Annotated in this window: 25 protein-coding genes and 1 pseudogene (1 of these 26 running past the window's edge); 12 read left to right on the top strand and 14 right to left on the bottom strand. The window is 63.1% G+C overall.

Translation table 11 applies throughout. From position 1 onward, the window contains the following. The 7 genes and pseudogenes from FBY02_RS19820 to FBY02_RS19785 all read left to right on the top strand — a co-directional run. A pseudogene (locus FBY02_RS19820) lies at nt 1–10,473 on the top strand (amino acid adenylation domain-containing protein); its annotated part reaches 3,111 nt to the left of the window's first position; the annotation flags it as partial. A 657-nt stretch (nt 10,474–11,130) separates the two neighbouring features. Then, the gene (locus FBY02_RS19810; RefSeq protein WP_144929910.1) at nt 11,131–12,393 is read left to right on the top strand and encodes a glycosyltransferase; all 1,263 of its coding nucleotides are present in this window, start codon (nt 11,131–11,133) and stop codon (nt 12,391–12,393) included. 93 nt (nt 12,394–12,486) lie between these two features. Beyond that, nucleotides 12,487–19,752 carry a non-ribosomal peptide synthetase gene (locus tag FBY02_RS19805; protein ID WP_178115378.1) on the top strand — a complete coding sequence of 2,422 codons (7,266 nt, stop codon included), beginning with the start codon at nt 12,487–12,489 and terminating at the stop codon, nt 19,750–19,752. A 98-nt stretch (nt 19,753–19,850) separates the two neighbouring features. Then, complete coding sequence (locus FBY02_RS19800) at nt 19,851–21,038, top strand: FAD-dependent monooxygenase (RefSeq protein WP_144929908.1); 1,188 nt, start codon at nt 19,851–19,853, stop codon at nt 21,036–21,038. Between the two features lie 494 nt (nt 21,039–21,532). Beyond that, nucleotides 21,533–22,360: a helix-turn-helix transcriptional regulator gene (locus FBY02_RS19795; RefSeq protein WP_144929907.1), complete on the top strand. Its 828-nt coding sequence runs from the start codon at nt 21,533–21,535 to the stop codon at nt 22,358–22,360. A gap of 84 nt (nt 22,361–22,444) precedes the next feature. After that, nucleotides 22,445–23,869: an AdeC/AdeK/OprM family multidrug efflux complex outer membrane factor gene (gene adeC, locus FBY02_RS19790; RefSeq protein ID WP_144929906.1), complete on the top strand. Its 1,425-nt coding sequence runs from the start codon at nt 22,445–22,447 to the stop codon at nt 23,867–23,869. Nucleotides 23,870–23,875: 6 nt separating this feature from the next. Continuing rightward, complete coding sequence (locus tag FBY02_RS19785; protein WP_047701039.1) at nt 23,876–24,082, top strand: hypothetical protein; 207 nt, start codon at nt 23,876–23,878, stop codon at nt 24,080–24,082. 354 nt (nt 24,083–24,436) lie between these two features. Here the strand turns inward: FBY02_RS19785 and hemN are convergent, their stop codons facing one another. From hemN to FBY02_RS19765, 3 genes are all read right to left on the bottom strand, one after another. Then, nucleotides 24,437–25,825 carry an oxygen-independent coproporphyrinogen III oxidase gene (gene hemN, locus FBY02_RS19775; protein WP_144929904.1) on the bottom strand — a complete coding sequence of 463 codons (1,389 nt, stop codon included), beginning with the start codon at nt 25,823–25,825 and terminating at the stop codon, nt 24,437–24,439. Further along, entirely contained in the window at nt 25,822–27,144 is a 1,323-nt protein-coding gene (locus FBY02_RS19770; RefSeq protein ID WP_144929903.1) for a coproporphyrinogen III oxidase, read from the bottom strand. The genes hemN and FBY02_RS19770 overlap by 4 nt, the downstream gene beginning before the upstream one ends. A gap of 95 nt (nt 27,145–27,239) precedes the next feature. Then, nucleotides 27,240–27,683: a CopD family copper resistance protein gene (locus FBY02_RS19765; RefSeq protein WP_144929902.1), complete on the bottom strand. Its 444-nt coding sequence runs from the start codon at nt 27,681–27,683 to the stop codon at nt 27,240–27,242. A 384-nt stretch (nt 27,684–28,067) separates the two neighbouring features. Between FBY02_RS19765 and FBY02_RS19760 the strand changes: the two genes are divergently transcribed. Then, nucleotides 28,068–33,677: a putative Ig domain-containing protein gene (locus tag FBY02_RS19760; RefSeq protein WP_144929901.1), complete on the top strand. Its 5,610-nt coding sequence runs from the start codon at nt 28,068–28,070 to the stop codon at nt 33,675–33,677. A 493-nt stretch (nt 33,678–34,170) separates the two neighbouring features. On the opposite strand, the gene FBY02_RS19750 is transcribed toward FBY02_RS19760, so the two are convergent. From FBY02_RS19750 to FBY02_RS19740, 3 genes are all read right to left on the bottom strand, one after another. Then, the gene (locus tag FBY02_RS19750) at nt 34,171–35,751 is read right to left on the bottom strand and encodes an aldehyde dehydrogenase (NADP(+)) (RefSeq protein WP_144929899.1); all 1,581 of its coding nucleotides are present in this window, start codon (nt 35,749–35,751) and stop codon (nt 34,171–34,173) included. A 13-nt stretch (nt 35,752–35,764) separates the two neighbouring features. Continuing rightward, on the bottom strand, nt 35,765–36,757 hold the full coding sequence (gene araD1, locus FBY02_RS19745) for an AraD1 family protein (RefSeq protein WP_144929898.1): 993 nt from the start codon (nt 36,755–36,757) through the stop codon (nt 35,765–35,767). Nucleotides 36,758–36,913: 156 nt separating this feature from the next. Beyond that, entirely contained in the window at nt 36,914–38,236 is a 1,323-nt protein-coding gene (locus FBY02_RS19740) for an MFS transporter (protein WP_144929897.1), read from the bottom strand. 193 nt (nt 38,237–38,429) lie between these two features. On the opposite strand from FBY02_RS19740, the gene FBY02_RS19735 reads away from it, so the two are divergent. From FBY02_RS19735 to FBY02_RS19725, 3 genes are all read left to right on the top strand, one after another. Next, nucleotides 38,430–40,166 carry an IlvD/Edd family dehydratase gene (locus tag FBY02_RS19735; protein WP_144929896.1) on the top strand — a complete coding sequence of 579 codons (1,737 nt, stop codon included), beginning with the start codon at nt 38,430–38,432 and terminating at the stop codon, nt 40,164–40,166. A gap of 216 nt (nt 40,167–40,382) precedes the next feature. Beyond that, nucleotides 40,383–41,102: a FadR/GntR family transcriptional regulator gene (locus tag FBY02_RS19730; protein ID WP_041024160.1), complete on the top strand. Its 720-nt coding sequence runs from the start codon at nt 40,383–40,385 to the stop codon at nt 41,100–41,102. Nucleotides 41,103–41,270: 168 nt separating this feature from the next. Further along, the gene (locus FBY02_RS19725; RefSeq protein WP_144929895.1) at nt 41,271–45,953 is read left to right on the top strand and encodes a dermonecrotic toxin domain-containing protein; all 4,683 of its coding nucleotides are present in this window, start codon (nt 41,271–41,273) and stop codon (nt 45,951–45,953) included. Nucleotides 45,954–46,027: 74 nt separating this feature from the next. On the opposite strand, the gene FBY02_RS19720 is transcribed toward FBY02_RS19725, so the two are convergent. The 8 genes from FBY02_RS19720 to FBY02_RS19685 all read right to left on the bottom strand — a co-directional run bounded on the left by FBY02_RS19720 (nt 46,028) and on the right by FBY02_RS19685 (nt 56,444). After that, nucleotides 46,028–48,403 carry an RND family transporter gene (locus FBY02_RS19720; RefSeq protein ID WP_144929894.1) on the bottom strand — a complete coding sequence of 792 codons (2,376 nt, stop codon included), beginning with the start codon at nt 48,401–48,403 and terminating at the stop codon, nt 46,028–46,030. Nucleotides 48,404–48,446: 43 nt separating this feature from the next. Then, a complete protein-coding gene (locus tag FBY02_RS19715; protein WP_144929893.1) occupies nt 48,447–49,499 on the bottom strand; it encodes a YCF48-related protein in 1,053 nt (350 codons plus the stop codon). Between the two features lie 378 nt (nt 49,500–49,877). Continuing rightward, the gene (pepN, locus tag FBY02_RS19710) at nt 49,878–52,535 is read right to left on the bottom strand and encodes an aminopeptidase N (RefSeq protein WP_144929892.1); all 2,658 of its coding nucleotides are present in this window, start codon (nt 52,533–52,535) and stop codon (nt 49,878–49,880) included. Nucleotides 52,536–52,548: 13 nt separating this feature from the next. Further along, on the bottom strand, nt 52,549–53,385 hold the full coding sequence (locus FBY02_RS19705) for a DUF2797 domain-containing protein (RefSeq protein ID WP_144929891.1): 837 nt from the start codon (nt 53,383–53,385) through the stop codon (nt 52,549–52,551). Continuing rightward, nucleotides 53,382–53,642, bottom strand: coding sequence for a YeaC family protein (locus tag FBY02_RS19700; RefSeq protein ID WP_144929890.1), 261 nt, complete (start codon nt 53,640–53,642; stop codon nt 53,382–53,384). Before FBY02_RS19700 ends, FBY02_RS19705 begins: the two co-directional genes overlap by 4 nt. Nucleotides 53,643–53,713: 71 nt before the next feature. Then, a complete protein-coding gene (locus FBY02_RS19695; protein WP_144929889.1) occupies nt 53,714–54,586 on the bottom strand; it encodes a rhomboid family intramembrane serine protease in 873 nt (290 codons plus the stop codon). After that, nucleotides 54,583–55,557, bottom strand: a complete 975-nt coding sequence (locus tag FBY02_RS19690; protein WP_178112028.1) for a metallophosphoesterase — start codon at nt 55,555–55,557, stop codon at nt 54,583–54,585. Before FBY02_RS19690 ends, FBY02_RS19695 begins: the two co-directional genes overlap by 4 nt. Further along, the gene (locus tag FBY02_RS19685) at nt 55,554–56,444 is read right to left on the bottom strand and encodes an NAD(+) kinase (RefSeq protein ID WP_024776985.1); all 891 of its coding nucleotides are present in this window, start codon (nt 56,442–56,444) and stop codon (nt 55,554–55,556) included. Before FBY02_RS19685 ends, FBY02_RS19690 begins: the two co-directional genes overlap by 4 nt. 103 nt (nt 56,445–56,547) lie before the next feature. On the opposite strand from FBY02_RS19685, the gene FBY02_RS19680 reads away from it, so the two are divergent. Further along, nucleotides 56,548–57,513: a DUF1853 family protein gene (locus FBY02_RS19680; protein WP_144929887.1), complete on the top strand. Its 966-nt coding sequence runs from the start codon at nt 56,548–56,550 to the stop codon at nt 57,511–57,513. The last annotated feature ends 158 nt before the right edge of the window (nt 57,514–57,671 follow it).

Genomic DNA, 57,671 nt, shown 5'->3' with positions numbered 1-57,671 from the left:
CCGGCCTCGCCCCAGGAGCGTATTGCCTATGTGCTGCGCGACAGCGGTGCCCGCAAGGCCATCGCGCGTCAGGGCATGGCGCCGGCGCTGCAGGCGCTGGGTATCGAAGTCCTCGATCCGTCCCTCGGCAACGTCGATGCCAGTGTCGCCAACCCGACCCACGTCAACACCCCGGAACACCTCTGCTATGTGATCTACACCTCGGGTTCCACCGGCGAGCCCAAAGGTGCACTGCTCGAACACCGCAACGTCGTGCGGCTGCTGCACAACAATCGCCCGGACTTCCAGTTCAATGCCGAGGACGTCTGGTCGCTGTTCCACTCCAACGCCTTCGACTTCTCGGTCTGGGAAATCTTCGGCGCGCTGCTCCATGGCGCACGCCTGACCCTGGTGCCTGAAGCCTTGCGTCGGGATCCGGCAGCGCTGCTGGACTTCCTCGAACGCGAACAGGTGACGGTGCTGAACCAGACGCCCTCGGCGTTCCACCAGCTCAGTGCCGCCGCATTGGCGACACCGGACGTGCGCCTGACGGATTTGCGCTACGTGATTTTCGGCGGGGAAAGCCTGGAGCTGGGCAAGCTCGATGCCTTCCACCGTGCCTTCGGGCATGTGGCGCTGGTGAACATGTACGGCATCACCGAAACCTGCGTCCACGTCACCTACAAAGCCATTGGTGCGGCCGACATCGCCGCCGGCATCTCCAATGTCGGCCGGCCGATTCCGACCACCGTGGCCTATGTGCTCGACGCCCAGCAGCGGCTGCTGCCAGTCGGCGTGGCCGGTGAGATCTGCGTCGGCGGCCTGGGGGTCGGCCGCGGCTACCTGAACCGTCCGACCTTGAGCGCCGAACGCTTCATTGCCGACCCGTTCCGGCCCGGCGAGCGGCTGTATCGCTCCGGGGACTTGGGCAAGTTGCTGGACAACGGCGAGATCGTGCACCTGGGCCGGATGGACGCCCAGGTGAAGATCCGTGGTTTCCGCATCGAGCTGGGGGAGATCGAAGCCAAGTTGCTGGCCTGCGAGGGTGTGCGTGAAGCCCGGGTACTGGCCCGTGATGACGTGAGCCAGGGCAAGCGCCTGATCGCCTATCTGATTCCCCGTTCAGGCGCGGTGCTGGAAGTGGCGGCCTTGCGCAAGCAATTGGGTGCGACCCTGCCCGACTACATGATCCCGACGGCCTTCGTCAGCCTGCACGCCTACCCCCTCACGGCCAACGGCAAACTCAACCAGGATGCCTTGCCCGAACCGGACCTGGGCGCCATGTCCGAGCGCGGCTACACCGCCCCCGAAGGCGCCACCGAAATCGCCCTGGCGCAAATTTTCCAGGAATTGCTAGGCCTTGAGCGCGTGGGTCGCCATGACAGTTTCTTCGAACTGGGCGGGCATTCCCTGCTGGCCGCGCAACTGGTTTCCCGGGTGCGGCAGCAGTTGGGCTGCGAGCTGATGCTGCGCGAACTGTTCAGCCACCCCACCGTGGAAGAACTGGCACGGGTGGTGGGTCACCCGCTCACCGCCGAGGCCGAGACCATCGCCCTGGTCGACCGCAACGGGCCGCTGGCCTTGTCGTTCGCCCAACAGCGCCTGTGGTTCCTCGACCAGCTCGATTCCAGCGCCGGCAGCGCCTACCACATGCCGGCGGCCCTGCTGCTGCGTGGCGATCTCGACCGTGCGGCCCTCAAGGCCGCGCTGGATCGCCTGGTGGCCCGGCATGAAAGCCTGCGCACCACCTTCGAACGCCGTGGCGAACAGCCGGTGCAAGTCATCGCCCCGGCGGACTGTGGCTTCGCCCTGGCCGAACAGGACCTGCGTGCGCTGCCCTATGAACAGGCCAGCCTCAGCGCATCACGCATCGGCAACAATGAGGCCCTGGCGCCGTTCGACCTGAGCCGTGGGCCGCTGATTCGTGGGCGCCTGCTGCGCCTGGCCGATGACGAGCACATCATGCTGATCACCCAGCACCACATCATCTCCGACGGCTGGTCGGTGGGGGTGCTGGTCAAGGAATTCGCCGCCCTCTACCGGGCCTTCAGCCAGCAGCAGCCCGATCCCCTGCCGGCGTTGCCGATCCAATATGCCGACTACGCCGCCTGGCAGCACCAGGCCCTCGACGGCGAACGCCTCGATCGCCAGGCCAGGTTCTGGCGTGAGCACTTGGAAGGCGCGCCGGCCCTGCTATCCCTGCCCACCGACCGCCCCCGTCCGGCGATGCAGAGCTATCGCGGCGGCGACGTCGCGGTGACCATCGCCCCGGCCTTGCGCGAACGCCTGGAGCACTTCTGCCAGGCACACAACGTGACCCTGTTCATGGCGCTGCTCAGTGCCTGGTCGGTGCTCATGGCGCGCCTGGGCAACGAACGGGACGTGGTCATCGGCGTACCGACGGCCAACCGCGGCCGCACCGAGACCGAAAACCTGATCGGTTTCTTCGTCAACACCCTGGCCCTGCGCGTAGACCTGACGCAGAACCCGAGCGTGGCGCAACTGCTGGAGCAGATCAAACAGACCACCCTGGCGGCTCACGAGCACCAGGACATTCCTTTCGAGCAAGTCATCGAAGCCGTACAGCCGCCGCGCTCCCTGAGCCACAACCCGCTGTGCCAGGTCGCCCTGTCGCTGGACAACACCCCGGGCGGTGGCGAGCTGAGCCTGCCCGGCCTGACCCTGGTGCCGGTGGCCCAGGCCCATGAAACCGCGCAGTTCGACCTGATGTTGACCCTGGGCAATGACGGCGGCACGCTGGCTGGCGTGATCGAATACGCCAGCGATCTGTTCGACCGCACCACCGTGGAGCGTTTCGCCCAGCATTTCCAGACCCTGCTCGAAGCGATGGTGGCGGATGTCGAGCAACCCGTGCTCGGTTTGCCGTTGCTCAGTCCCGCACAGCGCCAGGCCTCACCTGCGGCGTTACCGCCCAAGGCTGTATTGAGCCCCGAAGCGTTGATACATCAACGCTTCGAACAACTCGCCGCCGCCCAGCCCCACAACATTGCCCTGGTCTTTGGCAAAACGGAACTGAGTTACCAGGCCCTCAATCGCCGGGCCAACCGCGTCGCCCGGCTGCTGCTGGCCCAGGGCGTGCGCCCTGACGACCGGGTTGCGATCCTGGCCCAACGCGGCGTGGAAATGGTCTGCGCGGTACTGGCAGTGCTCAAGGCCGGTGCGGCCTATGTGCCGCTGGACCCGGCCTACCCCGCCGAACGACTCGGCTACCTGCTGGACGACAGCACCCCGGTCGCGCTGCTGGCACAACCGACGTGCCTCGGCGCGCTGCCCGAGCACGCCGTACCGGTGGTGAGCCTCGACGAGGACCTCGCGGCAGATGACCTGACAGAACTGGATCGCAATCCGGACGCTGACGCGCTCGGCCTGACGTCGCAGCACTTGGCTTATGTCATTTACACCTCAGGTTCCACCGGTTTGCCCAAAGGGGTATTGGTGGAACATGGCAACGTGGCGCGTCTGTTCGACGCCACCGCCGAACTGTTCGACTTTGGTCACCAGGATGTCTGGACGCTGTTCCATTCCTTTGCCTTCGACTTCTCGGTCTGGGAAATCTGGGGCGCGCTGAGCTACGGCGGCAAACTGGTAGTGGTGCCGAGCGACGTGGCCCGTTCGCCCGACGACTTCTACGCACTGGTCTGCCAACAACAAGTGACCGTGCTGAACCAGACGCCAAGCGCCTTCCGCCAGTTCATCGAAGCCCGTGAGCGCAGCGACCTGGAACACGGCCTGCGGGAAGTGATTTTCGGCGGCGAAGCCCTGGACTTCCGCAGCCTGCGGCCATGGACCGCGCGTACGGCGCTGTCCCGCACGCGCCTGGTGAACATGTACGGCATCACCGAAATCACCGTGCACGCCACTTACTACCCGGTCAGCCAGGAGGAAATCGACGCGGGCGCGCCAAGCCTGATCGGCCCGCCCCTGCCCGACCTGTGCTTGCGGATTCTCGACGACTACGGGCAACCGGTGCCGGTGGGGGTCAATGGTGAGATCTACATCGGCGGTGCCGGTGTGGCCCGGCATTACCTCAATCGCAACGAACTGAACGCCGAGCGCTTCATTCCCGACCCGTTCGCAACACACGCCGATGCCCGGCTGTACCGCACCGGCGATATCGCCCGCTACCGCGCCGACGGCGGGGTGGTCTATGTGGGTCGTAACGACTCGCAGATCAAGATCCGCGGCTTCCGCATCGAGCTGGGCGAAATCGAAGCCCAACTGCTGGCCTGCGCCGAAGTCCGTGAAGCCCTGGTGACCGTGCGCGAAGACCAGCCCGGCGACAAGCGCCTGGTGGCGTACCTGATCGCCCATGAAGGGGTCGTCGTGGAATCGTCGGCCTTGCGCAGCCAACTGGCGAGCGTACTGGCCGAACACATGGTGCCCAGCGCCTTCGTGACGCTGACGGCCTGGCCACTGACCACCAACGGCAAGCTGGACCGCAACGCCTTGCCGGCACCGGACGCGTCCGCCGCCGCAAGCCAGCGGTATGAGGCACCGCTGGGCGCCATTGAAATCACCCTGGCCAATGCCTGGCAGGAGTTGCTCGGGGTAGAACGGGTGGGTCGCCATGACCACTTCTTCGAACTCGGCGGCCATTCCTTCCTGGTCATCAGCCTGATCGAGCGCCTGCGTCAGGCCGACCTGCAACTGGACGTGCGCACGGTGTTCTCGGCGCCGACCCTCAAGGCCATGGCCGCTGCGCTGGCCGGCGGCAACAACGCGCAACGGATCGTGCCGGAGAACCTGATCCCCGCCGATTGCACCGCCATCGAACCGCACATGCTGCCGCTGGTGACCCTCAGCCAGCAGGAAATCGAACAGATTGTCGCCGATGTTCCCGGCGGCGCCGCCAACGTGCAGGACATCTACCCGCTGTCGTCGTTGCAAGAAGGCATCCTGTTCCATCACCTGTTGCAGTCCGAAGGCGATGCGTACCTGATGCGCACGGTGGTAACGTTCAGCCGACGCCAGTTGCTCGATGACTTCCTGGCCGCCGTGCAGGTAGTGATCGACCGCCACGACATTCTGCGTACCGCCCTGCGCTGGCAAGGCCTGCCGCAGCCGGTGCAGATTGTCCATCGCCAGGCGCAGCTGCCGGTGGTAACCCTGGATTGCTTCCCCGGCGAAGACGCCCTGCAGATCCTGCGTGACACGACCGACACCCATCATCTGCGCCTCGACCTGCAACGGGCACCGTTGATTGCCGCATACATCATCGAGGACGAGCCTCGCGGGCAATGGCTGCTGGCGCTGCTCGACCACCACCTGGTCAGCGACAACGTGACGTTGCGGTTGATCATGCTGGAGATCCAGGCGGTCCTGGCCGGCCAGGCCGACAGTCTGCCGCCATCCCAGCCTTACCGGAACTTCATCGCCCAGGCCGCCAGCGTGTCCCAGGCCGACCACGAAGCCTACTTCCGCCGCTTGCTCGCGGATGTCGACTCCACCACCGCGCCTTACGGGGTGCTGGATGTGCGTGGCAACGGCGCCGGGATCAAGCGCGCGGTCAAGCACCTGGGCGATGAGCTCAGTACCCGGATCCACCGCACGGCCCGCCAGCAAGGGGTGCCCACCTCGGTGCTGTTCCATGCGGCCTGGGGCCTGGTAGTGGCCGCGACCAGCGGCCGCGACGACGGGATTTTCGGCACGGTGCTGTCAGGTCGGTCCCAAGGCACTGCCGGTGCCGACCATGCATTGGGAATGTTCATCAACACCTTGCCGATGCGCATCCGCTTGCAGCAGCACACTGTCAGCGACATCGTCCATGACGCCTACCAGCAACTGAGCGAGCTGCTGACCCACGAACAGGCTTCCCTGGCCCTGGCCCAGCGTTGCAGTGCGGTGGACGCTTCGTTGCCGCTGTTCACGGTGATCCTCAACTGCCGGCACGGCGACCTGGTGAACGCCTCCGGGGAAAACGTCGAGGACATGGGCGAGCACGAAGGCATGCACTTCATCGCCTCGGAAACCCGCACCAACTACCCCATCGAAATCGCCGTGGCGAATGTGGCGGACGGCTTCTCCCTGACCGCCCAATCCATCACCGGCATCGATCCGCAACGCATCGCCGCCTACCTGGGCCAGGCCGTGGCCGCGCTGGTGGACGCCCTGGAGCAGGCCCCTGATCGTCTCGCCAGCAGCCTCGACGTGCTGCCCGCTGGCGAGCGCCAGTTGCTGCTCGAAGACTTCAACCGCACCGCCCGCGATTTTGGCCCGGCGCAACCGATCCACCAACTGTTCGAAGCCCAGGTGCAGGCCAACCCCGACACCGTGGCCCTGGTCTGCGAAGACCGCCAGTTGAGCTATCGCCAACTCAACCGCCGCGCCAACCACCTGGCCCGGCAACTGCTTGAACTGGGCGTGCAGCCCGATCAGCGCGTGGCCATCTGCGCCGAACGCAGCCTGGAGATGATCGTTGGCCTCTTGGGCGTGCTCAAGGCCGGCGCGGCCTACGTGCCCATCGACCCGGCCCACCCGGCCGAGCGCATGGCTTTCATGCTCCAGGACAGCCAACCCCAGGCGCTGTTGACCCAATCGGCGCTGTCCCTACCGTCCGGGGAACTGCCGGTGTTGCTACTGGACATCGTGGAATCGTTGCAAGCGGCGGACGATGCGGCGTTCGACAGCAACCCACAAGTACCGGGCCTGACCGCGGAACACCTGGCCTACGTGATCTATACCTCCGGTTCCACCGGTCAGTCCAAGGGCGTGATGGTCGAGCACCGCTCGGTGTTCAACTTCTGGCACGTGCTGACCCGCACCACCCATCAGCACTGCCCGACCCCGGCCACTGTGGCTCTGAACGCCGGGTTCTTCTTCGACATGTCGATCAAGGGCATCTCCCAGCTGTTCTCCGGCCATCGCCTGGTGATCATCCCGCAACTGATCCGCGCCAGCGGCAGCGAGTTGCTGGACTTCCTCGAACAGCATCAGGTGCACGCCTTCGACTCCACCCCATCGCAGCTCGACACACTGCTCGCCGCCGGCCTGCTGGAGCGCCAGAGCTACCAGCCGGTGAGCGTGCTGCTCGGTGGCGAGGCGATCAACGCCGCCACCTGGGAGAAACTGCGCAACTGCCAGAGCATCCGCTTCTACAACATGTACGGCCCCACCGAATGCACGGTGGACGCCACCCTCGACCTGATCCGCGACTTGGGCGAACGGCCGAGCATCGGCCGACCCTTCGCCAACGTCCAGGTCCACGTGCTGGATGCGCGAGGCGAACCGGCACCGTTGGGGGTGGCTGGGGAAATCCATATCGGCGGTGTCGGCGTGGCCCGGGGCTACCTGAACCGGACGGAGCTGAGCGCCGAGCGTTTCATCGCCGACCCGTTCAGCAGCGAACCGAACGCGCGCCTGTACAAGACCGGCGACCTCGGTCGCTGGTTGGCCGACGGTACGCTGGAGTACCTGGGTCGCAATGACTTCCAGGTGAAGATCCGTGGTTTCCGCATCGAGTTGGGTGAGATCGAAAACGCCCTGGTGGCTTGCCCGGGTATCCGCGAAGCCGTGGTGATCGCCCGTGAGGACAGCCAGGGCGACGCGCAGAGCAAACGCCTGGTGGCCTATGTCTGCGGCGAACCGGTGCCAGCCGAGCAACTGCGCAGTGCACTGTTGAGCGGCCTGCCCGAGTACATGGTGCCCAACGCCTTCGTGCACCTGGACGCCCTGCCCCTGACCGCCAACGGCAAGCTCGACCGCCGCGCCCTGCCCGAGCCCGGCCAGGACGCCCTCGCCAGCAAAGCCTACGAGGCGCCGCTGGGTGATACCGAGATCGCCATCGCCGAGATCTGGAAAGGCCTGCTGCACCTGGATCAGGTCGGCCGTCACGACGGTTTCCTCGAACTGGGCGGCCACTCGCTGCTGGCCGTGCAGTTGCTGTCCAGGCTACGCCGCAAACTGGGCGCACGGATCACCCTGCGCGAACTGTTCGACGCACCGACGGTGCGCGGTCTTGCGGCGCTGGTCGACAGCGCGTCGCCCAACGAGGCGGCATCGATTCCACTGGCCAATCGCTCGGGACGTCTGCCGTTGTCCTTCTCCCAGCAACGGCTATGGTTCCTCGACCACCTGGACCACGCCGCCGGCGCCGCCTACCACCTGCCCCTGGCCCTGCGCCTGACGGGTTCGCTGGACAAGGCTGCCTTGCAGGCAACCCTCGACCGCCTGGTGGCGCGCCATGAAACCCTGCGCACCCGCTTCGAGCTGGTGGACGGCGAGCCGGTGCAAAAAATCGCCCCGGCCGACTACCGCTTCCAGCTGGAACAACGGGACCTGCGCCCGATGCCGGCCGACGAACGCACGGCCACGCTGGAGCACCTCGGTAACCTCAACGCCACGCAGTTGTTCGACCTCAGCCAGGGACCGTTGATGCGCGGCCATCTGGTGCAACTGGCGGACGACGAGCACGTGCTGTTCATGACCTTGCACCACATCGTCTCCGATGGCTGGTCCAACAGCGTCCTGGCCCGGGAAGTGAGCGTGCTCTACAGCGCATTCGCCCAGGGCCAGAAAGACCCGTTGCCGCCGCTGGCGCTGCAATACGTCGACTACGCCGCCTGGCAGCGCAAATCCCTCGAAGGCTCAGCCTTGCAGGCGCAGATCGACTTCTGGCGGCAACAGCTGGAAGGCGCTCCCGCGCTGCTGAACCTGCCGCTGGATCGCCCACGTCCGGCGATACAGAGCTATGCCGGCGGCATCGTCGACTGTGTCTTCCCTGCGCCCCTCAGTGCCGAGCTGCGTGCCTTCAGCCAGGCCCAGGGCACCACGCTGTTCATGGTGTTGCTGGCCGGCTGGTCGGTATTGATGAGCCACCTGAGCGGACAGCACGACGTGGTGGTCGGCACCCCGGTAGCCAACCGTCAGCGCCCGGAGCTGGAGGCGCTGATCGGCTTCTTCGCCAACACCCTGGCGTTGAGGATCGATACCGGGCGCGACAGCCGTGTCGACGAGTTGTTGGGGCGGATCAAGGACCAGACACTGGCGGCCTACAGTCATCAGGATCTGCCGTTCGAGCAGGTGGTCAGTGCGCTGCAGCCGACTCGCAGCATGAGCCACAGCCCGTTGTTCCAGGTGATGCTGAGCCTGGACAACACGCCACCGGCGCCGTTGCAACTGCCGGGGCTTGCGGTGCAAACCCTGGAAAGCCCGCACAACACCACCCAGTTCGACCTGTCGCTGTCGCTGATCGACAATGGCGAGCGCATCGGCGGCAGCCTGCAATACGCCAACGATCTGTTCGACCGGGAGACCGTGCAGAACATCGCCGGACTGTTCGCCAAGGTGCTGGAAAACCTGGTGACCGATTCACGGCAATCCATCGGACAGTTGTTGGAAAACACGCCGCAGCTGGAGCGCTCGGTCACCGCCGTGGACTCGCCGACCGGTACTGAAGACAGCCCTGCCCCGGCCTTGCCTTACGAAGCCCCCCGGGGCGAGACCGAAATCGCCATCGCCGCGCTCTGGCAAGACCTGTTCAAACAGGAACGCATCAGCCGTCACGACGACTTCTTCAGCCTCGGCGGAATTTCGTTGATGGCGGTGCAGATGGCTTCGCGCTTGCGCAAGGTACTTGGCAAGCCCATCGCCGTGCGCGACCTGTTCGTCGAACCGACCATTGCCGGCTTCGCCAGGACCCTCGATGGGCAAGCCCGACCAGGGGCCAACAGCAACCTGGTGCCGATCCGCCGCGGCGGTTCCCAGCGGCCGCTGTACCTGGTGCATCCACTCGGTGGCGAGGTGCAATACGCACGGGACCTGGCGCCGTCGCTGGATCCCCAGATCCCGGTCTATGGCCTGGCCGCCAGTGGCCTGGTGGCGGGCGAAGCACCGCTGTCGGATGTCCCGTCCATGGCGACGCGTTACCTGGCGGGCATCCGTCAGGTCCAGCCGCAAGGGCCGTACCGGATTGCCGGGTGGTCGGCCGGTGGTTTGATTGCCTATGAAATGGCCCGTCAACTGCAGGCTGCCGGAGAGGTGGTGGAGTTCCTTGGCATCATCGATGCCTCGGCCCGTCCTGAACCGGTGCCGACACAAGCGCTGAGCGAAGCGCAGTTCCTGATGGCCTGGCTCCCCGAACAGATCGCCCCCGACCTGCTCGGCCAACTGACAGAACTGGCGCAACACTCGGCCATCGACGCGATGCTGACGCTATGCATCACCCACCGCCTGTTGCCGGAGGAACTGCCCCACGACATCGACGCCGCCCTGCTGCGCACCCACCTGGGGGTGGCCTATGCAATGCGGCTGGCCATCGGCGCCTACGTCAGCCCACCGAGCCCGCTCGAGGTGTCGCTATTCACCGCGAGCGAACAGCAACGCAACGACCCGACCCTGGGCTGGCGCGGCTTGCTCAACGACCAGGTGAACGTGACCGCCCTACCCGGCACCCACAACACCGTGGTCAAGGCCCCTCACGTGGCCAGGTTAGGCAAGGCAATGTCCCAGGCCCTGAAGGATTGCGCCATGTCATAGGATCGGGTTTGCGCAAGTCAGTCAGCATGGACGCTGGCTGACCTACCGCTATCGCGAGCAGGCTCGCTCCCACACCGGACCGGGGCGGACGCAGCCTTCGCATACGCCACAACCCCCTGTGGGAGCGAGCCTGCTCGCGATGGCGGCAGCACATTCAACACCTCCGTGACAGACACCCCGCTTTCGCGAGCAAGCCCGCTCCCACATTGGACTGGGGTGGACGCAGTATTTGCATATATCACCGTCTCCTGTGGGAGCGAGCCTGCTCGCGATGGCGGCGGCACATTCAACACCTCCGTGACAGGCACCCCGCTTTCGCGAGCAAGCCCGCTCCCACATTGGACTTGCGGTGTACGCAACCTTTGCATACACCACCAGACCCTGTGGGAGCGGGCTTGCTCGCGAAGACGGCGGCACATTCAACACCTCTGTGACAGACACCCCGCTTTCGCGAGCAAGCCCACTCCCACTGGATCCGGAGTGCGCGCCTACCAATCGTCGAGTGTCCCCATTTTCCGCCACAGACTTTTGCTTTCTGCCAATGCCTAATGCCCCCCGACAGGCTGAATCGTTTTAGTGGGCGGAGCCCACGGACGGGCTCTGATCGCTGCTGATCAGGGTGGCCTACCACCGCAGGATCACTCTGGAGGGAACCTTATGCATGTGATCATTACGGCCGTCGGCTCAGCCGGTGACGTTCATCCTTTTGTCGGCATCGGCCGTACGCTCGTGGCGCGCGGGCATCGGGTCACGTTTTGCGCCAGTGCGGCGTTCGCGCCGTTGATCGAGCGCTGTGGTTTCAACTTCCTGCCGTTGGGTACCCGTGAAGAATATGACGAGGTGATGGCCGACCCGGCGCTGTGGCACCCGCGCACGTCCCTGCCGACCCTCTGGAAAACCATCGCCAGCACCCTGCGCGAACAGTACCGGTTGCTGGAGCAGGCCTGTGACAATGAAACGGTCATGCTCGGGTCCTTGTGGGCATTCTCAGCGCGTCTTTTGCAGGAGAAACACGGTATCCCACTGGTCACCGCGCAGGTGTCGCCGTTCGGTTTCTGGTCGGCCGCCGCGCCCTCGACCCATCCACCAGGAGCCAATCTGCCGGCCTTCGTACCCTATCCGGTGAAGCGGCTGCTGCTGGGGATGATCGAACGGGCATTTCTCGACCGGGTCATGGCACCGGAGCTCAACAACTTCCGTCAGGAGCTGGGCCTCGCGCCGACCAAGCGCATTATCAGCCAATGGATTTCCTCGCCTGACCGAGTGCTGGGGTTGTTTCCGGAGTGGTTCGCCCCCGTGCAACACGACTGGCCTGCCCAGACCGTGCTGACCGGTTTCCCATTGTTCGATGAGTCCGGGCTGCAACCGCTCGACGCCGAACTGGAAGACTTCCTGAACGAGGCATCGCCGGTGGTGTTTACCCCGGGTTCGACCATGGTCAATGGCGAGCAATACTTCACCGCGGCGGTGCAGGCACTGAAATTGATCGACCGCCGCGGCGTGTTCCTGACCAGCCAGCCGGTAGACCCTTCAGTGTCCAGCGAAGGCAGGATTCTGGTACGACGTTACGTGCCGATGAGTCGCATCCTACCCCACAGCGCAGCGCTGGTGCATCACGGCGGTGTCGGCACCACGGCCCTGGCCATGGCCGCCGGCGTGCCACAGATCGCCACGCCGTTCGCTCACGATCAGTTCGACAACGCCGCACGAATGGAGCGCCTCGGCTGTGGCTTGCGGGTTTTCCCGCCCGCCTCCGCCGAGTCGCTCGCCGCAGCACTGGACAAGATCCTGAACAGTCGGGAAGTGCGCGCCAGTTGCGACCGCTATCGCACGCTGATTCCGAGCGGTGACAGCGCCAGTGAAGCGGCGGCCCTGCAGATCGAGGCACTCGAGCGCACCGCCAGGTCACGCGCTGCCTGAGGCAAGTATTGCCCAGCGTAATCATGGATGAAACAGCCACCGACAGAAGAACGCCAGCCGTTTTTCCGTGTGGCTTTGAAAAGGACGACGAACATGGACGCGCTCTACCCGCTGACTGCCCCACAACTGGACATCTGGCTGGATCAAGTGCTGCACGGCGACAGCCCGCTGTACAACATTGGCGGGTATGCCTGCATCAACGGCCCGGTCGACGCCGCAAGGTTGAAGCAGGCAATCGATCAAGTGATCAGCCGCCACGACGCCCTGCGCATTCAACTGGTACCCGGCTCGGCGGAGCACCCCCTGCCGCGACAGCGCTTCCTGGAATCGGCCAGCGCATCGCTGACCTTGCACGATGTCTCGACAGCAGCCGATCCGCAGGCCAACGCCCTGGCCTTGCTGCAAGCCAACCTGCAAACGCCGTTTTCCTTTGACGGCGGATTGCTGTTTCGCACGGACCTGATCAAGGTTCGCGAAGACCTCCATTACTTTTTCGTCAACTGTCACCACCTGATCATCGACGGCTGGTCCTTCGCCATGATCGGCCGGGCCATCAGCCAGGCTTACACCGCCGCACTGGACCCGACGCAAGCGCCGCTGCCGGCACCGACCTACCAGGCGTATGTCGAACAGCAGAAGAACGACAAGGCCTCACCGGTCTTCCAGCGACAGCGCCAGTACTGGCTGGACAAATACCGCAGCGTGCCAGAACCCCTGCTCGCACCCCGTCACCCCGGTCGATTCGAGCAACGCCTGGCCCCCAGCCAGAACCACGCCTGGCGCTTGCCGCGGGCGCTCTACAATCGTCTCGGAGAACGGGCCAAGGCCTGCGGACAGGCGACGGTTTTCCACGCCATGGTAGGGCTGCTCTACAGCTATTTCGCGCGCACGGCACAACGCGATGAAATTGTGATCGGCATGCCGGTCCTCAACCGCGCCAATGCCACGCACAAGGCCACCTTCGGCCTGTTCGTCGGCATGAGCCCGGTGCGCCTGAGCCTGGGCACCGAACTGAGTTTCAGTGAGTTGGTGACCCGGATCGCGCTGACACTCAAGCAGGACTATCGCCATCAACGCTATCCGTTGAGCGAACTGAACCGTGAGCTGGGCCTGCAAAACACAGGCCGGCGGCAATTGTTCGACCTGGTGGTGTCCTACGAGCAGGACCAGGACACCTGGTACGGATCCGCGCCCGCCCAGCCGGTCAAGCTCAGCAATGGCTACGAACAGATGCCCCTGGCGATGCACATTCGCGAAGCCGCGCCGGACGACGACGTGTGGATGCACTTCATCTACAACGAGGCCTGGTTCGACGCGGCACAGATCGAGGCCCTGCAACAGCGCTTCATGACCGCGCTGCACGCCGTGGTCGATGATTTCGAAGTACCGGTCAACGCCCTCGACATCATGCCGCCTGTCGAGCGCTACCGGGTGGCGCATGAATGGAACCACACCCCGGTCGACTACCCCAGGGACGTACTGCTTCATCAACTGATCGAAGCCCAGGTGGCCGCGCGTCCCGGAGCCACGGCGGTACGCTTCGAAGACCGGACGCTGACCTACGATGAACTGAACCGACGGGCCAACCAGGTGGCCCACGCCCTGCTCGAAACAGGTATCGGCCCCGACGCGCGGGTCGCCATCTGCCTGGAACGCAGCCTGGAAATGGTGGTGGGCCTGCTGGGCATTCTCAAGGCGGGCGGCGCCTACGTGCCGCTGGACCCGGGCTATCCCGCCGACCGCCTGAACCACATGCTGAGCGACAGCGCTCCCAGCGCCCTGCTGACCACCCGCGTGTTGCTCGGCAGCCTGCCCGCCGATACCTTGCCGGTGCTGTGCCTGGACACCGATCTCGAGCAACTGTCGCGGCAACCGCAGCATAACCCGGACCCCGTCGCCCTTGGCTTGACGCCCCGACACCTGGCCTACGTGATCTACACCTCCGGCTCCACCGGCCTGCCCAAAGGCGTCATGAACCAGCATGACGGCGTGGTGAACCGGTTGCTCTGGGCCCGCGACGCCTATCAGGTCGACGAGCACAGCCGCGTCCTGCAAAAAACCCCGTTCAGTTTCGACGTGTCCGTCTGGGAATTCTTCCTGCCGCTGCTCAGTGGCGCGCAACTGGTGGTCGCCGCTCCTGGCGGGCACCAGGACCCTCGCTACCTGCTGGAGATCATGACCAGCGCCGGCATCACCCTGCTGCATTTCGTGCCGTCGATGCTGCAGGTGTTCCTCGATCAGGTCACGGCGCAACCATTGCCAGCCCTGGAAAAAATCCTGTGCAGTGGCGAAGCCTTGCCCCATGCGTTGCAGACGCGCTTTTTCGAGCGCCTGCCAGGGGTGCAGCTGCACAACCTCTATGGCCCCACCGAGGCGGCCATCGACGTGACGGCCTGGCATTGCCGGCCCGATGTACACCCGGGCATCGTCCCCATCGGCCGGCCGATCGCCAATACCCAGCTGTACATCCTCGACGCCAACCTGCAACTGTTGCCGCCGGGCATTGCCGGCGAGCTTCACATCGGCGGCATCGGAGTCGCCCGGGGCTACCTGAACCGTGAACAACTGACCGCCGAACGGTTTGTCCGCGACCCGTTCCAGGCCGACCCGAAAGCGCGCCTGTACAAGACCGGCGACCTCGGTCGCTGGCTGCCCGATGGCAGCATCGAATACCTGGGCCGCAACGATTTCCAGGTAAAGATCCGTGGCCTGCGTATCGAACTCGGTGAGATCGAGGCTCACCTGGCGGCTTGCGAAGGCGTCAAGGAAGTCGTGGTCATTGCGCGCCAGGAAACCGACGGCGATGCCTGCCTCAGCGCCTACCTGGTGGGCGAGCCTGGCTGTGTGCTGTCACCCCAGGCCCTGTGTACAACCTTGCGCCAGCACGTGCCCGACTACATGGTGCCCCGGCACCTGATCCAACTCGAACAATTGCCCTTGAACGCCAACGGCAAGCTCGACCGCAAGGCCCTGCCTGAACCTGAGCAGTCCTTCGGCAGCACCGACACGACCGCGCCGCGCAACGCCCTGGAACAGGCACTGGCCGAACTCTGGGCGGACAACCTGCAACGCCCCATACCCGGCGTCCATGACAATTACTTCATGCTCGGCGGCGACTCCCTGAAAGTCATTCACTTGCAGATCAAGGCCCGTGAACAAGGGATTGCCCTGACACTGGCGCAGGTCTATCAGAACCCGACCATCGCTGAATTGGCTCAGGGCCTGCAGGCGCAAACCGTCGCGTCGGCGGACCTGTTGCCCTCGGCCCATGTCGCCCCCTTCGCCCAGGTGCCGGAGGCGATCCGCCTGGCCAGCGAAGGTGAGTTCGAGGATGTTTTTGCCGCCTCGCAACTGCAGGTCGGGATGATCTATCACTCGATGATGCATCCGGATTCGGCGATCTATCACGACATCTTCCGCTACCGCCTGCGCCTGCGCTGGGATCCACTTGCCTGGGACCGGGCCTGCCGTGCGTTGATCCGCCGTCATCCGGCATTGCGCATGTCGTTCGACATCGGTCACGCCGAAACCCCCATGGCCAGGATTCATTCAAGCGTCGAGCCGCCGGTGCAGATCGTCGACGCCGTGTCGCTGAGCGCCGAAGCACGGGGCCAAGCGATTGCCGCCTATGTGGAGGCGCGCAAGCGCTACCGCGAAGACTGGCAACGGGCGCCGCTGTATCAGTTCTGTGTGTTTGTCGCGGCCCGGGAAATCGACCTGGTGTTGAGTTTCCACCATGCAATTCTCGATGGCTGGAGCGTCGCCACCCTCATGCGTGACCTGATCACGCTCTATACCTCGGAACCCGATACCGACGCACTGCCCGTGCTGACGACCACGCCCGCCGACTTTGCCGTCCTGGAACTGGACGCCATGGCGTCCGACGTCCACCGGCACTTCTGGCGCGACTACCTGCGCGACGCACCCGCCGCGTCCATGACCAGCTGGGTCTCTGTGGTCGCCCCCGATCCGGCTCCGCACCGCTCGGCCTGGCGCGAACTGCCTCCGGCCGACCTGGCGCGGCTCGAAGCGTTCTGCCGCGTCCACGACCTGCCGCTGCGTGCCGTCCTGCTGGCAGCCCACGGGTTCGCCCAAGCCATCCTCTCCAACCAGACGGAAGTGCTGTGTGGCGTCATCAGCCACGGGCGACCGGAGTTCGAAGATGCGGCTTCGGTGCTGGGCCTGTTCCTCAATACCCTGCCCATCCGTTTCAACACCCAGGGCCGCAATTGGCTCGAGGTGATCCGCGCGCTGATGGCCCAGGAGCAGCAGGTGTTCGCTCATCGGCGCTATCCATTCGCACTGATCCATCGCGAAACCTCCGTCGCCCTGGACGTGGTGTTCAACTACGTCGACTTCTACGTGCTCAAGGACATGCTGGCGCAGGATGAGGAAATCCTCACCGAATGGGACACCACGGAAGCCAGTAACTATGACCTGCTGACCACCCTGGGGCGGCATCCCGCCAACGGTTCGCTGATGTTGAAGATGGACTACTGCACGGCGCGGGTCGCCACCAGCCAGGTCGAGGCCTACGCCGATTACCTGCTGCGTACCCTTGAGCTGATGATTTCCGGACCCGGCTCCACGCCGAGCATACCGGCCTGGCTGCCCGCCCCCGTCCAGGTCATGCCGACGGCGGTCACGGCAATGCCCCATGACAATCTGTCGAGCTTGTTGCTGGACAGCCTGGAGCATTACGACGAACAGATCGCCGTAAGCTTCGAGCAGACCCGCTTGTCCTATCGCCAACTGAGCGACAGCTGCGCGCAACTGGTGAGCTGGCTGCACCGGCAGGGTATCGGCCAGGGTGACCGGGTGGCGATCATGATGCCCCGCTCCCCCGAACTGATCGTCGCCCTGCTCGGCGTGGTGCAGGCCGGCGCGGCGTATGTGCCGATCGACCTGAGCTACCCCCATGAACGTATCCGGCTGATTCTCGAAGACTCGCGGCCGAGCCTGCTGCTGTTCGCCGACGCGTCGGCCACCCTGGCCACCGCCCTGGCCGGCCAGACGGTCAAACGGCATTGGAATGAAGTGGCCGCCGGGTTCGACAACGATCTAGCGCGCGGCCATGAGCTGGTCGCCGCCATTGCCGCAGGCATTGCCGGCGAAGATAACGCTTACTTGCTCTATACCTCGGGCTCGACGGGACGCCCCAAGGGCGTGGCCATGCCGCACCGTGCATTGACCAACCTGGTGCTCTGGCAGAATCGCCAGCAGGACGTCGGTATAGCGTTGAAGACCCTGCAGTACTCGCCTATTTCGTTCGACGTCTCGTTCCAGGAGATTTTTTCCACTCTGTGCGGCGGCGCAGAGCTGGCCATGATCGATGAAGGGCTGCGCTACGACTTCATCCGGCTGCTGAAATTCATCCAGTCGCAGGACATCAATCGGCTGTTCCTGCCCTACGTCGCCTTCCAGGGGCTGGCGGAAGTCGCCCAGCAACTGGATATCCGCCCCGTCTCGCTGCGCCAGATCAGCGTGGCCGGCGAACAGCTGAAGATCACCGCCGAGATCCGCAACCTGCTGGACGGCCTCGACGACTGCCGAGTGGAAAATCACTACGGTCCAACCGAAGCCCACGTGGTCACCCGCCTGAGACTGGAGGGTGCCGCCGCGTCCTGGCCGAGCATGCCGCCGATTGGCGCGGCCATCGACGGGGTCCGCATACATGTCCTGGATGCCACGGGCAACGCCTGCCCGGTCGGGGTCACGGGAGACTTGTTCGTCGAAGGCATCTGCCTGGCGAACGGCTACTGGAATCGACCTGACCTGACTGACGAGCGCTTCATCTATCGCCAGCTGGAAGGCAAGACCCGGCGTCTTTATGAAACCGGCGACATCGGTTTCTACCTGCCTTCGGGCGATCTCGTTTACCAGGGCCGCAGCGACGCGCAGGTGAAGATCCGCGGCTATCGGGTCGAACTGGGGGAAATCGAAGTGGCCATGCTCGGCTCCAGCCGGTTCGGCGCCGACATCCAGCAGGTGGCGGTCATCGACAAGGCGGCAGCGGATGGCAGTCGCTATCTGGTGGGTTTCGTCCAGGCCATGCCGGGGCGCGAGCCGGACCTGGATCGGCTCAAGGCCGAAATGCGCCTGGCGTTGCCCGACTACATGGTGCCGAACACCCTGGTCGGCATCGCGCGGATACCCCTTGGCCCCACCGGCAAGATCGATCGCCGGCAACTGCAGAAGATCGAGGTGCAAACCACCCTGCTGCGCCCCTTCACTGGGCCCAGGAATGCCACGGAGGACTTGCTGCAAGCCTACTGGCAAGAAGCCCTGGGCCTGGAAGACATCAGCGTGCACGACAACTTCTTCGAACTCGGCGGCAATTCCCTCAAGGCCGTGCAGCTGGTTGCCATGTTGACCCGGCACCAGGGGCTGGAGCCGTCATTGTCCGACTTCATCCAGGCCCCGACCATTGCCGAATTCGCCCAGGTCCTGCAGCGAACCGAAGCCGCGTCTTCCGACACCGGTGCGCTGGTGGACTTCAAGAATGCCTGCCGGGCACCGACGCTGTTCCTGGTCCACCCCATCGGCGGGCATGTGTTGTGCTACGCCGCCCTTGCCCGGACGCTCAAAGACCAGGTTCATCTCTATGCGCTGCAAGCACCAGGAACCTGGGACGCCCGTGAGCCGCTGCAATCGGTGCAGGCCCAGGCCGTTTGCTACGCGGATGCCATTGAACAGGTCGCGCCCCAGGGCCCGCTGAACATCGGCGGCTGGTCCTATGGCGGCATCGTCGCCTACGAGCTGGCGAGCGAATTGCGGCGACGCGGACGGCGCCTGCATAACGTGTTCCTGCTGGACACCATCGTGCGCGTCAAACAGGGCGAGGTCCGGATAGAACGCAGCGAATTCATGAACTGGTTCATGTGGGAGTTGCTCAGCGGCGACGGCCAGAAGGAATACGACTACCAGGCCCTGGACTTCTCCTGCATGAGCGACGCGGACGCCTTCGATGCGATCAAGCAGCACGGTATCGAGCAAGGCATTTTCGACAACAACATCAGCCGGACCGCCTTGACGCAACTGTTCCAGGTGTTCCATGCCAACTGGCAATCGCTGCTGGGCTACCGCTTCCCGCCGCTGGACCTGCCGATCACGCTGTTCGCCGCGGATGTCGAGCTGCCCGACGTGTTGCAGGCGCCCCATGAGCTGGTGGGCACGGCCTTCCACGACCCGTATCGCGGCTGGCGGACGATTGCGCCCCAGGTGCAGCGGGTGGCCGTGGAAGGCGACCACCTGACCATGATGCGCGAGCCGTACATCGAGCGGGTGGGCGAGATCATCCGCTCACGCATGGACGCGGCCCGGGCCGCACATACGGGCTCAATCGCGGCGATGGTCTAGCTGATCAAAACCGATCTGTGGCGAGGGGATTTATCCCCTCGCCACAATGATTCATACAAACCTCAAGTGAATAGCACCACGAAACAGGTGAAACCAACATGACACAACCCAGGAAAGCCATCATGGCAGGCGCCGGTATCGGTGGACTGACCGCGGCCATTGCCCTGCAACGAGCGGGCTGGCAGGTCAAAGTCTTCGAAGCGGCCCAGACGCTGCGCACCGGTGGCACCGGTTTGTCGATCATGGCCAATGCCATGGCGGCGCTGCATTCGATCGATGCCCACGTTCCGGTGGAACAGGCGGGCCAGGCGATCCGGCACTTTTTCTTCAAGAAGCACAACGGCGAGCCCATCACCCGCATGCCGATCCATGAGGTCGGCGAACAATTGGGTCACGCCAATGTGAATATCCAGCGCCCGTTGCTGTTGCGTGCCCTGGCCCAGCAGCTCACGCCGGACAGCCTGGTCACCGGGTTGCGCTGCGTGGGCTACAGCCATCGCCCGGATGGCGTAACGGTGCAGTTCGAAGATGGCAGCAGCCAGGAGGCTGACCTGCTGATCGGCGCCGATGGCCTGAACTCGGTCATCCGCCGGCAGATGCTCGGCGAGACTCCGACACGCCCCTCGGGCTATATCGCCTGGCTGGCCGTCACGCCGTTGCATCATCCGATGATGACCGAGGGCTACGTGGCGCATTACTGGGGCCGCGGCAAACGGTTCGGGTTGTGTGACGTAGGGGATGGCCACGCGTACTGGTGGGGAACCTGCAACCGCGCCAATGCGGCGGATGACGCCTTGAACGTCAGTAAACAGGAAGTGCTCGGCGCCTATGCCGGCTGGGCACCGGAAGTGGTTGCCGCCATCGAGGCCACGCCCGAGAGCGCCCTGCTGAAAATGCACGCCCGGGACCGTCATCCCGTAAAGCAATGTCGCGACGGCCACGTGGTGCTGCTGGGCGATGCCGCCCACCCGATGCTGCCCAGCCTGGGCCAGGGTGCGGCACAGGCCATCGAGGATGCCGTGGTGCTTGCCGATTGCCTGGCGCAGACGCCGGATCTTGGCGGCGCGCTGACGCAGTACCAGGCGTATCGACTCCCCCGGGCCAACGGCATCGTCAACGCAGCACGCTTCATGAGCGGCATCGAACAGGCCGAATCGACATTCGCCTGCTGGGCCCGGGAATGGTACTTCCGCCTGACGCCACAGAGCAGTTGGCGCAAGAAGAACCTCGACATCCTGTCGTTCAAACCCCGCCTACAACCGGCCGCGACCTACGTCAATGACTGAAATCGACTCACACATAGACAAAAAATGAAAAAAAATTCAAAAATAGGAGGCGTCCTACAGAATTGGAACTTTAATTCCGGACATTTCCCCCGGGAAAAAAGTGCTTTCGGGGCGCTGAAAACCAGGCACAGGAGCCAGATAACGACCCAGATACATCTGTAACATTTTGTTTTTAATAGGAATTTAAAAATCAGTCAGTCAGGCCGGATGCCCGTACTGACCAGGCATTTTGCAAAGAGAGAGGTTTTCTCTGGGAATCGTCAGCTAAAACAGGAGCGTCGAACTGTCCCTGTTTTCCCTTACAGACTTTTCCTACATGAGAATGCTTAATAGTCCCACCGGCTGAATCGTTTTTCATGTGGATGGATTCACAGGTGATTTTGATCCTCAGGTCTTAAATCCAGAAAAGGCTTCAGCATTTTAGGAAGCGATCGGATTTTTCTCCGTCGACGGTCACTGAGATGCAAAGCAGTTTCGATATGCAGGATAAGCATATGAATCGACATGCGGTTTTTGGAGGTGCGCAAAACACGCACATCTACGCGGAGCTAGGGAAGCTGATTTCAAGTGTCGGACACGAGAGTTTTTTGACCAACATGCACCAACTGATCGAAACATCGGTGCCTGTCAGTCGGCTCGAACTGAGCGAATGGACAATTGACGATGCCCAGGCGACGGTCCTCGATGTGCAGTTGCTCGGGGATGCAGGCCAGCCAAAAAGCCCGCAGATGCAATCTGTCTGCCCTACCACCGCGATACAGCGCAACGACCATCCCCTGGTGAAACGGGTGCTGGAAGTGGACGACGCCCTACTGATCCACCTGGGCGCGCGGATGAAGAATGAAAAGGACAACAACTGCCTGGGTACCTCCCATCAGTGCAGCCTGATTTCGCGCAAGGGCAATCGCCGCTGTGTGATCTCCTTGCATCGCCCCCAGGCTCAGCGCGACTTTTCCCTGCAGGAACTGTCCTTTTTGAAATACCTCTCCGAGACACTGCTACCGCTGGGAGAGCGCCATGCCCACCTCAATCGGCAGTCGTCCATCAGGAACCCGGGCAGCGCTACGTCTCATCCGCTGAACATCGCTGACCAGACACAATTGCAACGGGATTTCGATGAACGATTGAGCCCTTGTGACGTGACCCTTTCGGTGCGGGAAAAAGAGGTCTGCCTGGGACTCCTGGCAGGCGGTACCGTCCCGGAAATAGCGGAAAAGCTGCAGGTCAAAAACAGTTCCATCGAAACCTACCTCAAACGCGCCGCCGCCAAGCTTGGTGTCAGCGGACGGCATGGGCTGGCGAAATGGATGATCGGATCCTGATGCGCAGGTACCGGCGAGCACGGATCTAACCGAACCCCTGCCCGTGCCACCGGGGCCTGGCAGGCATCACGATGAGACAGGTCGATGCGTAAACTCCTGAGCCCCTTGACGGCCGCGACACTCCTGCTCGGCGGTTGCTCGCTGATCCCGGATTACCAGCGCCCCGATGCCCCCGTCGCGGCGCAATATCCCCAGACGTCAGCCTACGCCCCGGCCCTGTCGGGACCTGCCGCGGCCGATCAGGGCTGGCGCGACTTGTTCCATGATCCGGCGCTGCAGCAAGTCATCGAAAGCGCGTTGATCAACAACCGTGACTTACGCGTGGCGGCCCTGAGCGTCGAGGCCTACCAGGCGCAATACCGAATCCAGCGCGCGGACCTCTTCCCGGCGATCAGTGCCAACGGCACGGGCTCGCGCCAGCGGCTGCCGGGCAGCCTGACGGGAACCGGCAAGCCGGGGATCAGCAGCTCATATTCCACCACGTTGGGCATCAGCGCCTATGAGCTGGACCTGTTCGGACGCATACGCAGCCTCAGCGACCAGGCCTCCCTCATCTACCTGTCCAGCGAAGAAGCACGCCGCAGCACTCAGTTGAGCCTGGTGGCCAGTGTCGCCAGTGCCTACCTGACTTGGCGTGCCGACCAGGAGTTGCTGGCCCTGACCCGTGACACGCTGCAATCCTATGAAGAAAGCCTGCGCCTGACGGAACGAAGCAATCAGGTGGGCACCGCCTCGGCCCTGGCCCTGAGCCAGTCACGCACTTCGGTGGAGGACGCCAGGGCCCGCCTGGCCCAGTTCCAGCGCCAGGTGGCCCAGGATTTCAACAATCTCACCTTGCTGGTCGGCACCTCGGTCGCGGATGACTTGCCCGCCCGCCCCCTGGCCTCCGAGCTGCTGAGCGAGGTGCCGGCCGGCCTGCCTTCGGACCTGTTGCAACGCCGCCCGGATGTGCTTGAGGCCGAGTACCTGCTGCAAGCGGCCAACGCCAATATCGGCGCGGCCCGTGCCGCCTTCTTCCCGAGCATCAGCCTGACCGCCAACGCCGGCACTTCGAGCAACGAGTTGTCCGGGCTGTTCAAGGGCGGGTCGGGCACCTGGTTGTTCCAGCCCCAGATCAACCTGCCGATTTTCAATGCCGGCAGCCTTCGGGCGAGCCTGAACTATTCGAAAATCCAGAAGGATATCCGCGTCTCCCAGTACGAGAAATCGATCCAGACTGCCTTCCGGGAAGTCTCCGATGGCCTGGCGGCGCGCAAGACCTACAAGGAACAACTGGTCGCGCAGTCCGATCTGGTGCAGGCCAACCAGGACTACTACAGGCTGGCGGAGCGTCGCTATCGCATCGGCGTCGACAGCAGCCTGACGTACCTCGATGCACAACGCTCGCTGTTCAGCGCCCGGCAGACCCTCATCGTCGACCGGCTGTCGCAACTGCTCGCCGAGGTCAATCTGTACAAGGCGCTGGGTGGGGGCTGGGTCGAACGTACAAACACGATCACAGTGAGGTGAATGAAGATGGGCACATTCGAACCGGGAACACTTGTCCGTTTACGCTCGGGAGGCAAGACCATGGTGGTCAAGCCTGCCTCATCGATCGCCCAGTTACCCGATACCTTGCTGCTGCTTTGCGAGTACCGGGCGAAGAATCGGCTGGTGCAGGGCTTCTATGCCGTGCGCGACCTGATCCCGGCGTCCACGGCACCCGATGGTGAAAGAACCTGACCTGGTTTGGCATGTTCACCATCCATGCAAGCTGATCCACCGCTATCGCGAGCAGGCTCGCTCCCACAGAGGATTGGCGCCAGACGCAAATAGCGGATGCACCCCGGATATTGTGGGAGCGGGCTTGCCCGCGAAGGCGGCAGCACATTCAGCATCGATGCAGGCTGATCCACCGCTTTCGCGAGCAAGCCCGCTCCCACAGGGGATTGGCGCCGGACGCAGATACCGGATACGCCCCGGATAATGTGGGAGCGAGCCTGCTCGCGATGACGGCGGCACATTCAGCATCGTTGCAGGCTGATCCACCGCTTTCGCGAGCAAGCTCGCTCCCACAGTGGGAGCTTCATCACTGTCTTACACCGTTCGCGAATACTGGACCGCCGGGGCTGCTTCCAGGTAGGCGTCGAAGGCCATGGCGACGCTGCGCATCATCAGTTGCCCCTGGGGCAGCAGTACCAGCGCGTCGGGGTGGATTTGCAGTAATCCGTCGCGCACTTGCTCCTGGAGCCCGGCCAGCGCATCGGCGAAGTATTCGCTGAAGCAAATGCCGTGACCGGCCTCGATGCGACCGACATCCACGCGCCCATGGCACATCAGTTCGCTGATGACTTCACGCCGCAAGCGGTCGTCGTCGCTCAGGCGATAGCCGCGCTGCACCGGCAACAGGCCCTGGTCCAAGCGAGCGTAATACTGGGACAGCTCCTTGACGTTCTGGTTATAGCTGTCGCCGACCTTGCCGATCGAGGACACGCCCAGGCCGATCAGGTCGCAGTCGGCGTGGGTGGAATAGCCCTGGAAATTGCGTTGCAGGGTACCTTGGCCACGGGCACGCACCAGTTCATCGTCCGGCAGCGCAAAGTGGTCCATGCCGATGTAGATATAACCCGCCTCGCTCAACCGATTGATGGTCAGTTCGAGCAGCTCCAGCTTGCGCTCCGGCGGCGGCATGTCTTCAGGGCGGATCATCCGCTGCGCCCTCACCCGCTGCGGCAGATGCGCGTAGCTGTAGGCCGCAATCCGGTCGGGACGCAGGGCGATGATCTTGTCCAGGGTGATATCGAAACTGGCGAGGGTCTGCAATGGCAGACCGTAGATCAGATCGACGCTGACCGACTTGAAGCGCGCCTCGCGGGCCGCCGCCACCAACGCTGCGACCTGGGCTTGGCTTTGTACCCGGTTGACGGCGGCTTGCACCTGGGCATCGAAATCCTGGATGCCGAAGCTCAGGCGGTTGAAGCCCAATTGCCGCAATCCCCTGACCTGCTCGGCATCGATGGTGCGCGGGTCGACCTCGATGGAAAACTCATGGGCGTCGCTGTCATCCATGTCGAACGACTGGTGCAGGCAGTCCATCAACTCGGCCAGTTGCCCGTGGGTCAGATAGGTCGGCGTGCCACCCCCCAGATGCAGTTGGGTCAGCTTGCGCGTGCGATCGAACAAACTCGCCTGCAGGACGATTTCCCGCTTGAGGTACGTCAGGTATTCGGCGGCGCGATGGCTCTTGCGGGTGATGATCTTATTGCATGCGCAGTAGTAGCACAGGCTTTGGCAGAACGGGATATGGATGTACACCGACAGCGGCTTGGGCACCAGGGCCTGGTTGCTGCGCCGGGCGGCCTCGCGGTATTCGTCCATGGCAAACGCCTGATGAAACTGCGGAGCCGTGGGATAGGACGTATAGCGTGGGCCCGGGCAGTCGTATTTCTCGACCAGGGCCCGATTGAACGCGGATGGGGAATTCATGATGGATTCAACCTTTCAAAAAGCCTGGTCGGTGTAGGTTCGAAGGGCACGGCGACTGTATCGTCAAAGCATGGGTCGAACAGATTACAGATCGCGTCCACGCTCAACCGGCCGGCCGGCAGGATGCCGATGAAACGGCTCGACAACTCGATCAATCCATCGCTATCCAAGGCTTCCAGTTGCGGCCAGATCGACGCGAAATGCTCACGGAAAACCAGTCCGAAACGGGCTTCGATGGCCCGAATGTCCAGTTCCAGGTCACAGGACAGCTGTTCAGTCACCGTCGCCTTGACCTGATCCTCGGCCTCACAGCGCCAGCCACGACAGACCGGCAGTTGCCCGGCCCCGAGTTGCTGGCGGTACTGCAACAGATCGTCGGTGTTCTGCACGTACAGATCGTCGATCTGGGTGATGGCCGCCAGCCCGAACCCCACATGATCACAGCAACCATGCCGGGTGAATCCCTGGCAGTTATGGTGCAAGCGTCCATGTTCCTGGGCGACCGCCAGGTCATCGTCAGCCCGGACGAACAGTCCTTGGCCAATGTAGTGATACCCCGCGCCGATCAATTGTTCGCAGCTGACCCGACGCATGGCCTCCTTGTCCGCCTGGCTGCAAAAGCTGCCGGCCATTGCGGCGTCCGTCGAACGGTAGCGACACGGCGCCCGGGCATAGTCGAAGACATGCAGCCGGTCCGGCTCCAGTTCGATCAAGGTGGCCAGCTTCAGCGCGAAGCTGTGGGGCGTCTGCCAGGCGTGACCATAACCGAGGTCGATGCTGATGGAGCGAAAGCCGAAGGTCCGCGCCGCGTCGATCAATGAATGGATCGGTGCCGGGTTCTGGTAGCTATCCACCGACAGGTCCCGGTCGGCGCCCATGTCGGGGACACCGATACTGACGTGGGTAAAGCCCTGGTCGCGAATCAGGCCCATGGTTGACCAGTCGGTGTGATGCAGGTCCAGCTCGATGCCCTGGTCGCCGCTCTCGGAAAAGTCGAAGCGCTTGCGCAATTCGTCCATCAGCCGCTGTAAATGGACGATCACCGGTGTGCCGCCGGTCAGCCAGAACTGATCGACCCGTCGGCCCGTCCCCAGGTGACAGCCGACCAGGCCGATCTCGTGCATCAGCGATTGCAGATAGACGTCGATCCCGGCGCACTGGCAAACGCTGGCAAGGGAGGAACACGACGCGTGTCTCAGGCGCGACGGCAGGTGCACCGCCAACGAGAGCGGTCGTCGTTTCTGGCGACTGTGGCGCAACCCCCGGAGCAGATCGAGGGAGCCGACGCCTCCGTGGAATTTATGTAGCGGGTCGAACATGACAATCTCCGAGTGGCTGCGCGGGGATATTGTCCGGCTTCACCCGCCACGCCACCTTGACCTGTATCAAGCGCCTTGGACCCACACCAGCGCTGTTACCAGTTGATGTAGAACATGCCCTTGGCCAACAGCACGATTGCCACCAGATGCAGGAACACCCGGGTGTGGATGACCTGGACGTAACGGGCGTTCATGCGTCCACGCCTGAACAGCCACATGGCCCAGAGAAAATGCCCCAGCACGCTGCCCGCCAGCAGGATCTTCAACCCCAGCAACAGACCGAACGACGATTGCCACGGCGCTATCAACACCGGCCAATAGCGCATCCAGACCATCCCGCCACCCGCACCGAACAGCACCAGCAATACCCAGGGCATCAACTGGCGGGCGCGTCCACTGATGCCCTGTTCAAGCAGCACCATGACTTTGGCGGGCAGTTGCCGGCGGATGCTCTCCAGGAACAGCACCTCGAAGAACACCGTGCCGATGAACACCAGGGCGGCGAAAAGGTGCAGGGTCAGGAGCAGCGGATAGATCATGGGACGCTCTGTCAGGCGCGTGGGCTTTATTCGAGGCTACCGCCCAAGACAGATGTTGAGGTTGATACCAATCAACAAAGCCGTAAATGCCATGCGGCGATTCCTCCTGTGGGAGCGGGCTTGCTCGCGAAAGCGGTGGATCAGCCAATCCAGCAGTGACTGACATGACGCTTTCGCGAGCAAGCCCGCTCCCACAGAGGAAACGGCGTCAATGAAACGTAACTTTCCCGAACAAGGTTCCCGACCGCTGATCAGGTAGTTCAGCTTTTTGACACTTGCCCGACATTCGGTCACAACTTTCCCGCTCCGTCAGGTCATAACCCTGTGGTCGCCGATGGAATATTGGCATCTGCCGTGGTTCCAGCCCGATACGGAGATAAGCTCATGATTTTCAACGTACAAAATTTTGGCGCCAAAGGAGACGGTATTACCGATGACACCGCGGCCATCCAGGCAGCGATTGACGCGGCGGCAGCGGCAGGTGGGGGCGAGGTGTATGTGCCGGCCGGAACCTACATCGTTTCGGGGGGTGAGGAACCTTCCGACGGTTGCCTGATGCTCAAGAGCAACGTCCACCTGTATGGCGACGGCATGGGCGAGACCACCGTCAAGGTGGCCGACGGCTCCGACACCAAGATCACCGGCGTCATCCGCTCCGCCTATGGCGAAGAAACCCATGATTTCGGCATCAGCCAACTCACCATCGACGGCAACCGCGACCACACCACCGGCAAGATCGACGGCTGGTTCAACGGTTATATTCCCGGCGAAGAAGGCTACGACTCCAACGTCACCATCGACAGCGTCGAGATCAAGGACTGCTCCGGGTACGGCTTCGACCCCCACGAGCAGACCGTCAACATGGTCATCAAGAACAGCGTGTCCCATGGCAATGGCCTGGACGGCTTCGTGGCCGACTTCCTCAGCGACAGCACCTTCGAAAACAACGTCGCCTACGACAATGACCGGCACGGCTTCAACGTCGTCACCAGCACCCACGATTTCACCCTCACCAACAACGTTGCCTATGACAACGGCGGCAACGGCATCGTGGTGCAGCGCGGCAGCGAGAACATCCCCTCCCCTAGCAACATCACCATCACCGGCGGCGAGGTGTACGGCAACGGCGCCGAAGGCGTGCTGATCAAACTGTCCAGCGAAGTGACGGTCACCGGCGTCGACATCCACGACAACGCCAGCGCCGGGGTACGCATCTACGGCAGCAACCACGTCGAGATCCTGGACAATACCCTCAACAACAACTCCCTGGGCGGCGCGGTCCCGGAGATCATCATCCAATCCTACGACGACACCCTGGGCGTCTCCGGCAAGTACTTCAACGGCAGCGATAACACGATCCAGGGCAACCTCATCAGCGGCAGCGATCTGTCGACCTATGGCGTGGCCGAGCGCAACGAGGACGGCACCGATCGCAACGCGATCATCGCCAACACCATCAGCCACACCAGCAAGGGCGCGACGCTGATCTATGGCGATGGCAGCTACGTCAGTGCCACGGAACCGATGACCACCGTACAAGGCACGGCCGGCAACGACACGCTGCTGGGCACCAGCGCCAGCGAGATCTTCTATGGTGGCGCCGGCAACGACACCATCAACGGCGGCGCCGGTGGCGACATCCTGGTGGGCGGCGCGGGCGTCGACAAACTCACCGGCGGCACGGGCGCCGACACGTTCCGCTTCGCCAGCCAGTCCGACAGCTACCGCAACGCGACCACCAGCTTCGATGACACCATCACCGACTTCGACGTCACCCAAGACAAGATCGACCTCGCCGGCCTGGGCTTTACCGGCCTGGGCAACGGCCGGGGCGGCACCCTGCAGGTCAGCTACAGCGCCAGCAACGACCGCACCTACATCAAGGACTTCGACGCCGATGCCAGCGGCAATCGCTTCGAACTGATTCTTTCCGGCAACCTCGCCAGCACCCTGACGGCCAACAACTTCATCTTCAACCGGGTGATCACCGGCACCAGCGGCAACGACTCGCTGGCGGGCAGCGACTCGGCCGATACCCTGCTCGGCCTGGCGGGCAACGACAGCCTCAGTGGCGGCGCCGGCGATGACAAGCTCGACGGCGGGGCCGGCATGGACACCCTCACCGGCGGTGCCGGGGCGGACACCTTCGTGTTTTCCAACCGTCTGGACAGCTACCGCAACTACAACACCGGCGGCGTCAACCTGGGCGACCTGATCACCGACTTCAATGTCGCCTCCGACAAGATCGACCTGTCGGCCCTGGGCTTCACCGGCCTGGGGGACGGCAAGAACGACACCGTGTACCTGGTGCTCAACAGCGCCGGCACCAAGACCTACATCAAGTCCCTGACCGCCGACGCCAATGGCAACCGCTTCGAAGTGGCACTGGACGGTAACTACCTGAACACGCTGACCAGTGCCAACTTCGTCTTCGCAACGTCATCGCCGACCAACCATGCGCCGGTGGTGGCGACCCCACTGCTGGACCAGAGCGCGACGGAGAACACACCGTTCAGCTACGTAGTGCCGGCCAACAGTTTCAGCGACCCGGACAACGACAGCCTCAGCTACACCGCCAAACTGGCCGACGGCAGCGCCCTGCCCAGCTGGCTGGTGTTCGATGCCGCCACGCGCACGTTCAGCGGGACACCAAGCGACACCGCTTCGGGCACCTACTCCATACAAGTCACCGCCACGGATGGCAGCAACGCCACCGTCAGCGACAGCTTCACCCTCGCCGTGCAGGATGTACCCACCTCCGTCGTCATCAACGGCACGCCGAACAACGACACGCTGACCGGCACCGCGGCCAACGAACAATTGTTCGGTGGCGCCGGGAACGACACGCTCAATGGCGGCGCCGGGAACGACATCCTGGTCGGTGGTACCGGGGTGGACAAACTCACCGGCGGCACGGGTGCCGATGTGTTCCGCTACACCTCGAAGCTCGACAGCTACCGCACCAGCTCCACCAGCGCCAGTGACCAGATCCTCGACTTCGACGTGGCCGCCGACAAGATCGACGTCTCGGCGCTCGGCTACACCGGCCTGGGCAACGGCCTCAATGGCACCCTGCAACTGACCTACAGCGCCTCGTCCAACCGCACCTACCTCAAGGACCTGACCGTCGATGCCAACGGCAACCGCTTCGAAGTGTCGCTGGCGGGCAACCTGGTCAGCAGCCTGACGGCCAACCACTTCGTGTTCGCCGACCAGAACAACCCCGGTAACGTGGCGCCGGTGGTGGCCATTCCGCTGCTCGACCAGACTGCCAGCGAAAGCACGCCGTTCCGCTACACCGTGGCCCACGACAGCTTCACCGACGCCAACCAGGACGTGTTGACCTACACCGCGACCCTCGCCGACGGCAGGGCCCTGCCCGCGTGGCTGACGTTCAATGCCACTAGCCTGACCTTCAGCGGCACGCCGACCAGCACCGCATCCGGTAGCTATGACGTGCTGGTCAAGGCCACCGATCCTTCGGGTGCTTCGGTCAGCGACAACTTCGCCCTGGTGGTGGCCGACGCACCGGCCAACACCATCACCGGGACCAGCAGCGCCGAGACCCTCAACGGTACCGCCGGCGCGGACCTGATCCTCGGCCTGGGCGGCAACGACACGATCAAGGCCGACACCGGCGCGGACATCGTCGACGGCGGCGCCGGACGCGACTCGCTGTACGGCGGCGATGGCGCCGATACCTTCCGCTACACCAACGTGCTCGACAGCTACCGCGACTACGACACCGGTGGCGTGACGGCCACCGACACGGTCTATGATTTTACCGTGGGCGTGGACAAGATCGACGTGTCCAGCCTGGGCTTCACCGGCCTTGGCGACGGCACCAACGGCACGCTGTACATGACCCTGAACTCGGCCGGCGACAAGACCTACATCAAGTCCGCCGAAGCCGACGCCGATGGCAACCGCTTCGAGATCGCCCTCAACGGCAACTACCTCAACACCCTGACCGCCAGTGATTTCGTGTTCGGCGAGCGCGCCCAGCAAGACATCCTCTACCTGCCGACCCTCGGCCAATCCAATGCACGCCTACTGCGCATGACCGAGGATGACGATCAATCCGGCACCTCGATGCTGGTCAAGGACCTGGACCGCTACACCACCTATGACGTACGCAGCCAGTTCACCGACGCCGACGGCAATGGCATCGATATCGCGGTGGGCGGCAGCACCGTCAACGGCTTGTCGACACTGAGCCCCGAAGAGCTGAAGCTGTGCTGGTGGCTGACCGACACCAACCAGCCCGGGCCCGCGCTGTTGCGCGCCGTGACATTGCTCAAGGACCAGCTCAGCGAACTCAAGGCCATCGATAACGTCACCATGGGCATCATCTGGGGCCAGGGCGAAGAAGGCGCCCAGGAGATTGCCCGCGCCACCGACAAGCAGGCAGCGGCCGCTGCCTACAAGGCCGCGACACTGAAGGTGTTCGACTACCTGCATGCCCAGCTCGGCAATTTCAACGTGTACCTGATGGAAACCGGTCACTACGAGCAGGATGCGGCGCGAGCCCGTGGCTATTCCGAGGAAAAGATTGCCGCGATTGTCGAAGGTGTCGGCTATGTCCGCGCCGCCCAGGAAGCCATGGCGGCCGAGCGCGCCGACGTCAAGCTGGCGGTGGACTACACTGACCTGCCGTTGCGCTACGAAGTCGATCCGCTGGTGTACCCGGACGACGTCTGGCATCTGCACGAGGAATCGGCGGAAATCGTCGGCCAGCGACTGGCCGACTACATCGCCGACGACCTGGGCTTCCATGGCGATCCCAACGACAACAACAGCGTGCAGGACATTTTCGACCACGCCAACCAGGGCGGGATGATCTCAGGTACCGACCAGGCGGACACCCTGGTGGGCAGCTCGGGCAACGACACCCTGGATGGCGACCTGGGGGCGGACTCCCTGACCGGTGGCGATGGCAATGACATCTACGTGGTCGATAACGCCTTCGACAGCGTGGTGGAAACCAACACCTCGACCTCACAGATCGATACGGTAAAGGCCTCGGTCAGTTGGACACTGGGGGCCAATCTCGAGAACCTGGTGCTCACCGGCGTCTCGGAGATCGATGGCACCGGCAATGAACGACGCAACTTCATCACCGGCAATATCGCCAACAACGTGCTCGACGGAGCCGCCGGCAACGACAGCATGAGCGGTGGCGATGGCAATGACACGTACTATGTCGACAATACCGGCGACACGGTGATCGAGACCAACAGCAATGCACTGTCCGGGGGCATCGACAGTGTGCACAGCCGCCTGGCGACCTACACCCTCACCAGCAACGTCGAGAACCTGTATATCGACACGCCCGATGCGGCCAACGGCACGGGCAATACGCTGGATAACACGTTGTTCGCCGGCGCCGGAAACAACGTGCTGGACGGGCGTGAAGGCAACGATACGGTGTCCTTCGCGCAGGCGCTGGCGGGGGTGACCGTGACGCTCTCGACGTCGGCGCAACAGAACACCGTAGGCTCGGGCCTCGATACGTTGAAGAACTTCGAGAACCTGACTGGCAGTGCCTACGCCGACACCCTGACCGGCAACAGCGCCGGGAACATCCTGGATGGCGGCGCGGGCAACGATACGCTGGTGGGTGGCTCGGGGGATGACCGCTTGATCGGCGGCGCCGGGACCGACAACCTTACCGGTGGCACCGGCGCGGACACCTACGTGTTCGGAGCACTGGCGGACATGGGCACCGGAACCTTGCGCGATGTGATCAACGGCTTCAAGAGCGCCGAACTGGACCACTTGGATCTCACCGGACTGGACGCCAACCCGTTGACCGCCACTATCGATGCCTTCACCTTCATTGGCAGTAACGCCTTCGACGCCACCAATGCCACCGGTCAGTTGCGCTTTGCCGACGGCATTCTCTACGGCAGCGTCGACGCCGATGCTACCGCCGAGTTCGAGTTCGAACTGGTCGGCGTCAAGGAACTGCACGCCAGCGACTTCACGGCGTGAACCCTTGGGTGAGGGCTGGGTTGCCCGCGATGGCGGTGGGTCAATTGGCATCGAGGCTGAATGTGCCGCCGCCTTCGCGGGCAAGCCCGCTCCCACAGGGGATCAGTAGCGTGTGCAAATCCTGCATTCACCCAAGACAATTGTGGGAGCGGGATTGCTCGCGAAAGCTGTAGATCAGCTTGCACTGATGCTGAATATTCCGCCGCCTTCGCGGGCAAGCCCGCTCCCACAGGGGATCAGTAGCGTGTGCAAATCCTGCATTCACCCAAGACAATTGTGGGAGCGGGATTGCTCGCGAAAGCTGTAGATCAGCTTGCACTGATGCTGAATATTCCGCCGCCTTCGCGGGCAAGCCCGCTCCCACAGGGGATCAGTAGCGTGTGTAAATCCTGCATTCACCCAGGATCAAATGTGGGAGCGGGCTTGCTCCGGGCGGCGTTCCGACGATGGCGGCAGTCCATCGAACCTCAATGGAACTGCCACCCTGCGACGGTCAAAGCGCTTCGCGGCCCGGGACTCCGTCCACCAACCGCAGGATCCCCAACGGGTTGGCATTTTTCAGGGGTTCCGGCAGCAGGTTGTCGGGGTAGTTCTGGAAGCATACCGGCCGCAGGAAGCGGTCGATGGCCAGGGTACCCACCGATGTGCCGCGGGCATCGGAGGTGGCCGGGTAAGGGCCGCCGTGGACCATCGAGTCACACACCTCGACACCCGTCGGGTAACCGTTGAGCAGGATCCGGCCGACTTTCTGCTCCAGCAACGGCGTCAATTCGCTGAACCGCTGGAAATCATCCGGCTCGCCGATCATGGTCGCGGTGAGTTGACCATGCAGGCCGTTCAGCGCGGCACTGAGTTGCGCCTGGTCGGCCACTTCGACGAACACGGTGGTCGGGCCGAACACCTCCTCCTGCAACGCCTCGTCCCCCTCGATCAACAGGCTGGCGTCGGCCTTGAACAGCTGCGGCTGGGCCTGGTTGCCCTGCTGTGGGCGTCCGGCCAGGTGCTCGATGCCCGGGTGAGCCAGCAACTTCTGCAAGCCCTTGCCATAACTCTGCAAGGTACCGGCATTGAGCATGGTCTGTGGCGCCTGGTCACCGATCAGCGCGGCGACCTGCTGGGTGAAGGCCGTAAACTGCGGCGAGCGGATGCCAATCACCAGGCCCGGGTTGGTGCAGAACTGACCGCAGCCCATCACCACCGAGGCGGTCAGGTCGCGAGCAATACTGTCGGCGCGGGTCGCCAGCGCTTCAGGCAGGACGATCACCGGGTTGATGCTCGACATCTCGGCAAACACCGGGATCGGCTGCGCACGCGCGGCGGCCATGTCGCACAGGGCCCGCCCACCCCGTAGGGAACCGGTGAAACCCACGGCCTGGATGGCCGGGTGCTTGACCAGCCACTCACCGACGCCACCGCCGTAGATCATGTTGAAGACGCCGGCCGGCATCGCGGTTTTTTCGGCGGCACGGATGATCGCATCGGCCACCCACTCTGCGGTCGCCATATGGCCGCTGTGGGCCTTGAACACCACCGGGCAGCCGGCCGCCAGGGCCGACGCGGTGTCGCCGCCAGCCGTGGAAAAGGCCAGCGGGAAATTGCTGGCGCCGAACACCGCCACCGGGCCCAGGCCGATGCGGTACTGACGCAGGTCCGGGCGCGGCAGCGGTTGGCGCTCCGGCAGGGCCCGATCGATACGCGCGCCGTAGAAATCGCCGCGGCGCAGGACTTTGGCGAACAGGCGCATCTGCCCGCTGGTACGACCCCGCTCACCCTGGATCCGTGCCGCAGGCAACGCGGTTTCACGGCAGACCACGGCGACGAACGCATCGCCCAAGGCATCCAGCTCATCGGCGATGGCCTCGAGAAACTCGGCCCGGCGCACGGCGCTCAGGCTGCGGTAAGCCGGGTAAGCCGCGGCGGCCGCCTTGGCGGCTGCATCGACCTCTTCAGCCGTGGCCTGCATGAAATCACCCGGCAAGGCTTCGCCAGTGCTGGCGTCGAGGCTCTGCAAACGCGTCTGGCCGGCCGCACTGCGCGCCCCACCGATGTAGTTGTGACCAAGGATCTGGTTCATCGCAAGTCTCCTCTTAAAGTGTGCCGATAGTACCCGGGTTGAACGCCGCGTCCACCGGGGCAATGCCGTTGACCAGCGGCGCGCCGAATTCGGCCTGGCTGATTTCGAACACGTCCCCCGGCTGGGTACGGATGCCATCGGCGAACGACAGGGTCGCGGTGCCGAAGAAGTGAACGTGCACATCCCCCGGACGCAGGAACTGACTGTACTTGAAATGGTGGAATTCCAGGTTTTCGAGGCTGTGGCACATGTTGGCCTCGCCGCTGAGGAATTCGTTCTGCCACAGCACTTCGCCGTTGCGCAGGATACGACTGCTTCCGGAAAGATGTTGAGGCAATTCACCGACACGAAGTTCCGGACCAAAACTGCAACTGCGCAGTTTCGAATGGGCCAGGTACAGGTAATTCTTGCGCTCCATCACATGATCGGAAAATTCGTTGCCCACCGCGAAACCCAGGCGATAAGGCTTGCCGTCGAGGCCGATGACGTAGAGGCCGCTGATTTCCGGCTCTTCGCCGGCGTCTTCGGCGAACGGCGGCAACGGGAACGGATGACCCGGACGGACGACAATGCTGCCGTCACCCTTGTAGAACCATTCCGGTTGCACGCCGGCCTGGCCGGCCTGGGGCTTGCCGCCCTCGACGCCCCACTTGAAGATGCGCATGGTGTCGGTCATGGCGGCTTCGTCGCCAGCCTGCTGGTGCATCTTGTCCCGGGCCGAGGCGCTGCCCAGGTGGGTCAGGCCGGTGCCGCTGACCAGCAGGTGCGCCGGGTCCGGGTGATCCAGCGGCGGCAGGATCCGCAGCTCGGCGAGCAACCGCGGGTAATCATACTCGGCGCCGAATCCCAGGCCATTGACCTGCTCTGCAAGCTTCACACCCGCCTCGATGGCCGCCAGCGCCAGCTCACGCACAGTCTGCGCCCCCAGCACTTCGCGCACCTGATCGCCCTCGACCACACCGACGCGGCGTTCACCGTTGGGTAATTCGAATTGAACTAAACGCATGGATCTCTCCTTGTAAACAAACCTTGAACACACCGCCAATCCCCTGTGGGAGCGGGCTTGCCCGCGAAGACGGTGGCACAGTCAATATTTATGCAAGCTGACCCACCGCTTTCGCGAGCAAGCCCGCTCCCACAGTGACCGCCACAGCCATCAAAATCAGGTACGCGTCGCCCCCCGCGCACTGGCCGCGAACTGGTCGGCCGGCAGCACATGCCTGCGCTCCAGCAGGCGATACACTACGCCGGTCAACACCAGGCCGAACACCATCACACAGGACAGGAAGTACAGCCCAGAGGCCAGGTTGCCGGTGTATTCCTTCAGCGCGCCAATCACGAACGGCCCGATGTAGCCACCCAGGTTACCCACCGAGTTGATCAAGGCGATGCCCGCCGCCGCACTGGCGCCGGCAAAGAAACGTCCCGGCAAGGTCCAGAACACCGCCGTGCAGGAAAACAGGGCAAACGCCACCAGGCACAGCGCCGCCAGTTGCAGCACCGGCACCGACAACCACGCACTGAGGAACAGCCCCATGGCGCCCAAGACATAAAGCACGGCCAGGTGACCATAGCGATCATTCAAGCGGTCGGAGCTGCGGGGTATGATCAGCAATCCGACAATGCCGAAAATATACGGCACTGAAGACACGAATCCGGTCACCAGATCACTGCCACCGAACTGCTTGATCAGCGTCGGCAACCACAAGCCCAGGCCATAGATACTCAGGGTCACCGGCAGGTAGAACAGCGCCAGCAGCAAGACCCGTTTGTCCTTCAGGGCATGCAGCGGGTTACCGTGGCGGGTCTGGCCGTACTCCTGCAGATCCTTTTTCAGCTCACCGGTCAGCCAGTCCTTCTCGGCCTGGTCCAGCCACTTCACCTGTTGCGGGCCATCCGGCAGGTAGCGCAGCACCGGCCAGGTCAGCAACACCGCCGGCAGGCCGATGACAATGAACAACCACTGCCAGCCGTGCAGGCCCAATACGCCGTCCATGCCCAGCAAGCCGCCGGACACCGGACCGGTGATCATCATGGCGATGGGCTGCGAAAGAATGAACAGCCCCAGGATCTTGCCGCGATGGCGAACCGGGAACCATTGGGTGATGTAGTACAGCACGCCGGGGAAGAATCCGGCTTCGGCGGCGCCGAGCAAAAAGCGCATCACATAGAAGCTGTGGGGGCCCTGCACAAACGCCATGCCGATGGTGATCGCGCCCCAGGTGATCATGATCCGGGCGAACCAACGCCGGGCACCGAACCGTTCGAGCATCAGGTTGCTGGGAATCTCCAGCAGGAAATAACCGATGAAAAACAGCCCTGCGCCCAGGCCGTAGGCGGCATCGCCGATACCCAGGTCGGCGCCCATGTGCAGCTTGGCAAAGCCCACCGCAGAGCGGTCTACATAGGCGATCAGGTACAACAGGATCAGGAAGGGAATCAGTTTCAGCGTGATGCGACGGATAAGCCGCAATTCCTGGCTCATGGGACCGGTCTCCGATTGTTGTTGTTATGGAACCACGGGGGATTTCTCTCGCGAATGCACGCCAGGACAATCCCTCCATTGAGCTGGACTATATAGTAATACTATTTACCCAACAACACTTCCAAAGCGTGCAAATTGCGCTTATGTTACGCTTCATCCGGAACAATATAGTCATACAATAAGAGAATCGATCATGTCTGATAAAAAACCCTCCCTGCGCTCGGCCCAATGGTTTGGCACTGCCGACAAAAACGGCTTCATGTACCGCAGCTGGATGAAAAATCAGGGCATTGCCGACCATCAATTCCATGGCAAGCCGATCATCGGCATCTGCAACACCTGGTCGGAGCTGACCCCGTGCAACGCGCATTTCCGGCAGATTGCCGAGCACGTCAAGCGCGGCGTGATCGAAGCCGGGGGCTTCCCGGTGGAATTCCCGGTGTTCTCCAACGGCGAATCGAACCTGCGCCCTACCGCCATGTTGACCCGCAACCTGGCGAGCATGGACGTGGAAGAGGCGATTCGCGGCAACCCGATTGACGGCGTGGTGCTGCTCACCGGTTGCGACAAGACCACCCCCGCCCTGCTGATGGGGGCCGCCAGTTGCGACGTACCGGCCATCGTCGTCACCGGTGGCCCCATGCTCAACGGCAAGCACAAGGGCCAGGACATCGGTTCCGGCACGGTGGTCTGGCAATTGAGCGAGCAGGTGAAGGCCGGCACCATCACCCTCGACGACTTCCTCGCGGCCGAGGGCGGCATGTCCCGCTCGGCCGGCACCTGCAACACCATGGGGACCGCCTCGACCATGGCGTGCATGGCCGAAGCCCTCGGCACGTCGTTGCCCCATAACGCCGCGATTCCGGCCGTGGACGCGCGCCGCTATGTGCTGGCCCACATGTCCGGCATGCGCGCGGTGGAAATGGTCCGTGAGGACCTGAAGCTGTCGAAGATCCTCACCAAGGAAGCCTTTGAAAACGCCATCCGCGTCAACGCCGCTATCGGCGGCTCCACCAACGCGGTGATCCACCTCAAGGCCATCGCCGGGCGCATCGGCGTGCAGTTGGACCTGGACGACTGGACCCGCATCGGCCGGGGCATGCCGACCATCGTCGACCTGCAGCCGTCCGGGCGCTTCCTGATGGAAGAGTTCTACTACGCCGGTGGCCTGCCTGCCGTATTGCGTCGTCTCGGTGAAGCCAATCTGATCCCTCACCCGAATGCCCTGACCGTCAACGGCAAGAGCCTCGGAGAAAATACCAAGGATGCGCCGATCTACGGCCAGGACGAAGTCATCCGCACCCTGGACAACCCGATCCGCGCCGACGGCGGCATCTGCGTGCTGCGCGGCAACCTGGCGCCTTTGGGGGCGGTGCTCAAGCCCTCCGCCGCCACCCCCGAGCTGATGCAGCATCGAGGTCGCGCGGTGGTGTTCGAGAACTTCGACGAGTACAAGGCGCGGATCAACGATCCGGAACTGGATGTGGATGCCGACTCGATTCTGGTAATGAAGAACTGCGGACCCAAGGGTTATCCGGGCATGGCCGAAGTGGGCAACATGGGCTTGCCGGCCAAGCTGCTGGCCCAGGGCGTGACCGACATGGTGCGGATTTCCGACGCACGCATGAGCGGCACCGCCTATGGCACCGTGGTGTTGCACGTGGCACCGGAGGCTGCGGCCGGCGGTCCTCTTGCAGCGGTGAAAGAAGGTGATTTCATCGAGCTGGATTGCGCCAGCGGCCGCCTGCACCTGGACATTTCCGACGCCGAACTGGCCGCCCGCCTGGCCGACCTGGCCCCGCCACAGCAACTGCTGGTGGGCGGCTACCGTCAGTTGTACATCGACCATGTCCTGCAAGCGGACCAGGGCTGCGACTTCGACTTCCTGGTGGGCTGCCGCGGCGCCGAGGTGCCGCGACACTCCCACTGACCCTGCAAATCCCATGTGGGAGCGAGCTTGCTCCGGGCGCCGATCCGACGATAGCGCACTGTCAGCCAGCATCCATGTCGGCTGACTCGCCGCCATCGCGAGCAGGCTCGCTCCCACAGGGGGATCTGCATCTCACATACAATCGCACTAGCGACCCGCCCTCGCTGCGCCTGCTATCATGCGTAGCATCTCCTCCACAGGATCGCGCCGCACCCCATGGATTACCGCAAACCCTCCGACCGCAAAAGCATGCACGCACGCATCGTCCAGGAACTGGGCATGCAGATCGTGTCCGGACGCTTCAAGCCCGATGACAAGCTGCCCGCCGAAGCCTTGCTCTGCGAAGAATACGCCGTGAGCCGTCCGGTACTGCGTGAAGCCACGCGGGTGCTGGTCGCCAAGGGCCTGGTGTATTCGCGGCCGCGCGTGGGGACGGTGGTCAAGGCCCGGCGGGAATGGCACATGCTCGATCCGGATGTATTGCACTGGCTGATGCAGAGCAGCCCGCAGAACGAGTTCTTCGGTTTGCTCACCAGCGTGCGTAGCATCATTGAACCGGCCGCAGCCGCCCTGGCCGCACAGTTCGCCACCGACGCCGACATCGCCGCCATCCGCGAAGCCTACGAGCGCATGGACGCGGCACCGACGCCCGAAGCCCTGCTGCAACCGGACCTGGATTTCCATAGCCGGATCGCCGACGCCACCCACAATGACCTGCTCGCCAACCTGTGCAACATGTTGTCGGTGGCCATCGCCGAAGCGCTCAAGCATTCCAACCAACGGCCCAACCTGCATGAACTGGCGATGCCACGGCACAAGGCGATCCTCACCGCCATCGAGAACCGTGATGCCCTCGGCGCCCGCCATGCCACCCTGGTGCAACTGGACGATGCACGCAGTGCGCTGAACGTCGTGCTGGGCAACGATCCGTCCTGATCAACCGATCGTAGCGAACCGGTCATTCATCCCGTCGATGCCAGCGAAAGGACCTTTCACAACCGCTCTTCGGTAGGGTGGTATTTATGTACCACCCGCTCAGGGCAGAGAAGTCGATACTTTTCTCACCGTCATCCCGACGGCCATGTTTTGTGAAAAGGACTTCTCATGACCGCCCCCTCCTCCGCTGACGCCATCCCCGCGTTGACGCAAAGTGTCAGCCTGCAATTCGCCAGCCACCCGACCTTCGAACAGGTCGTGCAACGCATGCTTGAACAAGCTATCAAGCGGACATATCCCTGGCTGGATGTCGACCTGGCCACGGTTCAATTGGCGACCCCGGACACTACCAGACGTACCTGGCATTTCCAGCCGTTCATGCCCGTGGTGCTCGATCATCTGGCCGTCGGCACGCCCGTGGACTTCAGCCCACAGGGCCACCTGGACTGTTTTCTATCCGACATCCCACCGCGCCGCCTGCGGGCAGGCAACCGCGAGGTGGACATCCAGATCATCAAGCAATCGCTGCTGGAACTGGCCTGGAGCGTACCGCTCGGGCTGGAGGATGCGCTGGTCCGTTATTGGGGCGACGACATTGACGCAACCGATACGAAGCGCCGCGGCAACCGCTGGCGCTGGCTCAGCGATGTGCTGAGGAACATGCTGAGCATCCGCGGGCTGCAACAGCCCGACCTTGCTGACACGGCACGCGAGATGCTCGATCAGGTCGTCCGCTGGCCAGACCGGGAGCGGCGCTTTCGTCTCGACCGACAGGCACCTGTGTACGCCTATAACCTGGAAACCCGGGTCACCCGGGGCACCACCAGTACCGTACTGGTGGGCAGCGAGATTCTCCTGGTCCGCACCACGAAAGGCGCCACGGAGTTCCTGCTGTGCAGCCCCGGCAGCGCGGTGCAATCCTTTGCCTCTGTGGAAGCTTTCTATCAGCATTGGGGCGCATCGATCGCCAGCCGTTACACCGTCGACACCGTCACCTGCCAACGCTACGAGATAAGCGGCGACGTCTTCGAGAGCCAGGCGGCAATGTTGCTGGAGCAGCAACTGGCCGAGTTGAAGGCGGTACGGCTGCCAGCCGGGATCGGCCTGCAGAACCTGAAGGATCTCTATAACGACCTGAGCGACCCGGCACGCTACCTGCTGGAAGCCCCTCGGCTCTCACCGCAGACCTCGGCACGCCTGGCCCCCTTGCTGCCCCGCTGGCTGAAAAAAACCTCCATCGTCGACCAGACGAAGCTCCAGCACCACAGCCTGACCCTGGCCAGCGCCAAAAAACGCCATCAGGGCCAGACCTTTCTCAGCGGCATCGAGGACATCAAGGCTTTCACCGCCAGCGCCTTGTCCAACCGCATGCGGCAAGCCAACGACAGCAGCCCGGACAAGGTGCCATCGGGTCAATACCAACCCGACGATGTGCTGCTGAACTTCACCGTTTCCGCAGGCTATCCCGGGACCATCGGCCTCAGCGAGAAGCGGCAGATGAGCCTGACCGAACTGGCCATCCACAACCTGGTCGCCCGCCCCAGCGGCCGCTTCACGCTCAGCCATCGTCGTGGCCTGACACTGCCGGCCTGGTTGACGCCGGGCTTCGTGACCGGGCTGATCGAACAGGTCGACATTGGCACCACCTATCCGCGCTACCTGCAACAGCACCTGCTCGGTAGCTCGTCCCAGGCAAAGAGCCGTCAACGGATCTTCGCCGAACAGATTCCTGCGCAACTGGCCCTCGACGCGCTGAAACAGCGGCTGAACAACGAAAACGGCATGACTCTCCAAGGCCAGCGCCTGCTGGAAGCCGTTCTTCAACCTGACGTGGCGAGCCAACAGGTCAACGGTCGCCCGGTGGTCATTCGCCACCTCGGTCTGGTGCGCAGGCCCCAGGCCCAGCCCGACATCGTGACCAACATGTTCCTTATCGAAGCGCAGGACACCACCACCGGCCCGCATCTGCTGTATCGGCCGCTCCATACCCCCATGCTGCAAGCGTTCCCGACAAGGGAGGCGCTGCTGCAAGCCATCGCCACCGCCGGAGACCTGCAGGATAGCGTCCTGACCTGGCTGTCCGACTCGGCCCGCCCGGTGTACGCCAACGGCGGCTTCCTGGAACCGCACATCGTGCGGTTCTTCCCCGGCGACGAGTTCAACGTTCCCGACAAACCCGCCCCGGCCACGCTCGCCACGGCAGACACCCACGGCGAACTGCTGCAAGCGCTGCACAACGGCGAGCTGATGCAGTATCTCTATGGCTGCAACGCCCAGGCTTTGATCACCCAGGCCGACCGAGACTCGGTGTCCAACAGCGAGAGCCGCTGGGCGGTGTTGCTCCGGGGCGGCAGCCTGTTGTTCAACACGCTGTTGTTCCCCTTGCTGCGCGGCCCGGTCATGACCACTGTCTGGCTATGGAACCTGATGGCCAGCGCCCAACAGGACATTCCAGCCCTGATCAGCGAGGATCCAGTGACACGGGAGCTGGCCGCCGTCGACCTGCTCGTCAACCTGGCCATGCTGGTGGGCCAACTGCCCACCGGCCATGCGCCGGTCACCCGTGCGGCAGTGCCCGAATCGGTGAAGAAGCAAGCCATGCTCCCCCCGGCACCTCAGGCCATTGCCGAGCAGTGGCCCGTGCCGGCACCGCCCACCGTCGTGGAGGGAACCATCGCCATGCCTGGCGCCCACGCCGATGCTGCCAGTAGACGCCTGGACTTCAGCTTCGCCAGCGCCCGCCAGCGCCTGACATCGGAACAACGCACCCGGCTGCTGAACTTGCAGACAACGCGCCCTGCGACAATGCCCGAACCCATCGGATATGGCCCGTACAAGGGTTTGTACGTGATCGCCCAAAAATGGCATGCCGAGGTGGAAGGCGTTCTGTATCAGGTCACCCCTGAAGCGGACGGCAGCGCGACCATCGTCGACCCACTCGACCCCAGCCGGAACGGTCCGCCGTTGAAAGCCGACAGCGAGGGGCGCTGGTCCCTCGATCTGCGCCTGCGCCTGCTGGGCGGCTCGCCCCCCAAACGGTTGCAAGCACAGCGCGACCTCAATCTGGAGCGAAGGCGGGTACTACAAGAGGAATACAATCAGGTGGTCAAGGGAGACGCAGCTCGAGGCAGAGCCCTGCAAGTGGCCCAGGAAGTGATGATCAGGCTCGATAGCGGAGCGAACTATACCGAGGCACAACGCACGGCGAAGCGCAAAGTGTACTATGACCTGCTTCAGGAACAGACCGACCTTTATCTGAAGCTGGTGAACAGCGCGCCCGAGCGGGCCAGCCTGGGCATCGAGCTATCCCCGGCAGCCTTGCGCGGGATGATGGAAAACGTGGTGAACAATGCCCGCAAAGCCGTCATCGTCACCGAAAATCAACGCACGGCCGTCATCAATGCCCATCCTCAGTTTAAAGGGGAGGTCAATCAGATGGAGGCCGTCCTCATTAACCTGCAGGAATACCTGAAGTATCTCGAGACCCTGAGCGATCTCAATGATCAGGCGATCCATTGGCTGGAGCTCAAGGACGATTTTCTCGATCGACTATTGAATCTGGATGAGGCCGGCGCCCAGGCGTTCGAGCGCCTCACCAAAGACCGGCCGCACGACGAAATAAACTCAATCAGCAGCAAAGCCCTGCAATTCGCTACGCTTCCGATGCTGTCGGTCAAGAACTCCAGTTCCAACCTGTCCGAGAGCCTGCTGCACATCGTCGTGCCCTTGGGGGAACAAGTGCGCTCCCATTGCGAACTGCGAATGTACGAGCTCCCCGCCTCGGAACAGCTTGAGGTGCTGACCAGCCTGACCGAGCAGTACGGCAAGTCCCTGGACGCCTTGCAGGGGATCAAGACCCTCTACCTCGACCACCTCAACGAAGCCTATTTCGACAGGTTACTCAGGCTGGTCGACAGCCTGTATCAGGAGGTCTCCAGCAAACTCGCCGCAGAAATCAAGCCCGAGCCAACGCCGCGCAGGCGTGCGCCAAAACAGTCCAGGGTGCCCGCCGGACGCCCACAGAAAAAGGTGATCAGGACCCGCAACAGAGGCGTCCTGATCGGTGACTTGAAGCCGGCCGGCACGGCCCTGCCGATTGAAGTCGTCGAGCTGCGTTTCAACGATACGCTATTGTCCACCTACTCGCGTCACGACGATGTGTGGGATGCCGTCGATATACGCAAACCAACCCCGGCGCCCAAGACGAGATCGGTCAAGGCGATCAAGGGCGATGTGCACCAAATGCTCGATGAACTGGACGAACGTCTGCGCCGTGCTGAAAGCTACAAGAAACACTGCCGTCATCCTCAGGAAATCGAGGAGATCATGAACAATGAGGCGAGTCGTTTCCGTAAGCTTTCCGAAGAGCTTGACCGGGCCCTCGCCGCGTCGCAAACCCCACGCACGCCGGCAGATCAGGCACTGAGCAAGCAGCTGTCGGACGCCATATCGAGCCTGACCACCAGGGGCAACGCCCTGCGCACCGAATTGAGTCTGAAACTGCCGCCTACCGACGGCAACCTGCGGTTTCTGTTCGAAAAAAACCTGATACAAGTCGCACGGCTCGGCGATCGCAAGGCCTTGAAAGGGAGCCGCAAGGACTTCCTCCAGGAATACGCCATCAACGACCGTGATGGCTTCCCCCTCTGGTACGCGCATTTCCACTACGAAACGGCTGATACACCGAAGGCGGACTACAGCGTCGCGCACTTGAAAACCAAGGAGCAGCGCCGGGAGCACTACCACTCGTTACTCGCCAAGGCCGATAGCCCTTATGCGGTGGTGAATGTGCATCGGGGGCAGCTCAGCAAGTCCCTGGCGCAGGGCAAGTTCTTGCCGTTGGCGTCGTGATCACTGGCTAAGGTAATTCTTGTGGCGAGGGGATAAATCCCCTCGCCACAAAACTGTGTTTGGCAGTGGCCCCATCAATGGGCAAACAACGAATTCCCCTTCTGCCCCGCCAGCTTCTCAGGCTTGATCAGGAACCGCGCCAAGGCCGGCAGCAGCCACAGTGCCCCAAACATGTTCCACAGCAGCATGAACGTCAGCATCAACCCCATGTCCGCCTGGAACTTGATGGCCGAGAAGATCCAGGTGCACACGCCGATGGCCAGGCACAGGCCGGTGAACAGCACCGCCTTGCCGGTGGATTTCAGCGTCTGGTAATAAGCTTCCTGCAACGGCAACCCAGCCCGCAGGAAGCTTTCCAGGCGGCTGTAGATGTAGATACCGTAGTCCACGCCAATCCCCACCCCCAGCGCCACCACCGGCAGGGTCGCGACTTTCACGCCGATACCCATGAACGCCATCAGGGCGTTGCCCAACACCGAAGTCAGTACCAGCGGCAGGACAATGCACAGGGTCGCGGCCCAGGAGCGGAAGGTGATCATGCACATGGTCGCCACGCAGATGTACACCAGGATCAGGATGGTCAGTTCCGACTCCTTGATCACTTCGTTGGTGGCGGCTTCGATGCCGGCGTTACCGGCGGCCAGGATGAACTCCAGGCCATCGCGGTTGTTTTCCTTGGCGAAGGCCTGCACCGCTTTTACCGCACGATCCAGGGTCTCGGCCTTGTGGTCGTTGAGGAATACCAGCACCGGTGCCAGGGAGCAGCTGTTGTTATACAGGCCATCGGCCCGGGCGATGGAGTTGTTCAGCACGTCGGGGTTGCGCGAAAGGGTTTCCCATTTCAGGTTGCCCTCGTTCATGCCCTTGATCATCTGCTTGGACACAGTCACCAGGGAAATCGCCGATTGCACGCCCTCGGTGTTCTGCATCTTCCACATCAGCTCATCGATCGGTGCCATGGCTTCGTAGCGCGAGCAGCCTTCGGCCTTGGTCTTGACCATCACCACCAGCACATCGGAACTGGTGGAGTAATTGCTGATGATGAAGTTGTTGTCCTGGTTGTAGCGCGAGTCGGGACGCAGTTCCGGTGCACCCTGGTCGAGGTCGCCGATCTTCAGGTTCTGGCTGTACCACAGGCCCCCGCCGAAGGCGAGCACCGCCAGGGCAATGGACACCGGCGCGACCTTGGCACTGGCGAAGTTCGACAGTGACCGCCAGAACGGATGCTCGCGGTTCGCGTCTTTCTTGCTGCGCTCGACGGCGCGCTTGCTGATGCCGACGTAGGAAATCGCCACCGGCAGCAGGATCAGGTTGGTGAACACGATCACCGCCACGCCGATGGACGCTCCGATGGCCAGCTCGCGGATCACGCCGATGTCGATGATCAGCAAGGTAATGAAGCCTACCGCATCCGCCAGGATCGCGATCATCCCCGGCAGGAACAGTTGCCGGAACGTGCGCCGCGCCGCCGTCAGGGCGTTATCCGCCTCGCTGGACTGCAAGGCGATGCCGTTGATTTTCTGCACCCCGTGGGAAATCCCGATGGCGAAAATCAGGAACGGCACCAGCATCGAGTAGGGATCGAGGCCGAAGCCGGCCGCGTGCATCAGCCCCAGTTGCCAGACCACCGCCACCAGCGTGGTGCTCAACACCGCGATGGTGCTGCGCATGCAGTGGGTGAACCAGTACAGCAGGACCAGGGTGATGACGAAGGCCACGCCGAAGAACATCACCACCATGATCAAGCCATCGATCAGGTCGCCGACCTTCTTCGCGAAACCGACGATGTGGATCTGTACGTTGGGGTTCTGGGCTTCGAACTTGTGGCGGATCTTGTCTTCGAGCTCGTGGGAGAATTTCTGGTAGTCCAGTTTCAGCAACTTGCCCTGGTCCTGGGGATCCGGGTAGGACTCCAGCAACGGGATGTCGACGATGCTCGATTTGAAATCGTTGGCCACCAGCCGCCCGACCTGGCCGGACTTGAGCACGTTGTTGCGCAGCAGTTCGAGACTGTCGGCCGAACCGTTGTAGCTCTGGGGGATCACTTCGCCGCCGGCGAAGCCCTCTTCCGTCACTTCGGTCCAGCGCACGCTCGGGCTCCACAACGACTTGAGGCCGGAGCGGTCGACGCCGGAAATGTAGAAGACCTCGTCATGGATCTGGCGCAGGGTCTCCATGTAGTCCTTGGAGAAGATGTCGCCGTTGGTGGCTTCCACGGAAATCCGCACGGTGTTGCCAAGGTTCGCCAGGTCGTTGCGATGTTCGAGCATCTTCTCGATGAACGGATGCTCGAGGGGAATCATTTTTTCGAAGCTGGTGGAGGGACGGATCAGCGTGGCCTGCCAGAACAGGAAAATACTGACCAACAAGCAAATGACGATCACCGCCGGGCGGTTGTTGAAAATCAGGCGCTCGAGGAACGTCGCCTTGTCTTGGTGATGACTGCTCATGGGGTCCGCCTTCTTGTTATTGTGCCCGACTCATATGCGCGGCTCATTTGTTCAGTTCAGCGCCGCTGGCCGTGGTGACGCGCACGCCCCCCTGTCCGGCCAGGATCAGGTTGCCATTACCCGCCGCCGTGACGGCCGCCACGGAAATCCGGTCCGGACGGTTGAAGACGCTGAAGGTCACGCCGTCGTCGGTGCTGCGCACCACGCTGCCGCCGTTGCCGACGATCACGATGGAACCGTCCGGCAACAAGGTCGCCCCTGACAGGCCGAACTCCAGGGCGCCCCGGGCGGCCTTGAGCTCGACCTGCTCCCAGGAGCCGCCGAAATCGGTGGAACGATAGAGGTTGCCGCGCAAGCCGTAGACCAGCAGCGTCGAAGGTTGGGCGGTGCCGATGACGCCGAACAGCGAACCTTCGTAAGGGCCTTCGAGCTTCTCCCAGGTCTGGCCCCAGTCGGCGGAGCGGAACATGCTGCCGGCCTCGCCGACGATGAACAGCCCGGCATCCTTTACCGCGGTGATGGCATTGAGGTGGAACTGGTCTTCGTTGTCGAGACGGTCACTGGCGTCTTCCCAGTGCTTGCCACCGTCGGTGGTTTCGAGCAACGCACCGTAGGCACCCACGGCGAACCCCTGGCTGGCGTCCTTGAACCAGACGTCCAGCAACGGCGCTTCACGGGTGAGGTCTTCGTATTGCCGGGTCCAGGTGCTGCCGCCGTCTTCACTGGCGAGGATCTGCGCGTCGTGCCCCACGGCCCAGCCGTGTTTGTCATCGACGAAGAATACGGCGGTAAGCAGTTGGCGGGTCGGCACCTTGGCCTGGGTCCAGGTGTTGCCCTGGTCGTCCGAATAGACAATGTGCCCACGATCACCGACGGCTACCAGGCGCTGGCCGGCGTGGGCCACGTCGAGCATCAGGGTCTTGCTGGCCTTGGCCGATTCGACCGCATAGATGACGTCGGTTGTCGTGGCTGCAACGGCCAGCGCCGGCGCCGACAACACAACAGAGCCCAGCAGCGAGAGCGCCGAGACCAGCAACGCGACTCGCCGCAGCACAGGCTGGCGGGCGCGACCCACGGCCATGACAGGCTCGTTCATAGACCTTTCCCCCATTATTATTGTTCGGCCATACGGCCTTTCAGGGCGCCGTAGGCAGCTCGATCGGGGCGCAAACCTGCAATCTAGAGCCACTTCGGAAGCTGACCTATCCTATCGGGCTTTCAGAAGGCCTGACAATCGACGCCGCGTTATCTTTTGTTAACCAGGGGGGTTGGCGCAGGGGGTGAATGGCGGGGTATTCGGTGGGGTGATGGCTGTATTCCAAAGGTAGATCGATGTTGCTCCATTCGCGAGCAAGCCCGCTCCCACAGGGATCTGCGGCGGACACAAAGCTCGTGCACACCACAGCTCCTGTGGGAGCGGGCTTGCTCGCGAATAAAGGCACCGCGGTCTAAAAGACAAACCGCGGCATCAACCTCAAGCCAGGCTCTTGCTCACCACCTCGAACACATCGCTGGACAGCGCGCCGGACGCCAGGATGCGCTCAAGCTCGGCTTTCATCAGCGCCTGGCGGGCGTTGTCGTATTTGCGCCAGCGGGTCAGCGGCGCCAGTTGTCGCGAGGCGATCTGCGGGTTGAAGCCGTTGAGCTGGATGACCAGGTCCGCCAGGAAGCGGTAACCCGAGCCGTCGGCGGCATGGAAGTTGATCAGGTTCTGCCCGGCGAACGCACCGATCAGTGCCCGCACCTTGTTCGGGTTCTTGATGTTGAACGCCGGGTGCTCCATCAGCGCCTTGACCCGCGCCAGGCCACCCGGCAACGGGCTGCCGGCCTGGACGCTGAACCACTGGTCCATGACCAGCGGGTTACCCTTGAAGTTCTCCGCGAATACTTCCAGCGCCCGGGCCTTCTCGGTTTCGAATGGCGAATTGACCAACACCGCCAGGGCCGTGAGGCGTTCGGTCATGTTGTCGGCGCTGTCGAACTGCTCCAGGGTCGCGCTCAGCACTTCGGGCTTGTCGGTCAGCATCAGGTACGACAAGGCGATGTTCTGCAATGCACGGCGGGCAAAATGCTCGGCTTCGGCCACATACGGCGTGCGCTTCGACAAGTCGCGGTTGGCCTCGTAGCGCAGCCACAGAGCTTCGAACAGGTTGTCGGCCAATTGCTGGCGGGCGAACTCACGGGCGGCATGGATCGCCTCGACATCGGCCACTTCGCTGATTTCCGTCAGATAGGCTTCGCTTGGCAGCGAGAGCATTTCCGCGACCATGGCCTGATCCAGGGATTCGTCCGACAGCACCGTGCGCAAGGCAGTCATCAGACGCGGGTCCAGTACCAGGCTCGCGCCTTGCTGATGCTGGGCAATCAGTTCCTGCAACACCTGCACGGACAGTTGCTGGCCGGCATCCCAGCGGTTGAAGCCGTCGCTGTCGTGCTGCATCAGGAACATCAATTGGTCGCGGTCATACGGGAAGCTCAGCTTCACCGGCGCCGAGAAGCCACGCAGCAAGGACGGCAGCGGTTTTTCGACGATGTCGACGAAAGTGAAGGTCTGCTCGGCTTCGGTCACCGAGATCACTCGGGACGTGCCGTTTGCCGCCGCTTCGCCGCTCAGGCGCAACGGGATCTCGGCCCCCTGGCTGTCCAGCAGGCCCAGCTCGACGGGAATCACGAACGGCAGTTTTTCCGCCTTGTCCGGAGTCGGCGGGCAGCTCTGGCGGAAGGTCAGGCTATAGGTCTTGGCGGCGGCATCGTAGGATTCGCTGACCGCCAGCCGTGGCGTACCGGCCTGGCTGTACCAGCGCTTGAACTGGGTCAGGTCGACACCGTTGGCATCTTCCATGGCCTTGACGAAATCGTCGCAGGTCACGGCCTGGCCGTCGTGGCGCTGGAAGTAGAGATCGCTGCCCTTGCGAAAGCCTTCAGGGCCCAACAGGGTGTGGATCATGCCGACCACTTCCGAGCCCTTTTCGTACACAGTCAGGGTGTAGAAGTTGGAAATCTCGATGAAGCTGTCCGGGCGCACCGGATGGGCCATGGGGCCGGCGTCTTCGGCGAACTGGTGGGTACGCAGGTAGGCCACGTCCTGGATGCGTTTGACGGTGGCGGAGTTCATGTCGGCCGAGAACCCGGCGTCACGGAACACCGTGAAGCCTTCCTTGAGCGACAGCTGGAACCAGTCGCGGCAGGTCACGCGGTTGCCCGACCAGTTATGGAAATATTCGTGGGCGACGATGGCCTCGACCCGCTGGTGCGCGGCGTCGGTGGCGGTCTCGGCGCGGGCCAGTACCGCGCTGGAGTTGAAGATATTGAGGCCTTTGTTCTCCATGGCGCCCATGTTGAAGTCGTTGACCGCGACGATCATGAAGATATCCAGGTCGTACTCACGGCCGTACACCTCCTCGTCCCAGCGCATGGACTTCTTCAGGCTGGTCATGGCGTGCTGGCATTTGTCGATGTTTTCCGGCTCGACGTAAATGCGCAGCGCCACGCTGCGTTCGGTCATGGTGGTGAAGGTGTCTTCGACGCACCACAGGTCACCCGCCACCAGGGCGAACAGATAGGCAGGCTTCTTGAACGGGTCTTCCCAGGTCACCCAGTGCCGGCCGTCTTCGCCGGGGCCGCTGGCAATCGGGTTGCCGTTGGACAGCAGCACCGGATAGCTGTGCTGCTCGGCCACCACGGTGGTGGTGAACTTGCTCATGACGTCCGGACGGTCGAGGTAGTAGGTGATCTTGCGGAAACCCTCGGCCTCGCACTGGGTGCAGAACATGCCGCCGGACTTGTACAGGCCCTCCAGGGCGGTGTTGGTTTCCGGGTGGATCCGCACCGTGGTGTCGACCGTGAAGGCCTGGGTCTTGGGCTGCAAGGTCAGGTGGCTGTCGTCCAACTGGTAGTCGCCCGACGCCAGGTCGGTGTCGTCGAGCTTGATCGAGACCAGCTCCAGATGTTGCCCGTCGAGCACCAGCGGCGGCAGCCCGGCACCCCGCTCGGGGTTACGACGCATCACCAGTTGCGCATGGACCAGGCTGTGGTCCTCGAACAACTCGAAGGTCAGGTGTGTCTCGTCGATCAGGTACTCGGGGGCCTGATAGTCCTTCAGGTAGATCATCTTCGGTTGTTCGGTGCGCATGGGTCGAATCCTTCTACTGATGCTGATGCACGGCGAGCTGGTAAGCCGTGTATTTACGAATGTTGATCACGCCGGTGTCGAAAATCAGGTACTGGCCCTTGATCCCCAGCAGTGTGCCTTCGGCAATCGGGTCCTTGTCCAGGTTGAAGCTGACGATCTTGGCCGGGTATTGCTCCACCGGGTAACGGATCTCGAGCGGTTCGACGTCCGCTATGGTCTGGATCGCCTGCAGGCCGAATCGTTCCTGCAAGCCCTGCAATCCCTGGGCGCAACTTTCAAACAACGCGTCGCGGATCTTCGGCAGGTCAATCGCCACCGCATCGCCCTTGAGCAAGGCACGCCAGTTGGTCTTGTCCGCCACCTGGCTGCGGAACAGGTCTTCGACGAACCCCGACTGTTGGCGCGTGGCCACCCGCAGGATCGGCAATGCCTGGCTCGCGCCCTGGTCCAGCCAGCGAGTCGGTAGTTGCGTGGCGCGGGTGATCCCGACTTTCACGCCCGAGGAGTTGGCCAGGTACACCACATGATCGGTCATGCAGAACTGCTCACCCCACGCCGGCTCGCGACAGGTACCCGCGTCGAAATGGCAGCGCTCGGGGCTCATGATGCACACATCGCACTGCGCCAGTTTGGTCATGCAGGGGTAGCAATAACCCTGGCTGAAACTGGTCTTGGTCCGGCGTCCACAGTGACTGCAGTGGATCGCGCCGAGAAACTCCAGGCGCACCGTGCTGCCGATCAACGGGTTGACTGGCACCTCGACATCACCCAGGCGAAAGGCATATTGAACGGTCGGCCCGTCCAGGCGTGCCGACATCTTGCTGATTGCACCGCGGCCGATCTCGATCAATGGATGGCATCCGACTTGAACAGGATGTTCGGCACTTCGATCGATTTCGACTGGCACTCCTGGGGGCCCATGTAACCGGTGCGCTCTTCTTCGGGCAGGTTCTGGATTTCCCAGGCGATCATCGCCTGCAACGACAACTCGCGTTGTTCGGCGGTGAGCTTGTTGCCATCGGCCCATTTGCCGATTTCCACGGCCAGCTTCAGGCTCCTGTAGATGTCGGGGGTGATGTTCTGGATCATTTCGTTGAACGAGGACATGGGGTCTCCGCGCGTTCGTTAAAGTGTCAATAATGAAAAAGGTAAAGCTGACTACCGGGGCATTCGTGTCATTACCGGAGCATTTTACGGCGAGCGAAGAGCCCGCCCAACAAGCCCGTGAAGCAGCCGACGAGCAGGCCGCCGACATGAGCGCCGTTGGCGATTTCGCCGAAACCGATCATCGAGACCAGCCCGGACAGGCACAGCGCCAGCCATACCAGCATCATCACCAGGACCCCACGGGGCAAGTGATAGGCCGGGTTCGGCGCCAGCAGTTGATAGATCCAGCAGTGGCCCAGCAGGCCGTACAACACACCTGACAAGCCACCGAACAGCGTCGCGCCGCTGACAGCATACTGAACGAAGTTGGACACGAGGCTGAACAGCAGCGTCAGCCCGAGCAGGTTGATGCTGCCCTGGCGCGCTTCGATCCGCCGCCCCAGCTCCCAGTACCACATGCCATTCATGGCGATGTGCAGGAAGCCGAAGTGAATCAGCATCGGCGTCACCAGGCGCCACCACTGCCCTGCCGCCAGGCTGTCGGCCAGGGGCGAGAACTGGATGTAGTCACCGACCACACGAAATTCCAGGAAGGTCAGCCATCGCAACACCTGGAGATTATCGCCCAGCAGGGTCACGGCGCTGACTATCAGACTCAGCAGCAATACCAGGGCGGTGACGGGGCTTCGGATCAGTTGTTCGACGACCCCGGGCCGTCGCGTGTCGGTGCCCATGGTTGGAAGCTCCAACGTCTGCTCCGGATCGCCTACCGGAAAACGCGCGTACAGGGAGCGCACGTCTTCACCGATTTCGTCCGGCACCCAGAGCACCTGCTCGCCCGCCTCTTCGCTGACGCGGTGAGGCACTTGCATGCGCTGCAGGAGCTTGACGAAACCGCTCAGGTCCACCGCCAAAGGCAGGCGCAACACCGCGACAAGGTTCATTTCACCATCTCCGGACGCTCCACATCGACCCAGACGAATTTATGCGGGTCCAGCTGGGTTTCCTGGTCCAGGCGATAGGCGGCCAATTTGCCGTAGAGCACCGCACTGTAGTCCAGGCAGGCCAGGTTCGCGCGGATCGGCGCGGGTTTTCCGCTGCGCCAGTAGTGACCGACAAACAGTAGTGGCTCATCGGCACCATAGCGCAGCAGGTTGTTCTTTTCATCCGGGGATAGCGGCCTGCGGGCCACCGGCTCGGGCAAGGCATCGGGCTGGAACACGATGTCCCCGTAGGTTTTCGGATCGTCCTCCCAGAACTTGGTGCGAAAGAACGAACGGGTCAGGCCATCGCCCCCGGTCAGGGTCATGCCGTGGGGCAGGCGCATGTCGGTGCCGCGCAGCAAGCGATCGAACACCGTGCAGGCGAAACTGCCCGCCTGCGCCGAAGCCTGGAGGAAGGGTTCGTCGACCCGACCATCCGGGAACAGGCCCCGCAACGGTTCTATCAAGCCGGCATCCCAGCAGGCGTGCACCACCCGGAAGCGACCGGCATCGACGAACAGCGGCAGTTCATAGAACCACTGGAGGAAGTCATGCCATTCGCCAGGGTATTGCTCGAACTGGGTCAGGGTTTCCTTGAGCAGGCGGGCATGCCGCGGCGTGTGTTCGCGCACATGGCGCTGGCCGCTGCCGGGCGGTGCCGGCGTGCTCCAGCCCAGGGCGTTGAACTCGTGGTTGCCCATGATGCACAACGCCTGGCCGGCCACGACCATGTCGTGGACGATGTGCAACGCCTCGCGGATCCGCGGCCCACGGTCGATGATATCGCCCAGGAATACAGCCATGCGCGACGGATGCCGCCAGACCCCGCCCTGCTTGTGGTAACCGAGTCGGTCCAGCAGGTGTTCCAGGGTCAGGGCGCATCCGTGCACGTCACCGATCAGATCGTAACTGCGCGCAGGATCGAGCATCAGTCGCCTCTACCTCCCAATCGACTGCCCCAGCCGAGCTTGGTCCGGCAGACTTCGTAGTAATTGTGATCCAGAGGATGGATCAGGCGCAGCTTCTGCGCCTTCTTGCTGACGGTGATGGTGTCGCCCGGCGCGCAGGTGAAATGGTTCTGGCCATCGCAGGACACTTGCGGGTAGATCTGCATATCCTTGGACACGACGATTTTCAGCTCACTGTTGCCATCGACCACGATAGGTCGCCCAGACAAGGTATGGGGGTACATGGGCACAATCACAATAGCGTCGAGCTTGGGATGCATGATCGGGCCACCGGCGGACAGCGCGTAGGCGGTGGAGCCGGTGGGCGTGGCGACGATCAGGCCGTCGGCCTTCTGGCTGCAGACGAACTGACCGTCGATGTACAACTCGAATTCGATCATGCGCGTGGATTTGCCGGGATGCAGCACCACGTCGTTGAGGGCGTCGCCCTGGCCGATGGCCTCGGCATGACGGCGGACCTCGGCTTGTAGCAGAAAGCGGTTTTCCACCAGATAATGGCCGTCGAGCACCTCGGCCACTTTGGTTTCCAGCTCATCGGGGCGGATGTCGGTGAGGAAACCGAGGCTGCCTCGGTTGATCCCCAACACCGGAATGTTGTGCCGCGCCAGGGCCCTGGCGGCCCCCAGCAGGCTGCCGTCGCCACCGACCACAATGACCATGTCGCAGACTTCACCGAGCATCTTGCGCGACGACGTCTGCAGGCCATGCCCCGGCAGCACTTCGGCGATGGTATCTTCGAGGATCACATGCAGGTGTCGCTCCAGGAGAAACCGTTTGAGGCGGCGAACGGTATCCAGGACCTGCGAACTGCCCAGGCGACCGATGATGCCGATATTGCGAAATTGCTCCATGGGGCTCCTGCGAGGGTCTGCGGCGGGCGAAAAACCCGATTATGGGCGAAAGCGGCCCATAGACAAAATGCTTTAAGCCTTCCCTACAGGCTATGCTCGCAAAATGATCCTGTTTCCCGAACTGCTGGACCTGCCCCGCCGCTTGCGCCACCCCGAGGTGCGCGATCTTGCGTGGGTGATACTCGCCCCACCGATGCTCATCGACGCGCCCTGGCCCCAACGTCATCCCCTGACCGGCAGCGATTGGGTGCAGCATCCCCACCAACTGGAACATTGGCTGCAACAGCTGGACCGCGACAGTTACCCGCTGCTGCACTGGCTGTCCCAGGGCCGGACCCAACGCCTGGGCCTCTATTACGAACGGTTATGGCAATTTGCTGTGCGGCATGCGCCGGGCATCGAGCTGATTGCCGCGAACCTGCCGATCCGCCGCGACGGCCAGACCCTGGGTGAACTCGACCTGCTGCTGCGCGATAAGGATGGCATCCATCATCTGGAACTGGCGATCAAGCTGTACCTGGGGCCGCAGCAGGGTGACGGCCGCGACCCCGCGCAGTGGCTTGGTCCGGGCTGCCACGACCGGCTCGACCGTAAACTGACCCATCTGCGGGAGCACCAGCTACCGATCTCGGCGCGCCCGGAGAGCCGTGAAGCCCTGGCGGCACTGGGCGTTGAATCCTCGGGCCTCGAGCGGTTCCGCTCCGAGCTGTGGCTGGGGGGCTACCTGCTCTATCCCTGGCCCGGACAGGCCGAACCGCCAGGGGGCGCGCATCCCAGGCATCTGCGCGGCAGTTGGCTGCGCCAACGCGACTGGCCGGCGTTCATTGCCCAGCGCCCGCCGGGCCGCTGGCAACCCCTGCCCCGCGCCGCCTGGCTGGCGCCGGCCCACTATCCGGCGGAGCAGACCTGGAATACCGGGCAACTGGACGCCTGGCGAATGGCCCTGGACCCGATGGCGCCTGCACAGTTGATGGTGCGCCTGAGTGAAAACGCCAGCGGTGAGTGGGAAGAGGCCGAGCGGGTGTTCCTGGTGGCGGATCCGTGGCCGGATGTGCCGGGTAATGGTTGAGCTTTGCGGCGTCTGAGCGGCCGACTTCGCGAGCAAGCCCGCTCCCACAGAAGGAAGGCATTTCAAATGTGGGAGCAACTGTCTTGGATGATTTATTTAGCCATTCTTTTTCAAGGCAGCAAAAGCTCTCACAGCTCTTGGCAGTGCAGATATCTGGA

The sequence above is a fragment of the Pseudomonas sp. SJZ078 genome (genome assembly GCF_007828255.1).
GTDB lineage: Bacteria > Pseudomonadota > Gammaproteobacteria > Pseudomonadales > Pseudomonadaceae > Aquipseudomonas.
Note: the sequence above shows the minus strand (reverse complement) of the source record. Positions and strands in the feature narration are given on the sequence as shown.

Bases quoted from the DNA above. Each gene is read 5' to 3' on its own strand.
- FBY02_RS19810 (WP_144929910.1), top strand. From the start codon at position 11,131: ATGCATGTGATCATTACGGCCGTCGGCTCAGCCGGTGACGTTCATCCT.
- FBY02_RS19805 (WP_178115378.1), top strand. From the start codon at position 12,487: ATGGACGCGCTCTACCCGCTGACTGCCCCACAACTGGACATCTGGCTG.
- FBY02_RS19800 (WP_144929908.1), top strand. From the start codon at position 19,851: ATGACACAACCCAGGAAAGCCATCATGGCAGGCGCCGGTATCGGTGGA.
- FBY02_RS19795 (WP_144929907.1), top strand. From the start codon at position 21,533: ATGAATCGACATGCGGTTTTTGGAGGTGCGCAAAACACGCACATCTAC.
- adeC (WP_144929906.1), top strand. From the start codon at position 22,445: ATGCGTAAACTCCTGAGCCCCTTGACGGCCGCGACACTCCTGCTCGGC.
- FBY02_RS19785 (WP_047701039.1), top strand. From the start codon at position 23,876: ATGGGCACATTCGAACCGGGAACACTTGTCCGTTTACGCTCGGGAGGC.
- hemN (WP_144929904.1), bottom strand. From the start codon at position 25,825: ATGAATTCCCCATCCGCGTTCAATCGGGCCCTGGTCGAGAAATACGAC.
- FBY02_RS19770 (WP_144929903.1), bottom strand. From the start codon at position 27,144: ATGTTCGACCCGCTACATAAATTCCACGGAGGCGTCGGCTCCCTCGAT.
- FBY02_RS19765 (WP_144929902.1), bottom strand. From the start codon at position 27,683: ATGATCTATCCGCTGCTCCTGACCCTGCACCTTTTCGCCGCCCTGGTG.
- FBY02_RS19760 (WP_144929901.1), top strand. From the start codon at position 28,068: ATGATTTTCAACGTACAAAATTTTGGCGCCAAAGGAGACGGTATTACC.
- FBY02_RS19750 (WP_144929899.1), bottom strand. From the start codon at position 35,751: ATGAACCAGATCCTTGGTCACAACTACATCGGTGGGGCGCGCAGTGCG.
- araD1 (WP_144929898.1), bottom strand. From the start codon at position 36,757: ATGCGTTTAGTTCAATTCGAATTACCCAACGGTGAACGCCGCGTCGGT.
- FBY02_RS19740 (WP_144929897.1), bottom strand. From the start codon at position 38,236: ATGAGCCAGGAATTGCGGCTTATCCGTCGCATCACGCTGAAACTGATT.
- FBY02_RS19735 (WP_144929896.1), top strand. From the start codon at position 38,430: ATGTCTGATAAAAAACCCTCCCTGCGCTCGGCCCAATGGTTTGGCACT.
- FBY02_RS19730 (WP_041024160.1), top strand. From the start codon at position 40,383: ATGGATTACCGCAAACCCTCCGACCGCAAAAGCATGCACGCACGCATC.
- FBY02_RS19725 (WP_144929895.1), top strand. From the start codon at position 41,271: ATGACCGCCCCCTCCTCCGCTGACGCCATCCCCGCGTTGACGCAAAGT.
- FBY02_RS19720 (WP_144929894.1), bottom strand. From the start codon at position 48,403: ATGAGCAGTCATCACCAAGACAAGGCGACGTTCCTCGAGCGCCTGATT.
- FBY02_RS19715 (WP_144929893.1), bottom strand. From the start codon at position 49,499: ATGAACGAGCCTGTCATGGCCGTGGGTCGCGCCCGCCAGCCTGTGCTG.
- pepN (WP_144929892.1), bottom strand. From the start codon at position 52,535: ATGCGCACCGAACAACCGAAGATGATCTACCTGAAGGACTATCAGGCC.
- FBY02_RS19700 (WP_144929890.1), bottom strand. From the start codon at position 53,642: ATGTCCTCGTTCAACGAAATGATCCAGAACATCACCCCCGACATCTAC.
- FBY02_RS19695 (WP_144929889.1), bottom strand. From the start codon at position 54,586: ATGAACCTTGTCGCGGTGTTGCGCCTGCCTTTGGCGGTGGACCTGAGC.
- FBY02_RS19685 (WP_024776985.1), bottom strand. From the start codon at position 56,444: ATGGAGCAATTTCGCAATATCGGCATCATCGGTCGCCTGGGCAGTTCG.
- FBY02_RS19680 (WP_144929887.1), top strand. From the start codon at position 56,548: ATGATCCTGTTTCCCGAACTGCTGGACCTGCCCCGCCGCTTGCGCCAC.